The following is a 56,052-nucleotide window of genomic DNA, read 5'->3' on the forward strand; positions in this document are numbered from 1 at the left end:
GGGCGACGATGATCCCGCAGCCGGACTTCAGCGTGGAGACCGCGCTCGCCAAGATCGCCGCCGAACGGATCTCCGTCCTGGCGCGGCCCGCGCCCCCCCCACCCACCCGGCCGCGGCGCCCCCCCCCCCGGGGGGGGTCCCCCCGCGGCCGGCGTGGAAGAGGACGATGCGTCGTCCTAGTCCTCATGTCCCGCGGGCGGCATCGCGGTGCCACCCCGGCATCCGATGAAGGTGGCGTTCGGGCAGAAGGCGTCGAAGCCCATCTCGAATCGTGCGAAGGCTTCCCAGGCCGCCTTCCGGACCGAGGTGTATTCGGCGCTGGTCAGCAGGCCGCCCTTCATTGCCTTGAAGGCCCGCAGGATGGCGTCGCGCGCGACGAGGAAGGAGGGGTTCTTCGGTGTGAGCTTCATACCGTCGACGACCGCCTGCCACGTCACCCGGTAGCCCCGCTCCTTGTTGTCGAGCGCCTTGGTGACCTTGCGGGTGAGTTCCATGAGTGCCGCGCACCAGATCTCACCGACGTCATGGACTTCCTGGTAGGTCAGATCGCCGTTGCCGGCGCCCGCGACCTCTCCCTGGCCCTTGCCGATGTCGCCGAAGGCGCCGGGGTACTGCGAGTCGTAAGGCCGCTGCCGGATGCCCTGCGACCGGTTGACGACCCAGTTGCCAACTACGGCGCGCTCCTGGGCGTTCGAGAAGTTCCTGGTGGTGAGGGCGAAGTAGTCGCCCCAGCCCTCGCCCATCGCGACCGACTGGTCCTCCTCCAGCCCGTTCGCGTCGAACAGGCCCCCGACGAGACGGTTCGACACCCCGTGGCAGAACTCATGGAGGACGACATCGAAGTCGTCGGCCGTGTGGCGGCCGGTGCCGGTGACCAGGCCCATGTTCATCACGGCTTCCAGGCCGTCCGCCCGGGTGGCCATGTTGGCCGTCCCGGACACCGCTCCCGGGTGCGCGAGGGCCCGGACCGGGTCCGCTCCCTGCCCCAGGCCCGTGACGTTGGTGGTCTGGAAGTTGCCCTGGTCCTCCGTGAAGCCGAGCATCATGAAGAGGTCGTGGGCGAAGTTGCAGAAGTAGAAGATGTTGGTGACGAACTGCTCGGGGCTGTCCTCTACGGGGTCGAAGAGGCTGTTCCCCGCGTCATCCACGATGACCTCAACGGGGCGGCGGGTCGTCCCGTTGAGCGCGCGGACATTGTTGCCCTGCGTCGAGATCTTCCCCTGGTGCGCCTCCGCCCAGGGCAGCGGGAAGCCGGCGGGCAGTCCGCTGGGTACCGTGGTCGGATACCTGTCCGTCGGCAGCGGGAACGGGACGGTGTCAAAGGTGCTCTCGGCCGGGTTGCGCTGGAAGACCCGTCCGGCGACCGCGTGCCGGACCGTGTCGTAGAAGTAGAGGATCTCGGGCTCGTCCGGGTTCTGCGTCCGGTCGTCGGCCTCGACGAAGGCGTGGTACTGGGCGGCGAGTTTCTCCCGCGAGAAGGTGAACATCCAGGTGAGGCGGGCATCGTCACCCATGTACAGGTAGACGAGCCGGGCCGGGATGGCTTCCTCGAACGGCCCCTTGCCGAACGTCATCGGCTGGTCGTTCCGCGCCTGGTGCGACAGCCGCTCGAAGCCTGCCGAGACATCGAGCCGCGGGAGTTCGTCGTCGCCGAAGACTCCGCGGAGTGTGGTCGGCTCGGCGGCCTTCGCGGCTGCCACCCGCAGCGCCACCTCGGCCGGAACGGTCGGCCGGGACGGCAGGTCCGCCGGCGCGCTCACCGTGTCGCCGATGACCCGGTCGACTCTGCCGTCCTCGTGCAGCCACACCTTCGGCGCCATGGCCCACACCTCGATGCCGTTGAGCACCTGCTGGAGGCTCACGACGCGCAGACCCTCGCTCGTCGTCATCACATTCGGGTCGGCCTCGAACTCCGCCGGCTCACCGGCCGCGAAACCGATCGCCTCGGCGACCGAGGTGACGTACTGCTTGGCCTGGGCGATATAGCCGGTGTCGGGCATCGGCACCGACTCGTCCAGGCCGGTGATACGAGGAGCACCGGCCACCCGTAGCTCCGTCAGATGGCCGGTGAAGCGGTTCACCTTGCTGCGGTCCGCCACGAGGGTGTGGTCGACCTCGGCCGCCACGCGTTCGGTGTGGTCGAGGAAGGCGTCGGCTTCGGCGACATTGGCCAAGCGGTCGTAGTTCTTGTTCCGCTTGTCGATCTTTACGCTCATGGCGTGCTCCTTGTGCGGATTCAGAGGCCCGCGAGCGTGAGTGCCGCCGCCGCGACCGTGCGGGCGATCCCGGCGGCGTAGTCCGTGTCGTGGTCCTCGTCGAGGAGGGTGTCGCCCGGCATGTGGTACTGCCGGGTGCCGGTCGCGGGCGCCGTGTCGTCGAAGAAGTTCTCGCAGACGGCGGCGGCTGCCCAACCGCGTTCATGGAAGCTCGCGTGATCGCTCCGTCCGGCGGCCGGGTCGCCGGCACCCGCGAGGGACTGGAGCGAGAAGTCGGCTGCGAGCGCCGGGGCGGCCTGGACGACGAGTCCCCCGAGCGCGTCGGAGGCGCCCACGACCGGGCCGGGGACCGACGAGCCCGTGTGGATCTCCATCGTGCGGGTACCGCCCCGGAAGCCCGCGATCATGTCCATCTGAAGCACACCGACGATCCGGTCTCCGGCCGCGGCCGCCGCCCGCGCATACGCCTTGCTGCCGACCATGCCCTGTTCCTCGGCGTTGAAGAGGACGAAGCGCACCGTCCGCGCCGGTGCCCTGCCGTCGGCGATCATCGCGCTCAGACACTCGGCCGCGGCCAGGACCGCCGCGGTACCGCTCCCGTCGTCGTCGGCACCGGGTGCCGGGTCGCGGGCGGGGTCATAGGGGCGGGGATGGCCGCTGCTGTCGAAGAACTCGCCCCGGTCCGCGGTCGAATCGAGATGTGCGGTGACGAGCACGGCGGAGTCCGCTCCCGCGACGGGGAACTCCGCCTCGACGTTGGAGAGCCGGCGCCCGTGCCACGAGAACTCATGCCGTCTGACCGTGAGGCCGAGGTCATGGAGCCGGCGGGCGAGTGCGCTGACGACGCGGGGGTTGTCCGGGCTCGACGCGTCACGGCTGCGTATCGTCAGCGGTTCGCCCTCGACGAGCGGGTCGACGCCGGAGATACGGGCGACATGGCCGCGCAGGGCGGCGGGGGTGATGGCCGCGCGGACCGCGGCAATGGTCTCCGCGGAGGGCACACCGTTCGCGAACTCATCGGTGAATCCCCGGACTTGGACCTCCCCCGGCCGGGAGAGCAGGGCCGGGTCGGGAAGCAGACGCTCGGTGTGACCGGGTTTCGCCTCCGCGGGGTGCAGCTCTTCCACGGGGGTGCCGGCCGCGGCGGCGATATAGATGCCGCCCGGGGCCGGGCCGAGCGGAACGATGGACGGTTCCGGCTCGTCGAGGGCGCTCGCGAGGAAGCCGAACGCCGCCGCGGCGCGCATGCCGGCTTCCGCCGTTGCCTTGGCGGTCGCCGAGACGTCCGTGAACGCCTCCGGGAGGGAGACCGGGCGGTCGTCGCGGATCAGAAAGGCCGTGGTCTCCACGACCTGTCCCCGGATGTCGGCCGGGAAACCGCCCTGCTCCAGCGCGTTCACCCCTCGGGCGCTCGCCATGACGAGGACGAGCTGGGGGGAGGCCACATGGACCGGAACGACTTCACCGGCGTTCGCGATCGCCTCCAGGTCGGCCAGCGTCCGGTCGGCCGGCACCTCGATTCTCACCCAGAACACCGGGCGGCCCTCGACGGCGGCGAGCGCGAAAACCGGGTGGGCGGCGGCCCGCATCCCGGCTTCGCGGGCGACCGCGCGCTCCTCGGGGGCTTCCCCGACGAAGACGCAGTCATCGGCCGGGACGCCCGCGCTCGCCACCGCGTCGTCGAAGATCCCGCGAGCGGCCTTCGGGCCCCAGTGCAGCAGACTCTCGTCCGTGAAGCGTCCCGCGAAGGCCGCCTGCAAGGCCGCTGCCAGGCGGGCACGCGCGGCCTCCCCGGGCCCCGGGTTCGAAATAATGCCCTTACGCAGCCCCGCCACCGCATCGAGGACCTCGAAGACGCGGGGCCGCGGGCGCAGGGTCAGGGAGTCGTCGGCCCCGATGCTCGCGTCCGCGAGCGTTTCACCGATATCGAAGAACAGCACGGCCATGTCGGCGCCTCCGGAAGAGAGCGCGCGCCCCCATCACGGGGCTCCGCGGTGCCCCGAAGCAAGGCCCCGTATTCGTGGGGCGTGCAAGGCGGGTGGCGGCTGCGGCTGCGTGCGCGCCGCTACGAATTCCCCGCCTCTTCCATTGTCCGCGGGGTGCCGCCCCCGCGCATCCTGAGCGGGAAGCCGACGGCCTGCGCGCCCATGACGGCACTTCCATCTCCCCCATGACACCTGGTCAGGCGCGGCTTCCGGAGACCTCACGGGGAGCGTGCCGGCCTTCACGATCCGCCGAAATGCACTCCCCATGTGCCCATGCAAGTCTGGTACCGGCTCATCGTTCGAGATCCGCCAGGAGGCACGATCGTGGGCAAGAAACAGAGCCGGCAAAACCGCGGCGCCCGCACCGGCGGCCATGATCACGGCACCGTCGCGGAGTCGAAGGGGAAGACGAAGTCAACGGCCCCGCAGGAGCCGGAGCAGTCGATGACGAAGCACGTTGCCCATAAGGCGCAGCGGAAGTTCGGCCATAACTGACGTGCGGCGACCGGCCGCGGCCAAGAGCGAGCGGTCCCATAGGATCGCGGTATGAACCTGTCCGGGAGAGTCTGGGGCGCCACCGGTCCCGAGCAGGTTGCGCGCTATCCCTGCGATGGACTTGTTGAGGTCCCTGCCGAGGGGTGGATCCGGGCCGTTGACGTGGCGGCGCCGGCCGGCCATGTCTTCCGCTGGCTACGGCAGTTGACCATCGCGCCGTACAGCTATGACTGGATCGATTTCCGCGGACGCAAGAGCCCGCACGTTCTTGTCGAGGGGCTGCCGGAGCTCGCCGTGGGGCAGCCGCTCCTCGTCTTCGACATCGCGGCCTTCGAGACCGGCGTCCACCTCACCGGTGTGCTCCCTGCCCAGCTCGCCGAACAGTATGGGCAGATGGCGGTCAGCTACACCGTGCGTCCGCGGGAGGGCGGCGGCTGCCGTCTGGCGGTGAAGGTCGTCACCGAGGCCGACGGAGCGCTCGCCCGGAGAATCCGCCGCAGACTGCTCGCCTGGGGCGATCTCGTCATGATGCGCAAGCAGCTGCTGACCCTCAAGAAGCTGGCCGAACGGGGTGGCGTCGGGTAGGCCGTTGCCCGTATGCGGCTATCGGCCCGGCACCGCCGGTGGCCCCTCGGGCGGGAAATCCTCCCCTTCGTACGCCGCCAGCGCGACCTGGCGCCGCTCCAGCACCTCGCCGAGGTCCTCGGCATCCAGCCGCTCCTTCGCCAGCTTCATCCGGGCCTTGGCCTCCACGGCGGCCCATGCCTGCCGGGCACGTTTGTTGGCCACCCGCCGGCTGTCACCCCGGAGGAAGCCGGCCCCCGCCGCACACCCCGCGGCGGTCAGCGCCACCAACGCCGCGGGGATACGGGCGTCCACCGAGGCCAGACCCGCCGCTCCGGATACGCCGGCCAGGAGCGCCGCCGGGAACCCCAGCGCGATATCGACCTTGGCCCAGAAGTCAGCTCTGCGATGCGCGAGGTCCTTCTGCCGCAGCGCTTCATCACATAACCGCTCCACCTCGGCACGCAGCCGACCGGAGGGCTCGTTCCCGAAGGGTGACACGGGTGGTCCGGCAGAGGGAATGGCCATGCCTGGATTCCAACACAGGGGAAACACAAGGGACTTGTGCGAGCATGCACAGTCTTGCGGGACGTCCGTGGTGGGCTCTCGACAGATCGGCCGGGGCGGGGGCGGGGCCACCTCTCCGGGGACGCGCCGGGTTCCCGTACAGCCGGGCGCCGTGGGACTACGGTGGGGAAATCCGCTGACGTGTCGCCGGCGGCCCGGTGGGCACCGCCGGCTACTGCATGGGCGGCGTGCTCGCGATCCGCACCGCCGCGGCCCACCCCGACCGCATCGGCGCCGCGGCCTCCTTCCACGCCGGCGGGCTGGTCACCGATGCCCAGACGGACACCGCCACGTACAACTCCGAGGCGGATCAGCGCCATTGGCGCAATCTGCTGGACCTCTTCGGCCGCCGGCTCTGACGCACTCCCCCTGTTCGCCGAGATGGTCCACGTTTCAACCGGCCCTGAGCGGCGGCTCCGAGGCGCAGAGCCGCCAACTGGAGCGGGCCATTACACCGTGTTAGCGTGAAGATATCCGTACCAAACGGACAACTTGCCCGCTTTCCTGGCCTCTCCAGAGGGAGATGGTGACCATGGCGCGGGATCCTCTGTTCCACGCATCCGGGGCCGGCACCGGGGCCCGTGGAGGCGCGGGGAGTTCCCCACAGACCGGCGGACGGACGGCGACCGTCCGGAACAACGTGGACTGGGACGGCCTTCGCCGGCGGATGGAGGGGGTGCTGCTGCGGCCGGGCGACGCCGGGTTCGAGAAGGCCAGAAAGCTCTTCAACCCGCTCAATGACGACCGGGTGCCCGCGGCGGTGGCGCAGTGCGCGTCGGTGGCCGATGTCCGCGAGTCGGTGCTGGCGGCCGCGCACCGGGTGCCGCTGGCGGCCCGCAGCGGGGGGCACTCCTATGTCGGTTACTCGGCGCCGCCCGGCGGTCTCACCATTGACCTCCGCCGTCTGTCGACCGTGCAGGTCCGGCCGGACGGCACCGCCTCCATTGGCGCCGGGGCCACCCTGGGCGACATCTACACCGCACTCGGGCAGGCCAACCGCTGCCTGCCCGGTGGCTCCTGTTTCACCGTCGGCATCTCCGGGGTGGCCCTGGGGGGCGGAATCGGTGTGCTGCAACGCAAGTTCGGGCTCACCTGTGACCACCTGGTGTCCGCCGAGGTCGTCACCGCGGACGGCAGGACGCTGACCGCCTCGGCCACCCAGGAGCCGGATCTGTTCTGGGCCCTGCGCGGTGGCGGCGGAGGCAACTTCGGGGTGGTCACGCGGTTCACCTTCGCGACCGACCCGGCTCCGGCACTGACGGTGTTCGTGCTGGACTTCGGGGCGGGGTACGTGAAGAAGGTGCTGGCCGGCTGGCAGCCGTGGATCACGGCCGCGCCCCGCGCGATGTGGGCCAACCTCAATGTGTCGGGCGGGACCAACCCGGGCTGCAAGGTGGCCGGCTGCTTCGTCGGGCCCAGCAGCGCCTGCAATACCCTGCTGAACGACCTGGTCGCGCGCACCGGGGTGCGGCCCACCCAGCGAAGGGTCGAGGACCGCGACTACTTCAAGGCCATGCGCTTCTTCTCCGGCAGTCCCGACCGGCAGTCGTTCGTCGCCTCGTCGCGGATCCTCGCCACGCACACCGCCAACCCGGGCGGTGTCGCCGCCCTGCTCAAGAACCGCCCGGGGATGGCCCTGATCCTCGACGCACTCGGTGGTGCGGTGGCCGATGTCGGCGTCCAGGAGACCGCCTTCCCGCACCGCGAAGCCTTCGCCACCGCGCAGATCTACGCGAGCGCGACGGCGGCGTCCGAAGCCGCGGTGACGCGCGGCGTCGGCCAGGTCGTGGCCGGTCTCGCCGACCTGGGCATCAAGGACGGCTACGTGAACTACATCGACCCGGACCTCCCCGACTGGGGCACGGCCTACTACGGCCCGAACCTGTCCCGGCTGCGCTCGGTCGCGCACGCCTACGACCCGGACAAGGTCTTCGACTTCCCGCAAGCGGTCACCCGGGCGTGAGCGGCGACCCCGGCGACGCACCGGCTCCCCCGTCGGCCACCACCGGCGAGGAGGCCGTGTCCCGCCCGGAGTTCGACGCGCTGTTCGCGGCGGTCCGTACCTGGGGCCGCTGGGCCGCCGCTGACCGCGGCGCCTGGAACCGGGTGACGCCGGAGCATGTACGGCGGGCCGCCTCGCTGGTCCGGTCCGGCACGCTGGTCCCGATGGCGCGCCCCTGGGACACCGCGCCCGGCCCGGACAACAGCAAGCCCGCCCTGCACTACATGTCCGACCTCGGGGATGTCGAGCCGCCAGAACCCGCCACGCACAAGGACTTCATCGCCGTCGACTACCACGGCAAGGCCGTCAGTCATCTGGACGCACTGTCCCATGTCGCCTATCGCGGGCAGCTCTACGGGGGCCGTGCGGCGCAGGAGTGCATCGACGCCGGAGGGGCGCGGTTCGGTGCCGTGTCCGCGCTGGGGCCGCTGGTGACCAGGGGCGTGCTCGTCGATCTGCCCACCGTGCTCGGGGTTCCCTGGCTGGAGCCCGGACGGGCGGTGCACGCGGCGGACCTCCTCGCCGCGGAGCAGGCGCTGGAGGTGACGATCGGCGAGGGCGACGCGGTGCTGCTCCGGTCCGGCGCGCTCCGCCGCCGTCAGGAACGGGGCGCCTGGAACACCGGCGCGGCGAGCGCGGGCCTGCATGTGGACGCCGTGCCCCTGCTGGCCGAGCGCGGTATCGCGCTGCTCGGCGGCGACGGCGACAGTGACGCACGGCCCTCGCCGGTCGACGGTCTGCACTCCCCGGTGCATGCGCTCGCGGTCGTCGCGATGGGGGTGCCGCTCCTGGACAACCTCGACCTGGAGGCGCTCTCCGCCGCGAGCGCCGAGACGGGCCGTTACGAGTTCCTACTCCTGGTAGCTCCCCTGAACATCCCCGGCGGCACCGGCTCGCCCGTCAGTCCGGTCGCGGTCCTGTGACGACCGGCGGGTTCCGGACCGCATCCCGGGCAACCGGCTGGAGTGCAGGTCACGGCCATGATCACCGCGCTGTCCGGCGGTACTCTCCGCCCGTCGGGCCGCACGGCCGGGTTCCGGGAGGCGCCCGCGGCGACGGCTCCGCTCCGGGCCCGTGATCGGTACCGCCAGAAGTGCAAAGCTCTACAATGAGATCAAATGGGACAGCTGCTCCGACGTACGGGTGGCCATGGCGGCATGCACCCATGTGGGAAGTGATTGGGATGGGGCTGGCGGGAGAGGACCACGGTCCCGCACGCGCCCGTGAGCAGTTCCTTCGTGGTGGATCGGTCGAGGGAGCGGTCCGGAGCCCGATCCTGGATTCGTGGCAGCGCTCCCGGTCACTGGGGCTGACACCGGACGGCTGCGAACTCCCCTACAGCCAGGACCTCGATCTGGACGGCCGGCTGGTGCGCGCCGCGGTGCCCGTGCTGGACCGGCTGGAGAGTCGGTTCGCGGGCCGGAACATGAATGTGTCGCTCGCCGACGGGCGCGGCGCGGTGCTACAGCGCCGCTTCGGCGAACCCTCCCTGGTGCGGCACCTGGCCGCGATCCAGAGCGTCCCGGGCTTCGTGTTCGCCGAGCGGTTCGGCGGGACGAACGGGATCGGGCTGGCGCTCGCGGAACGGCAGCTGATCAATGTGTACGGGGCCGAGCACTTCGCCGAACGCTCGCAGTCCAACGCCTGCGCGGCAATTCCCGTCCGGGACCTGCTCAGTGGGCGTATCGAAGGCGTGCTCTGCCTCGGCTATCCGCTCACCGACGTGGACGCCAGGCTGAATACCGTGATCCGCAAGGCCGCCGGCGTCATCGAACGGCGGCTGCTGGAGCAGAGTTCGACGCGGGAGCGGGCGTTGCTGGAGGCGTACCTCGAAGCCAGGCGCCACGCGCCGAGCGACGATACGAGCGGCAACGGGGAGCTGGGCGAGCTCACCGAGAGCGATCTGGACTGGCGGGACCAGATGATCCTGAAGGAGAGGGCCACCGAACTGATCGCCTCGGCCCAGCGGGCCGCCGTCGAGGTGTCGCTGCCCGGCGGCCGACGGGTCACGTTGCTGAGCCGCCCCGTGACGAGCGCCTCCGGGGTGGAGGGGATCGTCATCGAAGCGGTCCTCCCCTCGGCCCACCGGCGCCTTGCCGTACCCGCCGACGCCGGGACACCCCCCGCCAGCCTGGCGGCCGCCACCCCGCTTCCCGAGCAGCTTCCCGGCCTCGGCTCCGGCCCGGCGGTGGTGACCGCCCGCAGGCCCGGCACACCCGACGCCGCCGACGCCGCCGACCACACCGCATCCGACGCCGCGGCCGGTGGGCTGGTGCTGCTGGGCGAGCCGGAGGTGGGGAAGTACGCCGTGGCGGCGCGGCGCCGTCTGGAGCTGCTGTCGGAGGCCAGCACCCGCATCGGCACCACTCTGGACGTGAGCCGGACCGCCCAGGAGCTCGCCGAGATGGCCGTACCGCGCCTGGCCGACTTCGTCACCATCGACCTGCCCGAGGCGGTGCTGCGCGGCGAGGAGCCGACCGACCCGCGCTCCGGCCTGCACCGCACGGTCGTCCACGGCATCCGCGACGACTGCCCCTTCTACCCGGCCGGCGAGCCGGTCGCGCTCCGCCCGACCACGCCCCAGCTCCGCTGTCTGGCCGCCGGGGAGCCGGTCCTGGAGCCCGATCTGCGGGCCGCCACCGGGTGGATCGGACAGGATCCCGGGCACGCCCAGCGGCTCCTCGACCACCACGTCCACTCGCTCATCGCCGTCCCCCTCCTCGCCCGTGGCATCGCCCTGGGCGTGGCGAGCTTCTACCGCTCGACCGATCCGGCCCCGTTCGGCGACGACGACCGTTCGCTGGCCCAGGAACTCGCCACCCGCGCGGCCATCTGCATTGACAACGCCCGCCGTTACACCCGCGAGCACACCATGGTCCTGGCGTTGCAGCGCAGCCTGCTGCCGCACAGCTTCCCCGAACAGAACGCCGTCGAGGTCGCCCACCGCTACATTCCCGCCGCGTCCGGGGCCGGCGGAGACTGGTTCGATGTCATTCCGCTCTCCGGCACCCGTATCGCCCTTATCGTCGGGGATGTCGTCGGTCACGGGATGCATGCGGCCGCCACCATGGGCCGGCTGCGCATCGCCGCGCGCAACTTCGCCGAACTGGACCTGGGCCCGGACGAGGTCCTCACCCACCTCGACAATCTCGTGGGCCGCCTCGACCGGGACGAGGACACCGCGGAAGCCCCCGCCGCCGGCCCCGGCATCATCGGCGCCACCTGTCTGTACGCCATCTACGACCCCACCTCCCAGCAGTGTGTGATGGCCCGGTCCGGCCACCCCCCGCCCGCGATCGTCCACCCCGACGGCACGGTGACCTTCCCCGACCTCCCCGCGGGCCCTCCGCTGGGCCTGGGCGGGCTCCCGTTCGAAACCGCCGCGTTCCACCTCCCCGAGGGCAGCCAGCTCGTCCTCTACACCGACGGGCTCCTCCAGGACCGCCACCGTGACGTCGACGCGGCGCTCGACCGGCTGCGCCAAGCCGTCGCGCACCCCAGCCGCTCGCCCGAGGACACCTGCGAGGCCGTAGTCCGGACCGTGGTGCCCCCGCACCCCACCGACGACATCGCCCTGCTCGTCGCCCGCACCCACGCCCTGGCCCCCCAGCGGATCGCCACCTGGGACGTGCCCGCCGACCCCGCCCGGGTCGCCGGCATCCGCGCGGCCGTGACCCGCCGGCTGGCCGAATGGGGGCTGGACGACGTCGTCTTCGCCACCGAACTCCTGCTCAGCGAGCTGGTCACCAACGCCATCCGTTACGGCACCGAGCCCATCCAGGTACGCCTGCTCCACGACCGCACGCTGATCTGCGAGGTCTCCGACGCCAGCAGCACCGCCCCGCATCTGCGCCGGGCGGCCACCACCGACGAGGGCGGCCGCGGGCTGTTCCTCGTCGCGCAGCTCACTCAGGCATGGGGCACCCGCTACACGGCCGACGGCAAAATCATCTGGGCCGAGTGCGCCCTGGAGGCTCCCGGCGGAAGGCCCGGCACCGCCGAGGTCTGCTTCGACGACATTCCCGCCATCTGACAGTCCATCCGGCATCGAGGCCGAAGCGGGCCTTAGCATGACGGAAATATGGCGACCGGGCCGGTAATGCACCGTCAGGACCGCACGCCCCGGCACCCGCACCACCGCGAAGCGCCCCGCAGCAGTGTCCTGTCCGTCGGGAAGAACCACGAGGCCGACCCCGGAGAAGTCCGTGCACGACGCTCCTGACCGCACCCCCCGCCCACGCCACGGCCCGGAGCCTCTCGTCCGCATACGCGGCCTGTGCAAGCACTTCGGCGGCACCCTCGCGCTGGACGCGGTCGACCTCGATCTCCATTCCGGCAGCATCCTCGCCCTGCTCGGCCCCAACGGTGCCGGGAAGTCCACCCTCATCAAGGTGCTCGCCGGCGTCCACCACGCGGACGCGGGCGAGGTGACCGTGGCCGGGCACCCGCTGGGCACCGAAGCCGCCTCCCGCACCATGTCCTTCATCCACCAGGACCTGGGGCTGGTCGAGTGGATGACGGTCGCCGAGAACATCGCCCTGGGCACCGGCTACCCACGCCGCGCCGGGCTGCTGTCCTGGCGCCGGACCCGCGCCCGGTGCGCCGAGGCCCTGGGCATCGTCGCCGCGCATCTCGACCCCGGCACCGTCCTCGCCGACCTCCCGCGCGCCGAACGCTCCTTGGTGGCCATCGCCCGCGCACTGGCCACCCGGGCCGAGCTGATCGTCCTCGACGAGCCGACCGCCAGCCTCCCGGCAGCGGACTGCGCCCGGCTCTTCGAGGTGCTGCACACCCTGCGCGACCAGGGCCACGCCCTCGTCTTCGTCACCCACCGGCTCGACGAGGTGTACAAGGCCGCCGATGTGTTCGCCGTCCTCCGCGACGGCCGCCTCATCAGCCAGGGCCCGCTCGCCGGCCACAGCCCGGCCCGGCTGGTGCACGACATCGTGGGCCAGGAACCGGTCGGCTACCGTTTCGCCCCCGCCACGGGGCCGGCCGTCCTGAGCCTCGACGGCGTACGGACCGAGAACACCGCACCGGTCAGCCTGGAACTGCGCGGCGGGGAGATCCTCGGCATGGTGGGCCTCACCGGCGCCGGCCACCGGGAACTGGGCCGCGCCCTGGCCGGCGCCCGGCCGGTCATCGACGGCCGGGTCCGGCTCAACGGCCGGCCGTACGCCCCGGGCTCGGTCACCGACGCGGTCGCCGCCGGCGTCGGCTTGGTGACCGGCGACCGTCAGGAAGAGGGCTGCGCCGCGGAACTGACCGTACGGGAGAACTTCCTGGCCAACCCGCGGGCCGGCGGGCTGCCGGCCTGGCACTGGATCAGCCCCCGGCGCGAGCGGGCCGAGGCCACCACCCTGGCCGAGCGGTTCTCGGTGTATCCCCGGGACAGCGAGGCACCGATCGCCACCCTGTCCGGGGGCAACCAGCAGAAGGTCATGGTCGGCCGGTGGCTGCGGATGCCGCGCAGTCTGCTGATCCTCGAAGAGCCGACCGCCGGGGTGGACGTCGGCGCCAAAACGGCGGTCTACCGGCTGCTCCGGGACGCGCTGGCCGACGGGCTCGCCGTGCTGCTCCTGTCCACCGACTTCGAGGAGGTCGCCGATGTGTGCCATCGCGCCCTGGTGTTCGTCCGCGGGGCGGTGACGGAGGAGCTGAGCGGCAAGGCCCTCACGGTCGCCGAGCTCGCCCGCGCCTCGTCGGCCATGTCCGCGCTCACCGGGGAGACGAGCTGATCATGACGCCCTCCCCGCATTCCCCGCCGGTCCGCCGGCTGGGGCACCTCGTCGGCGCCTACGGCCTCCTGGCCCTCACCGCCCTGTTGTTCCTGGCCTTCTCCCTCGCCCTGCCGGACACCTTTCCCACCCTGGACAACATCTCCGAGATCCTGTCCAACCAGTCGATCCCCGCCCTCCTCGCGCTCGGCGCGATGCTCCCCATCGTCACCGGCAATTTCGACCTGTCCATCGGCTACGGCCTCGGCCTCGCGCATGTGATGACGATGCAGCTGCTCGCGCATGCGGCGTGGCCCTGGCCGCTCGTCTGCCTCGTGGTGGTCGCCGGCGGGGCGGTCGTCGGCACCTTCAACGGCATCGTGGTCGAATTCGCGAAGATCAACTCCTTTATCGCCACCCTCGGCACCGGCAGCATGCTGTACGCCCTCACCGGCTGGATCACCAACGGGGCCCGCATCATCCCCGGCCCGCAGGGACTGCCGGCCGCCTTCACCGACCTCTACGACTCCAGGTTCCTCGGCCTGCCGGTCTCCGCCTTCTACGTCCTCGCCCTGACCGCCGTGCTGTGGCTGCTCCTGGAACGGCTGCCCCTCGGCCGGTATCTGTACGTCATCGGCTCCAACCCCCGCGCCGCCGATCTGCTGGGCATCCCCTCCCGGCGCTACGTGGTCCATGCGTTCGCCGGATCGGGCCTGGTCGTCGGCGTCGCCGGGGTCCTGCTCGCGGCGCAGCAGCGCATCGGCAACCCCAGTGTCGGCCTGGACTATCTGCTGCCCGCGTTCGTCGGTGCGCTGCTCGGCTCGACCGCGATCAAACCCGGCCGCCCGAACGCGCTGGGCACTCTGGTCGCGGTCGTCATCCTCGCCATCGGCCTCGCCGGCATCGGCCAGTTCGGCGCCCAGTTCTGGGTCACCCCGCTGTTCAACGGCGCCACCCTGCTCCTCGCCGTCGGCATGGCCGGCTACGCCGCGCGCCGACAGCTGCGCCACCGACGGGCGGAGCCACCCCGCGCCCGTAAGGACCTGCGGAAAGTCACCTCGTGACAGGCCATCACCATGTCGTCCCTCCGCGAGGAGCGCCCGTGCACCCGCACCGCAAGACCGCCCTGGGCCTCACCGTCGCCGTGGCGGTGGTGGCCGCTGCCCTCGCCGGCTGCGAGCGCGGCACCTCGACCGGTGGCGGGCCCTCCGCCCCAGGTCCGACGACGGCCGGCTGCCCCGCCGTACTGGCCGGTGCCCGGGCGGCCGTGCAACGGGCCATGAAGACCAACCCTGCATGGCACGGCCCCACCCGCGGCCCCCGGGCGGTGCCCGGCAAAGCATCGTCTTTGTCGCCCAGACCATGACCAACCCCGGTGTGGCCGGTGCGGCCAAAGGCGTGCGGGAGGCGGCGAAGGCGCTCGGCTGGAACGTCCGGGTGATCGATGGCCAGGGCACCCCCGCCGGGATCCAGGCGGCCTTCAGCCAGGCCCTCGCCCTGCGGCCCGCGGGCATCGTGATCGGCGGCTTCGACCCCAAGCTGACCTCGCAGCAGGTCGCCAAGGCCAACGCCCGGCACATTCCGCTCGTCGGCTGGCATGCGGTCGACTCCCCCGGCCCGAGCAAGGACCCCGAGCTGTTCAGCAACATCACCACCAGGGTCCAGGACGTGGCGAAAGTCAGCGCGGACTGGGTCATCACGCACTCCCACGGCCGCGCCGGAGTCGTCGTGTTCACGGACGCCTCGATCCCGTTCGCCAGAAACAAATCCGAACTGATCAAGAAGGGGCTGGCCGGCTGCGCCGGTGTGCGGCTGCTGGCGGAGGAGAACATCCCGATCCCGGACACCAGCAGCCGGACGCCCCAGCAGGTCTCCTCGCTGCTCTCCCGCTTCGGGGACCGGTGGACGTACTCCGTCGCCATCAACGATGTGTACTTCGCCGACGCCGCACCGGCGCTGCGCGCGGCGGGCAAGAAGGGCGCCGGCACCCCCTTCAACATCGGTGCGGGCGACGGCGATCCCTCCGCCTTCCAGCGCATCGACAGCCGGCAGTTCCAGGCAGCCACCGTTCCCGAGCCGCTCTCCCAGCAGGGCTGGCAGATCCTCGACGAATTCAACCGCGCCTTCTCCGGCGAGCCCCCCAGTGGCTATGTCGCCCCCGTCCACATCTCCACGGCCGCCAACAGCGGCGGGGCCACGACCTGGGACCCGCCCGGCTACCGTGCGGCGTACCTGAACATCTGGGGCACGTAAGCCCGGCGCGGTCTGTTTTATCGCCGGGTGACCGAGCGGATCCAGGCGAGTTGCTGGGAGATCTCCCCGGCCTGAGCGACCGTCTCCCGGTCAGAGCCGTTGAAGACACCGAGGAGGGTTTCGGCGCCGCTCGGGGCGATGCTCATCACCGGGCCTCCGGAGTCGCCGCCGGCTGGTATTCCGGACACCTTTTCCATGCAGAAGTCCGGGCCGCCCGGGGCGGTGTAGCCCTTGCAACGGGGGTCGTCCGGCCGTACGACCCGCAGGTCCGACTGCTTGAGCACGGGCGACTGGCAGGAATTCTCGTCCTCGGTGCAGGTGGCACCCCACCCGAATTGCCGTACGACCTGGCCGCGGTGGACTCCGGCCGTGGCCAACGGCGCCGTGCGGATCTTCATCGGCGCGACCTTGATGAGCATCATGTCGGCGTGCGCGCTTCCCACGCGCCTGCCGGGGAGCGGGTGGACCGTGGTGCCCTTCCGCATGTCGAGGCTGCCGACCCGGAACGAGATCCGCTTGTCGGCGACCGGCTGCGCCTGCTCGTAGAAACAGTGCGAGGCGCTGAGGATCCACTGCTGTGTCACCGCCGTCCCGGTGCATACCGGTTCACCGTCGATGAGCATGCGCACCGCCCACGGGCCGTAGGTGCTCTTCGACCCGCCGATGACGGCGGAGGCCGGCGCGGACGACATCACCGAGGCCGTCACCAGCAGTAAGGCGGTCAGCAGCAACACACGAACTCTAGGCATCATCCCGACGGTTCCTCTCCTAGGGGCATGGGCCGTACCACGTGGTGAGACACCCCGCCGCGCCAGAAGGTTCCGAATGATCTGGACGAAATCGGCCCAGTTATTCCCTTTTGAATTCACGCACCACCGGCCCCCCGCTTCCGCGTCGGCCTCCCTCGCCACCGGCTCTCTTCCTCCCGCTTCCCCCTGGCTGATGCGTCCCGTTCCCGTGTCCCAGGCGGCCTGCGTATCCCCAGGTCGTGGCCCATTTCTGCGTCCCGGCGTCCCGAACTGCCCGGCTGTCGTTGTGGCTGGGACGGATCACCCCACACGCTCGGATCACCGGAGCACCCCATCGACGCCACCCCCGGTGGTGCGAAGGGAGCTCCCGGTTCCGCATCGAAGCAAGGAGAAATTGTGATCTCGAGAACGAAGAAGGTAGCGCGGTCCGTGGCCGTGGCCTTCGCCGCAGCCGCCGCGTTCACCGTGACCGTCCCGACCGGCAACGCTTTCGCCATCGACAAGGTCCCCTGCCGCGGCGGGGAGAACTTCCTGAAGATCTGGTCCCACAGCGGCGGGCGTCAGAGCGTGGACTGCTACGCGAACGCGGGGAAGATCTCCTTCGGCGGGTGGTGGGTCGACAAGATCTCCACCGGGAACAACGACTTAATCTATTACGACGAGAACGGCGACTCGGTGAAGATCGAACGGTGGCACGAGATCACCTTCCCGAACCGCCCGCCGAAGGTCAGCGACATCGAGATCCTGTGACGAGTTGACGACGAGTCAACGGGATGGCAGTGGTCCGGGGACGGCCGCTCTTGGCTGAGTTTCCCTTCCTGAATACCGCCGCTTCCCGGCCGGGCGTCGGCTTTTCCGCAGCGTGAATCCGCCCGCACCCGGCTCACCGAGGCCGGCCACGTCCTTCCGGGCGTGGCCGGCATTTCCCTGCGCGGCGGCCGATGGCTACCCCTCCCGCTTGATCCACTCTCTGCCGCCCAACGGGTAGTCGTAGCCGGGGCGGCCGACGTCGGCGCTGGTGCGGAACGGGGCGCCACGGTTGTCGATGTGCACGGTGCCGTGGCGGTTTCCGCTGGACCAGTCCAGGGCGAGGTCCCAGCGGACGTCGTGCGCCTTGGTGTGGGCGGTGACATAGAAGACCTCTGGGTCGGACTCGCTGATCTTGTACGGGAAGTCGCGCTGGCCGTTCTTGACGGAGACGGTGGGGCTGCCGTTGTCGAGGTCGATGTCGAATGACTTGGTCTCGACGTTGCCGCCGCATCCGACGCCCATCGAGTAGTCGTTCCAGGCGAGCGGGGCGCCCTTCGCGACGACGCGTACGTGCAGGGCTTCCAGGACGACGGTCTCTTTCCCGGTGCCCTGCACGGTGAGCGCGACCCGCTGCTCCCCCGAGGAGGCCGCTCCGTACGCGGCGGCCCAGCGGGGCGCGTCCCGCTCGGGAGCGGGCGGGCCGACCTCTTCGGGCTGCCTGTCGACCAGGAAGTGCTGACTGCACGGGCTGTCGTAGACGTACGGGCGGGTGGCGACGTTGACCCGGACACCGTCGGCGCGCTCGCCGTCGCCCTCGCCGTCGGGGGCGGAGGACTCTGACGCCGAGGCGGAGGGTCTGCCGGTCTTCGCGCTCCGAGACGGAGAAGGAGCGTCCGACGCCCGCCCCTTGTCGTGTGCACGGGCGGTACCGGTGCTGCCGGGAGTGCCGGTGCCGGCTCCGTCGGTCCCGGCGGACTTCTGCCCGCTGCCGTCGCCTCCGGAGGACGGCAGATTCACGGCCAGCACGACGACTCCCAGGGCGGCTGCCGCGGCGACGGAGGCGATGAGCGTGGAGCGGCGCCGACGGGGCCGGACGGCAGCGAACCGGACGGCGCCGCCGACAGCCGGTTCATCAGTTCCGCCGGTCTCACCGGGACCGCGGGCCTCGCCGGGATCGCCGGCCTCGCCGCGTTCCAGGCCCTCGTCGGCCCCGGCACCGCGCACCACCACCACCCCACCCGGCCCTGGCCGCTTGCGCCCCCGCGCCGCATCCGCCAGAATCCACCGCCGGTGCAGCTCGATCAGTTCCTCGGGGGTGGCCCGGCACACCCGCGCGAGCCGCTCGGCCGGCGCGTATTCGGTCGGCACCGCGCTGCCGCGGCAGTAGCGGTGCAGCGTCGATGTGCTCATGTGCAGCCGCTTGGCGAGCGTCCCGTAGCTCAGCCCCGAGCGTTCCTTCAACTCGCGTAACAGCTCCGCGAACGCGTCCGCGTCCTCGGCAGCCCCCATCGCCCCAGACATCGTTGTTCCCCTTCCCCGCCTGACCCGGCGCGTCCCATTCCCGCGTTCCAGGCCCTTAGATGTCCCCCGGCCGAAGTCCGTTCTGTGTTCCGGCATCCCCAACTGCCCAATATTCGTGGCGGCTGGGACGAATCACCCCCGCAATCTCCGTTCATCCAAGCACCACACCGGGGGGCTCCTTCAACATCACGCTGCGCATGTTCTGGCCCCGTCCCAAAGCCCTGGAGCGCACCTGGCACCCGCCGGCTCTCTGCCGCATCGGCCGACCAGGCGGGAGTTGACGAGGGCGGTCCGGCGTCCTCAGTCGCGCGGCAGCAGGGACCCCAGCGGCCCCAGGTCGAGGTTGAGATCTTCAAGGCGCAGATCGTGCTGCTCGCACAGCTCGGTCATCCGTGCTTCGAGATGCATCAGGGTCTCCCCGATGTGTTCCACCTGCTCATCGCTGAGGTCGCCCTGCTCCACGCGGCGAATGGCCTGACGTTCCATCAACTGCCGCAGCAGCTCCACCACGGTGAGCACCAGAGAGACCAGATCGCGGCCCATCTGCTCACGGTCGAGGTCGACTCTGCTCTCCGGCGTACCCGGCCTTCCTCCGGTCATCGCGGGCCTCCGGTCACAGCGGGCCTCCGTCCGACCACGGCGCGGGGACGCGTTCGTTGACCGAGGACAGCAGTGCGTGCAGGGAGAGCCGGACCAGCGGCACATCGGCGATGGCGATGACCAGGTCGCCGCTGACCACGACCCCGGTGGACAGGACGCGGTCCAGGAGGTCGACCAGCGGTACCCCGATCGGCCCGGCGAGCGGGCCCGGGGTGTCCCAGGGGACGGGCTTATGAGCGGACACCGCTCACACCTCCCCGGCGAAGGAGTACGGCACCCAGGGGCCGGATACCTCGACCTCCGCGCCGGTACGGAGCCGCAAGAGCTCCACCGCATCGAGAAGTTGCTTCTCGCGCACGGTCGTCACCAGGTAGGCGGCGTTGAGCACTTGCAGCCGGTGCCGCTCCCCCGTCATCTCCTGGGTGTGCGGGCGGAGCCGGCGGGTGGCGGTGGCCAGGCGGCTCAGGACGGCATCGATGTCCTCGGCGGTCCGCAGCGCCCGGTCGTGGTGCTGCTCGCGCGCCCGGTGCAGCCCGCGCTTCCGTTCCAGGTAGGCACGGCCCGCCCCGCCGGATGGTCCGCCGCCGTTCCGGGGAGGTGCCGGTGGCGTGCTCCGCGCTGCCTCGGGCACGGTCGCCGGGAGACTGACCTTCACCCCCCATTCGGCGTGGCCCTCGATCCGGGCGAGCGCTGCGGCGAAACGGTCCCGGTCCGCGCCAAGGGCCTGTTGTGCCCGCTCGTCCCCGCGGTAGAGGGTGGCGAGTGCCAGCGGCACCGCCGGCCCGCAGGCGGCGGCCGCGGTCACCACCTCGTGGTGCGCGCGGGCGCAGCGCTCCAGTTCCGCACGGTCCGACAGCCGCTGCTGCCAGGCGTCCTCGGTGAACCCGTCGGCCGGTACGTGCTGGACGACCGCGGTGAGGGGGCCGAGCGGCAGCGTGCGCACGGGAAAGCCGGCGGCGAGGCCCGCGAGTCCGCTGAGAACGGCCGGGTCCAGCCGGCGGCACACCGCGTAGACATAGGTCGCGGTCTCAGGGGCGTCGGGCTGCTCCCTCGTCATGACCCCGCCTTCTCCTTCGTCCGAGCCTTGTCCTTCGTACCGGAGGTGGACGCATCGCCGTCGCCGGCGGACTCCAGCGCCTCCAGCCGCTCGCGCAACCGGTCGTTCTCCTCCCGCAGTTCACTCCGCGCCGCCTTGGAGCTGAGCGCCGGATCGGTCTCCCACCAGTCGATCCCGGCCTTTCTGGCCGTCTCCACCGAGGCGACGAACAGCCGCAGCCTGATGGTGAGCAGCTCGATGTCCAGCAGATCGATCTTGATGTCCCCGGCGATGACGATGCCCTTGTCGAGGACGCGTTCAAGGATGTCGGCGAGGTTCGCGGTGCTGGGACCGTTGGCAGGAGGAGCGGCCGGTCGGTGGTCGACATCGGTCACGGGGGCACTCCTTCCTCTTCGTGGCGTACCGGGCGGGCGGTGGCTCCGGAGCGCCGGTCAGCTCTCGTACAGCAGGTCGAGCAGTTGGTCCTCTTCCCGCTCGAACGCCGCTTTGCTGAGGTGCCCGGCCTCGTACTCCTGGTTCAGCGCGGCGAGCCGGGCGCGGATGACGGAGGGGTCGTGCAGCTCGCGGTCGGCCGCCCGGGCGAGTTGGTCGGCCACCCACACCACTCCCCGCACCGGGGCGAGCGGCAGGGTGAGCACTCCGCTGATCAGCCCCATGTCAGCCGCCGGCTCTTCCCGCGAGCACCTGCGGCTCCAGGAAGCTGTAGCAGGGCAGCGGACCCGCCACGCGCAGGGCGACGCGCTCGCGCCGGTCCTGGGCCAGGCGCTCCGCCTCCGCGGCGAATTCGGCACTGTCGCTCCGGTCCACCAGGAACGACATATTGACCTGGCACCCGGATACCTCCGGCCCCGGACGGACCGCATGGGCCCAGGGCTTCAGCTCACGCACGATTTCCTGACCGGCTTCGGCGGCCCGGCGGGACAGCGCGGTCGCCACCGCTTCTCCCAGCCGCATATTGGCCTCGTAGCTCGGCCGTCGGTGCACCTCTTCGCGCAGCCCGCGGATGGTGGCGTCCCCTTTGACGAGCGCGGCGAGCGAGTCGTCGGCCGGCATCGCCTTGACATTGATCTCGACCCGGCCCGCGAGGCTTTCCAGCGCCGCCAGATGGCGTTCTTCGTCGTCGGCCAGCTGACGGCGGATCACCGTCTCGTCCGGCGCCACCATGCCGAATCGCATGGGCAGGACGGGCCCGCGTTCGGACAGGGCCAGCAGCAGCTCCTGATGGGCCAGCAGGTCGCGACGGCGGGCCCGCAGCTTCGGCGGCGCCTGGCTCACGACCGCGGCGACCCGTCCCTCCGCGATCTTCTCCACGACGCCGGGGGGATCCCCGACTCCGCCCACATGCGAGGGCAACGGGCGATCGGTCCGGATGATGCCGTAAACGTAGATACCGTCGTCCGTCACGGGTCATTCCTCCTCTGCGCGCCGCCGACGGGAAGCGGCTCCGGACCGGGCGGAACTGCGCCGCCGCCGCTGCGGCTGCGCTTCCTCGTCCGCATCGTCATCCCCGTCATCGTCCTTGCCCACCGCCGAACGGACGGTTTCGCCCACGGATTTGGCGGCGTCTTTCACCTTGCGCTTTCCGATGCCTTTGGCGGCCTGGCCGCTGAAGAGTTCGGGCACGGTGACACTTCCCGAATCCCGTTCCAGATCCAGCCGATTGCACGCCTCCGCGAACCGCAGATAGGTATCCACGCTGGCGACCACGATGCGGGCATCAATCTTCAGAATCTCGATTCCCACCAGGGACACCCGTATGAACACATCGATGACCATCCCGCGGTCCAGGATGAGCTCCATCACGTCGTACAACGTGCCGGCCCGCGGCGGACAGGGAATTACCTCTCCGGACAGGCCGGTATAGGTCGTCATGCTCATCTGGGGTGCCCTTTCAGCTGGTCGGGACGGCGCTCACTGATCGGCCGCACCTCGTCGATAGCGGTGGGTCCGGTAGTACTCGCGCAGTTCGCCCTCGTCGTCGAGCCGTACCTCGTACGTGGCGAGAAGGCTCGTGGTGTCCGGGATCCGCGCCAGTTCCAGCACATCCACCACGACACACCAGCCGTCGTCGGTCCGCCGTACCGCCGAAACCCCTTCGGTCCGGTGGCTGATCACGCTCTGAAGCAATTCGGCGGCGCGCTGCGCCACCTCCGCCGGAGTGTTCTCCGGCGTGGATTTCCGTTTACGGGCAGCCGTGGACGACCGGGCCCGCGTGCGGGATTGCTCTGCCATACCCCAAGTCTCATCGCCTCCCCGCCCCGCGCATCCTGAGCGGGCCCAATCTGATCAGGCGTCGTGGGAAAGGTGGCGCCGGGTGACGGCCAGGATGGCCATGTCGTCCTCGTGGTCGCCCTCGGTCCAGCGGCCGACATCCTTGGTCACGGCCTCCACCAGCGCCTCGGGTTCCGTGAACCGCCGGCCCAGGCGCCCCGAGTACACCGGGTCGTAGAAGGTGCCCCGCTTGTCCCGCGCCTCGGTGACCCCGTCCGTGATCAGCAGCAGCGAGGCTCCCGGGGGCAGTCGCACCCCGTCGACCGGCACGGAGGCCGCCGGTGTGAGGTCGCCCAGCCCCACCCCGAGGGGCAGCTGAGGGGTGGTCGGGTCGAGCCGTACGAGCTGCCCGCCGTGCACCAGATACGGGGGTGGATGCCCGCGGTTCACCAGGCTCAGCATCTCGCCGTCGGCGGAGACCTCGGCCAGTACGGCGGTGGTGAAGCCCTCACTGGAGATCACCGGCCCGCTCCGGGCCGCCGCCCTGGCCAGCGCCTCGTCCAATCGCTGCCCCAGCGTGTTCAGGCTGGGAGCGTATTCGGCCTCCTGCCGGAACGCACCGAGCGCGACCGATACCGCGGCAACGGCCTTGATTCCTTTGCCCCGCACATCGCCGATGATCATCCGTACCCCGAACGGCGTCTCCTGCACCGCGTAGAAGTCACCGCCGATCCGCGCCTCGGCCTGCGCCGCGGTGTACCCGGCGGCCACGGCCAGCGGCCCGGCCTCCTTCGGCGGGTCCGGGAGCACCGCCCGCTGCACCGCCTCCGCGACATCCCTGGCCAGCGCCAGATCGCGGCCCTGCCGCACGATGAGCCGGTTGACCCCGAGCGCCAGCACCCCGATCAGACCGACCACGGCCAGATCGACCAGCAGCGGCGTCGCCGGACGTCCCCGCTCGATGTCCAGGGCCACCGAGACCACACAGGTGACACACACGACGGCGAGCGCGGACCGAAAGGTGAGCGTGGCCCCGGCGACGAGCGGCGCGGCGGCCAGCAGCGGGAGCCCCATATACGGCTCGGGCGCGAAAAGGTTCAGCAGGACGCCGACCAGGAGGGCCAGCGCCGCGAGTATCCAGGGCACCTTCGCCAGCGTGGGTTGCAGGCCATTCACAGCGCATCTCCTGCTGCCGGACCGCGCCCGCGACGCGGCGGCCGGCGGACGGTGTGCCGCACCGCCAGGTGAATCATTCCGATGGCTTCACATATACGCCCTGTGGGCTGGTTGTGCTCGTTACGGGCGGGCTTCCGGCCCCGGGGCGGAGCCGGCGGAGGAGACCCTTTGGCCGTGACAGCTCGCCCCGTTCGGCGCGCGACGCCCGGCACCGCCTAACCGGCCTCCGCCCCCCGCGCGGCCGGCGCGGAGAACCACCGCAGCCCCGGTGTCGTCGCGCCGACCAGTACCACCGCGCCGATGCACAGCAAACCGCCGCTGACCAGGGCCGTTGTGCCTGATGTGGCGTCCGCGACGAGGCCGCCGCGGAGATTGCCGAGGTCGGGGCCGGCCTGTCCGACGATCTGTTCCGCGGCGCTGACCCGGCCCAGCAGTTCGTCGGGGGTGTGCAGCTGCACGAGGGTGCTTCGGGAGACGACGGAGACGGTGTCGGCGGCGCCTGCCAGGGTCAGGAAGGCCAGGCCGGCCCAGGGGTCGGCCGACAGGCCGAACAGGGTGAGGGCCGCGCCCCAGGTGGCCGAGCCGGCGAGCATGACGAGGCCGGGGCGGGAGCGGCGGGTGAAGCTCCCGGCGAAGAGGGATGCGAGGACCCCGCCGGCGGCCACGGCGGTCAGGAAGAGGCCGAGGGTGCGGGGGTTGCCGCCAAAGCGTTCCGCGTTGACCTGGGGGAACAGGCTGGTCGGCATCGACAGCAGGGTGGTGGCCAGGTCCGTGAGGAGCGCGCCGCGGATGACGGGGGTGCGGACCAGGAAGGCCAGGCCGTCCGCCACGCCGCGCAGACCGGGCCGGGCGGGCTCGTCGCCGGGGCTCATCCGCGGCAGGCCGAACGCCCCGTAGAACGCGGCGGCGAAGGTGAGTGCGTCGATGAGATAGCAGCCGCCGACGCCCAGCCGGCCCAGGATCAGCCCGCCCAGTGCCGGGCCGATCAGCATGGCGCCCTGGAAGGAGATCCGGTTCAATGCCAGCCCGGCTGCGAGCTGTTGCTCCGGCAGCAGACGCGGAATGAAGGTGCGGGACACCGGTGCGCTGCCGGCCGTGAAGCAGGACTCCACCGCGACCAGTAACAGCACCGCCGGCGTCGGGAACTGCCCGACGAGCCCTTGCAGGGCGAGCAGGAGCACGCACCCGGCCTGGCCGGTGGTCATGATCAGGTAGAACTTCCGCCGGTCCACGCGGTCGACGACCGACCCGACGAAGAGGCCGAGCACGAGGAGGGGGACGGCCTGGGCCATGCCGACGGCGCCGGTCCAGACCGTGCTGTGGGTCGTCTGCCAGACCTGGAACATCACGGTGACCAGGGTCATGTGCCCGCCGAGCCGGGAGAGCGCCTGGCCGAGCCACAGCCGCCGGAACGGTGCCGACCGGCGCAGCGGGGTCACATCGAGCAGTGCGTGCTTCACTCCCATGCGGGGTCCTCGGCCAGCTTCTCGGCGATCCGGTCGTGGAAGCTCTTGTGCGCGAGAAGCCGCTCGATGTCGGTGACGACCCGGGTCAGCGGATAGGGGAGCTCGGCCTCGATCTCGGCGACGGCCGCCTCGGTGGCGCGCCACTCCGCGGCCAGCCGTCCGGCGATGCCGCGGGCCCGGTCCGTGAGCGTCACCTTCTTGCTGCGCGCATCGTCGCCCGCCACGGTCTCCACCCAGCCGGCCGCGCGCATCGCGGCCACCTTCTGGCTGAGCGCGGAGTGCGTCCGGCCGACGGACTCGGCCAGTGCGGTGATGGTCATCGGCCCGCGGGCGTGCAGCCGAAGCAGCTCCAGGACGAAGCTCGGCTTGAGCCCGGTGATCCGTTCCTCGGCATAGATCCGGGCGATGTCCGCGTCCATCGCTGCCTGGAGCAGCCGCAGCGGCTGCCACAGGGTCTGCTCGGTGGGATCGAAGGTGGGGTCCTCGGCCATCCGCGGATCGTAACAGCGCTTATGTAAGTGCTGTCAGATTACTTCCGGCCAAGTGGCGCCGGGGCCCCCGCGGGACGGAGTGTGCGGGCGGCCGGTCCTGGTGGACCATGGAAGCCACAGCACTGACCAGCGAAGGGGAGGGCCACAGCCAGCGAGGTGGACAGACCACGGACCGGAGCGCGGGCCGGCCAGGTGGTCCGTCGGGTGGAAGGAGTGCCCGGGTGAGCGCAGCCGACGGGCGTCCGGCCGAGGCCGGGGAGCCGGAGGGAGTACCGCCACAGCCGAGCGGGCTGATGGACCTCCTCGGTGTGGCCGCGGTCCTGCTGGACGCCGATGGGCGGATCGTCCTGTGGAGCCCGCAGGCCCAGGACCTGTACGGCTACACCGCCGAGGAAGCGCTCGGGCGGTACGCGGCGCCCCTGCTCATCCACCAAGAGCACTGGGACCTGGTGATCGGGCGGTTCTCCGGGGTCATGGCGACCGGCCGCAGCTGGAGCGGCACCTTCCCCGTCCGGCACAAGGACGGCACCGTACGGCTGGTGGAGCTGCGCAACATGCGGCTGATGGACGACCGCGGCGACTTCTACGCCCTCGGGCTGGCCACCGACTCCTCGACGCTCCGCGAGGTGGAGCGGGATGTCGCCCTGTCCACCCGGCTGATCTCCCAGTCCCCCATCGGGCTGGCGATGCTCGACACCGAACTGCGGTATGTGGCCGTCAACCCCGCCCTGGAACGGATGCACGGCATACCCGCGAAGGATCATCTCGGCCGGCACTACCGCGAGATCATGACCGCCGCGAAGTTCGAGGTGCCCGAGGCCGCGATGCGGCAGGTCCTCAAGACCGGGACGCCGATGGTCGACGAGACCACGGTCGTCGGCCGTACCCCCTCGGACCCGGACCACGAGCACGCCTGGTCGATCTCGCTGTACCGGCTGGAGGACCCGCAGGGGCGGGTGCTGGGGGTGGCCGACCTGGTGGTGGATGTCACCGACCGGTATCAGGCGGCCAGGGAGGCCGCCGAGGCCCGGCAGCGGCTGGCCCTGATCGCCGACGGCTCCGCGCGGATCGGCACCACCCTGGAGGTGGGACAGACCGCCCGGGAACTGGCCGAGGTCACCGTTCCCGAGCTCGCCGACGTGGTGACGGTCGATGTCCTCGACTCCGTCCTGGACGAGCACCGCCCCACCCCCGACGACGGCACGGCGCTCTTCCGCGCCCTCGCGGTGAAGGCCGCCTACCCGACCGAAGCCGTCCAGGCCGCCGATCCGCCCGGCCATATCGCCGCGTACGACACCGACCGGCTGGCCACCCAGTGCGTGCGCACCGGCCGGCCGATCCTCGTCCCGCACGCCGACGCCGACGACCTGGCGCGCATTGCCCGCGACGACCACGCCGCCACCCTGCTGGCCCGCGCCGGGGTGCACTCCTACCTGCTGGCCCCGCTCACCGCCCGCGGCCATATCCTCGGCGTCCTGGGCCTCATCCGCGCGCGCAACTCCCCCGCTTTCGACGAGGACGACCTCGCCCTCGCCTCCGAACTGGCCTCCCGTGCCGCCGTATGCATCGACAACGCCCGCTCGCACCAGAGCGTGCGCAACGCCGCCGAGACCCTTCAGCGCAGCCTGCTCCCCGACCATCCGCCGCACCGTCCCGGTCTACGGCTCGCCTCCCGGTACCGGCCCGCGCAGGCCACCTACGAGATCGGCGGCGACTGGTACGACGTCCTCCCGCTCGACGGCGACAAGACCGGCCTCGTCGTGGGCGACGTCATGGGCAGCGGTATCGACGCCGCCGCCACGATGGGCCGTCTGCGCACCGCGACCTGCGCGTTCGCCGATCTCGACCTCGACCCCGCCCAGGTCCTCCAGCACCTCGACAAGATCACCTCGGGGCTGGAGCACTACATCGCCACCTGTGTCTACGCGACGTACGATCCCCACCGCTCGGTGTTCCACATCGCCACCGCCGGCCATCTGCCGCCCGCCCTCGTACGCCGCGGCAAGCACCCCGAGTTCCTCGACCTGCCCATCGGCGTGCCCCTAGGGGTCGGCGGCATCCCCTTCGAGACCATCACCTTCGCCCTCGACCCCGGCGACCAACTGGTCCTCTACACCGACGGCTTGGTGGAGACCCGCCACCACTCCCTCGACGAACGCCTCGACACCCTGCTCCGCCTGCTGGACGCCCCCGACCGCTCCCTGGAAGAGACCTGCGACCGCCTCCTCCGCGAACTACGACGCCCCGACGACCCGGATGACGTCGCCCTGCTGATCGCGGGGACCGAGCGGTTCATGCCGACGGCACCCTAGGCGGTCTCGTTTGGATCAGCTGGTCGTCGGTCCGCCGTCTCTTGCCCTACCCGGCCGGCCCAAGTACTCCTCGCCGCCGGCGGGGTGGTGGCATGCTGTGCCGTTTGGTGGCACGCTCGAATGCCGGCTTGCAGCGCGTGATCGACCGGATGGGTGAGATTCGATGGCATCGTGCGGGCCTCGGCGGCGATCACGTTGGAGAATCCGGTGCCGCTCCGGATCACTCCACTGGCGCGCCAGGCGTCGCGGCAGGCGCCGTACGGACCGCTGACCGCTGGAGGACCGGCCTTGAGGGAGGACCGAGAAGTGAGCTTCTGGGAGTACCTGGGCACCCGCTGCCGGCAGGCGCTGATCATGGACTGGCTGGGGACGCTCGTCGAGTTGCCGTTACGCCCACGCGGCCTGGAGGTGGACTGATGCGCCTGGCCCGGGTACGGACGGCCGTCGCAGGCGCGGGCGCCCTGCTGCTCGCCGCCGCAGGGCTGAGCGGCTGCGGACTGACCAGCGGCAGTCCGCTGGCCGACTCGGTGCGGCCCGGCTCCATCGGGAAGGGGCGACCACTGGAGGGCGCCCAACTGACCGTTACCTCAAAGGAGTTCACCGAACAGATCATCCTGGGCCAGATCATGGGGCTGGTCTTCAAAGCGGCCGGCGCGGAAGTCCTGGACCGGACGAACATCCAGGGCTCGATCGGTGCCCGCGAGGCGGTCAAGTCCGGTGCGGCGGACGGGATGTACGAGTACACCGGCACGGCCTGGATCACCTACCTCGGTCACACCAAGCGGGTCGTCGACCCGCACGGGCAGTGGGAGGCCGTACGCGAGGAGGACCGCCGCAACGGCATCACCTGGCTGCCCGCCGCCCCGCTCAACAACACCTACGCGCTGGTCGCGAACCAGGCGAATGCGCAGAAGTACCGGCTGCGCACACTCTCCGACGTGGCACGTCTGACGAAGAAGGACCCGGGCGCGGCGACGATCTGCGGCGGAAGCGAGTTCTCGGTGCGCGAGGACGGCCTGCCGGGCGTGGCGAAGACGTACGGATTCGCCCTCCGGCGCGGGAACTTCAAGAAGATGGACGACGGCGTCGTCTACACCCAGGTCGCCGAGGGCGCGGCCTGCTCCCTCGGCGTGGCGGCCACCACAGACGGCCGCATTCCCGAACTCAAGCTGAAGGTGCTGGAAGACGACCGGCACTTCTTCCCCAACTACAACGCGGCACCCGAGATGAACAGCGCCACATTGAGGAAGTACCCCGCCATCGCCGGCCTGCTCGCCCCGATCACCAAGCGGCTGACGGGGGCCGAGGCCCAGCGGCTGAACGCGCGGGTGGACGTGGACGGGGAGGACCCGCACGAGGTGGCGAAGGACTGGCTGGTGCGGGAGGGCTTCATCCGGGAAGGCTGAGAGTGGTCGCCGGGGCATATCGACTCCAGGTTCCTCCGGCTTCGGGGACCAGGAACTGAAGGCGGGAGTACCGCACTCCGTGTCGGTCGGCGTCGAAGTCTGCGATGGTCACCACGCGGTGCGGGTCGCCGGCGATGGCCACCAGTTCGCCAAGAGAGCCCTTACCGGCCGCGTCCAGAACCACGTCGACCCCGTGCGGAGCCAGTGGGGCAAGGCGGTCGGCCAGCCCCGCCCCGTAGGTGACCGGAACGACGCCGAGCTGGGCGAGGAAGCCGTGGTTGCCTTCGCTCGCGGTGCCGATCACGTCGAGGCCGCGCGCCTGGGCGAGTTGCGCGGTGAGGGTGCGGACGCCTCCGGCGGCGCCCTCGATCAGCAAGGTCATGCCCTCGGCGGCTTCCAGGGCTTCCAGTACACGCATGGCTGTGTCGATGTTCCAGGAGAGCTTGTGGTCGCTCGCCTCTGCGGGACTGTCAGATTCCCGGGGCTTGCTCTGGGTCGGTGAAGAAACTGATCACGTCCTGGGGCGTGGGGTGGTGGGCGACTTCGGCGGCGGCCGCGGCGCCGCGGGGGAACAGCACTTGTTCGTATGAGGTGAGCGCGGTCTCGATGTCGTCGGGGTGTGCGGCGAGGGCCTTTCCGAGGTCGGCACCGTCCTGCATGGCCAGGTTGGCGCCTTCACCGTTGGGGGTGGAGAGGTGGGCGGCGTCGCCGAGCAGGGTCACTCCCGGCACCCGGGCCCAGCGGTGCCCGACCGGCAGGGCGTGGAGGGGGCGCAGGACCGGCGCGGTCCGGCCGGCGGTGATCAGGGCGGTGAGTTCCGGCGCCCAGCCGTCGTACTCCTCCGCGATGCGCTCGGCGGCCGCGGCGGCATCGGTGAAATCGATGGTGGCGAACCAGTCCTGCGGCTTGGCCAGGGTGATGTAGGTGCGGAGGACCCCGCCCTTCTCCCGATGAGCCACGAGCCACTTCCCGTTCCCGTCCGGGTCGAGCGCGACGAGTGTCCCGCCGCCGACCGCTTTCGCGGTGGCCGGGTGCCGGGTGTCGGCGTCGTGCAGGCAGGTCTCGACGAAGGACCGGCCGACGTATTCGGGTGTGGCGTCGGAGAGCAGCGGTCGGACGCGCGACCATGCGCCGTCCGCGCCGACCAGCAGGTTCGTGAGGACGGCGGCGCCGCCTGCGAAGGTCACCTCGTGGCGGCCCGCGGTGCGGGCGCGGACGCCGGTGACCTTGTGGCCCCATCGGACGGTGCCGTCGCGGAGTGCGTCCAGCAGGATCCGTCGCAGCTCGCCGCGCTGTACCTCGGGGCTTTCGCCGGTGCCGTCGTCGGCCTTGTCGAACAGGACGGTTCCGTTGTGGTCCAGGAGCCGTATCGCTTGGCGGCCCTCCAGGATGAGGCCACGGAACTCGTCCATCAGTCCGGCTGCCTTGAGGGCGAGTTGGCCGTTGTGGTCGTGGATGTCGAGCATCCCGCCCTGCGAACGCGCCGCCGGGGAGGACTCCGCCTCGTAGACCGTGACCGGGATGCCGTGGAGGTGCAGGACGCGGGCCAGGACGAGGCCGCCGAGTCCGGCGCCGATGATCGTGACAGGAGTGTGCATGGGGCTCCTTGCGTGTCGCACCTGCCGGGTGGGCCCCGGCGGGCGCTGGAAGGAAGGCAGTTCGCCGGGGCGTGCGACCGGGCAGGGAATGGCTCAGACGACGATGACCCGGCGCCCGCGCGTGTGACCGGCCCGGCTGTCGAGGTGTGCCGCCGGGGCCTCGGCGAGCGAGTACGTCTTCTCGACCGGTATGTGGAGCTTTCCCCGCGTGATGAGGCGGACGGCCTCGGCGAGGGCTTGTGGAACGTTCCCGGTCACGCCGGAGTACCGGGCACCGAGCTCCGGCGCACCCAGGTCGGCGATGGAGACCACCCTCCGCGGATCCCCGGTCAGCTCGACGAGCTCGCGGATCACGCCTGACCCGGCCAGATCGAGCGCCGCGTCGACCTGCCCGAGCCGCCGCACCCGCTCGACCCAGCCCTCGCCGTACGTCGTGGCGAGGGCGCCCAGGCTCCGCAGATACTCCTGGTTCGCGGCTCCGGCCGTGCCGATCACCGTGATGCCGCGCTCGTGGGCGATCTGGAGGACCGCCGATCCAACTCCCCCGGACGCGCCGCTGACCAGCAGCGTCTGCCCGGACCGCACACCGGCCTGACCGATGATGCGCAGCGCGGTCTCCACGACGGAGGGGTACCCGGCCGCCTCTTCGAAGGTCAGGCTCTCGGGCATACGGGCCCAGGCCGCGAGGACGGCGAACTCGGCATACGTACTCGCGCCTCGCCCGAACACGCGGTCACCGACCTCGACCCCTTCGACGTGCTCGCCGACCTGGTCCACCACCCCGGCGGCGTCCTGCCCGACTCCGGCAGGCAACTCGACCGGGCGGACCTCCTGGAACTGTCCTTCACGGATCCGCCAGTCGACCGGATTCACGCCCGCCGCCCGCACGGCGACGCGTATGTGGCCGGGGCCCGCGTGGGGCTCCTCGGCGTCTTCGAGGTGGAGAACGTCGGGACCGCCGAACTCGGCGTAGCTCACTCTCTTCATGTGAGGGACCGTAACACTAACGGTTACGGTTTCGAAACTGCTACTCCTTTGGATTTGGTAGTGTCAGCGGCATGACCGTGCCGACGACCGGACGCCGTGAACGCAAGAAGGCCGCGACCCGCCAGAAGATCGCCGACACCGCCCTGCGGCTCTTCCTGGAGCGCGGGTACGACGCGGTGGGCATCCGTGACGTGGCCGCCGAGGCCGACGTGGCCGTCACCACGCTCTTCTCCCACTTCGCCTCGAAAGAGGCCCTGGTGTTCGAGCAGGACGAGAACTTCGAGCAGCGCCTCACGCAGGCGGTCACCGGCCGGGGGCCGCACGAGCCACTCATCCCCGCGCTGCGCCGCGAGATCCAGGCCATGGTCCGGCACTGCACGGGAGACGGCGCCGCCCCGATCTACCGCATGATCGACGCGTCACGTGCCCTGCGGGAGTACGAGGAGACGATGCGGCTGCGCTACGCGGAGTCGCTGGCCGCGGCCCTCGTCGCCGATCCCGACCTGCCACAGAGCGAAACGGCCTGCCGGACGCTCGCGAGGTTCGTGATCGACGCCTATGCGCTGGCCCACGAGGCGGCCGACCCGGACGCCGCGCTGGACGAGATCTTTCAGATGATCGAGGCGGCCTGGGAAGTCACCTGACCTTCTGGGCAGTTCACCGCGCTGATGGCCCAGGCCGGCGCGGACGAGGACCGGACCTGGGCCGTTTCGGTGGACTCCACGATCATGCGGGCAACACCGGCACGCGGCCGGGGCCCGCAAAAGGGGCCCTAGCTCCACGCGTCGACCGTCGCGGCGGCCCACGCCTTGACGCGTTCGGTGAACTCCGGGGCGGGGAACGAGCCGTCGACGGCGACGTCATGGATCGTGACGGAGAAACGGGAGGGCGGCGCGTCCCGGTGCGGCAGGGCCGCGTCCCGGGCGGCTGGTGAGGAACTGCCCTTCGCACGGTGGGAGTTGCCTCGGCGAGCGCGGCCGACGAGCTGGTTCACTTCGTCGAGGCCGCCTTCGAGGTAGGCGTGCAGCAGCGCCCAGGCCGTCCCGCCGTCATCGGCGGGCAGCCGACTGGGGTGTTGGAGCAGGAAGCAGGCGACGGAGACGCCGTGCAGCGGCCCCCACGGTGCCTGCCGTGCATGGTCCAGCGCGAGCAGTGTCTGGAAGAGCTCCTCGCAGGATCGCGGGTCCATCGGCGCACCGCACTCTGCGCAGGGTTCCATGCCTTCTCCTTGATCCTCGGAGTACGGCGTACCAGCGTCCCCGCTCTCGCGTTCCGGCGCATGTGGTTTTCCGCGGAGCGCGGCGCGTTCACGCCTCTGCGAAGGCCCGTTGGCTGAATACACGCGGGCCGCGCCGCCCTTTTATTGAGCGAATTATTGTGCGTCGCTGGGCGAATTTCTCGGCCGCATTGCGATATGGCCGCCGCATTCGATGACTCCGGTGGGCCCAGCCCATGGAAAACCCCCGACCTCCCCCGGGCCGCCGTCATGCTCATGCTCTTCCTGCGCGGACCACCGGCAACGTCGGCACGCCCGGGCCACCCGGGAGGCTCAATTATTCGCCCGGATGCGACGCTCTCAAGTGGTGCGCCGTGACAATGCAACTGGCTGTGTGTCATATCACTACTGCGCCGCAGAAGGCCGACAGGGTGTCGCCCTTCGCAGCAGGCCGAAAGGAACATGTCCATGCGCACTGCCCGCACTCTGTTCGCCTCAGCCGTCATCACCGCGATGTTCGCGGTCACCGCTCCCGCCGCGACCGCCGTGTCCGCGGCCGGGGACCACACGACGGACCATGTCGCGTCGAGCAGCTCCGGCCACGACCACGACAGGTGCAAGCACGGACACCACAAGCGCGACGATCACAAGAAGGACCACCGCAAGAAGAACCACCACAAGCGCGATCACCACAAGCGCGATCACCACAGGCGGGACCACCACCGGCCGTCCGGCGGTGTGCACACCGGCGGCGGGGCCCTGGCCGACCTCCTGCGCTAGGACGGGCCAGGCCGGCACCAGGGGTCGATGACCGGGTGCCGGGCCGGTTCTGCTGTTTTGCGGGGGTGGGTTCTCCTCTTGGGGAGCCCACCCCCGCGGCGATTCGCCGTGTCCGGCGGCGGCTGATAGGGAGGTGACATGAGCGAAATACCTCCGGTTCTGACCGTGACCGCCATCAGCACCATCGGAGTCACCGATGTCCACGACGACAACGCCGACTCCTGGCTGGTGATCGAAACCGCCGAGCAGGGCCAGCTGTTGCTGAACCTGCCCGGTCCCCTGTACCGGGCCGCCGTCCAGTCGACCGAGCTCCCGGCCGACCAGCCCGGCCCCGGCCGGCTGGCCCTCACCGAGGCCGAAGTCGCTGCGTACCGCGCCCATATCGCGAGCCTGACGCGCACCGAGCAGGAATCGTCCGAGTGACCCGGTGACCGGCCGGAACGGTCACCGACCTCGCGGGTACCGCCCGCTTGCTCCCACGGCGGAGCGTGCGGCGGACGTCGCACGCCGCGTTTCAAGCGGCCGAAAGCGGCAACGCGTGGTGCATGTCCTCACGCGCTCGTTACCGCAACAACGAAGCAGCGAAGGTCGTCGTCGTCCTTGCGGACCTGACGGCGTTGATCCTCGGCCTGTGGATCCTGTTCGCCCTCGTCGACGCGAACCGCGCCAACGACCTGGTCAACTTTGTCCATGCCGCGGCCGGCTGGCTCGCCGGGTGGTCGCACGATCTGTTCACCATGGATGCCGACTGGTTGCGGACCGTGCTGAATTACGGGCTGCCCGCCGTCGTCTATGTGTGCATCGGGCACGCGCTGGCTGCCCGGATCCGCCGTATCTAGGCCGTATCCAGGCAGCGACGACCGCAGGGCCGAGCACAAGGAGACGGTGGACCTCCTCAGCCGCTTCACCCAGCAGCTCCGGCGAGAGAGCGCCGGGACGTGGTCTCCGGTGAATCAGCGGTCGGACCCGGCGCCCCGTCCCTGGTTCCCGGCCCGTGCGATGAGGAGGGCGACGTCGTCCGGGTCGTCCGGATCGCGCAGGGCGTCAAGAAGGCGGTCGCAGGTGTCCTCCAGGGTGTGGTCCGGGCGGTCGAGAAGGCGGAGCAGGAGCGCCAGGCGCTCGTCGATGGGGTCGTGGCGGGTCTCGACCAGACCGTCGGTGTAGAGGACCAGCCGGTCGCCGGGGCGCAGGGGGAAGGTGGCTTCTTCGAAGGGCACTCCGCCGACCCCCAGGGGTACGCCGATGGGCAGGTCGAGCAGCTCCGGCGGCCGGCCCGTGCGCATCAGTACCGGCGGCAGATGCCCGGCGACGGCGATGTGGCAGACGGCGTGGTGCGGGTCGTAGACGGCGTAGGCGCAGGTGGCGTACTGGTCCAGATCCGCGGTGATCTTGTCGATGTGCCGCAGCACCTCGGTCGGCGGGATGTCGAGGTCGGCCAGGGTGGAGGTGGCGGTCCGCAGGCGTCCCATGGTGGTGGCGGCGTCGATGCCGCTGCCCATCACATCGCCCACGACGAGCGCGGTTTTGTCCGCTCCGAGGGGGACCACGTCGAACCAGTCGCCGCCGACCTCGCTGGTCGTGCCGGCGGGCTGGTAGCGGGTGGCGATCTCCAGGCCCTTCCGGTGCGGCGGCCGGTCGGGGAGCAGGCTCCGCTGGAGGGTGATGGCGGCGTTTCGCTGGCCCTGGTACAGGCGGGCATTGTCGATGCACACCGCGGCGCGCTCGGCCAGTTCGGCGGCCAGCGCCAGGTCGTCCTCGTCGAAGGGCAGCGGGTTACGGGCGCGGGTGAGACCCAGGGCGCCGAGTACCTCGCCGCGGGAGATCAGCGGCATGGTGAGATACGTGTGGATGCCGGCCCGGGCCAGCAGGGCTGCGGCCTCGGGGTCACGGGCGATGCGGGCCAGGTCCTGCCTCTGGACATGGGCTATCAGGATCGGCTGACCGGTGCGCACACACCGGGTGGCCAGTCGGTCGGCTCCGTAGCTGGTGAGCTGGCCGGGAGGGTCGGCGGCGCGGACCGCCTCCGTGGGGTAGGCGGCCTTGACCGCGAGGGCCCGGAAGAGCGCGGGGCGGGCGCCGGGTGTCTGGGACGGGCGGCCTTCCAGGACGGAATCCAGGATGTCCACCGCCGCGATGTCGGCGAGCTCGGGCACGGCGACCTCGGCCAGCTCGCGGGCGGTCTGCTCCACCTCCAGAGTGGTGCCGATCCGGGCGGTGCCATCGGCGATCATGGCCAGCCGGCGGCGGGCGCGGGCCGCCTCGGTGGCCGCGCGGTGCCGGTCGGTGACGTCCACCGAGAGGCCGGCCACCCCGAGCACCCGCCCGCCCGGGTCCTCCAGCCGGTAGTAGGAGACCGACCAGGCGTGATCGTTGTCGGGGTCGGCGGGGGTGCGGCCCACGGTGTGCTCGTCGACCAGCGGCGTGCCGGTTGCCAGGACCTGCCGCAGGGCGGCCTCGATGGCGTCGGTGTCCAGGAACGGCAGCACCTCCCGTACCGACCGGCCGATGTGCTCCTTGGCGGGCACCCCGTTCATCCGCTCCAGCGCCGGGTTCACGGCCAGATAGCGCAGCTCGGTGTCCAGGACGGCCAGCCCGATCGGGGACTGCGAGACCAGCCGCGTGGACAGGGCCACATCACGTTCCACCTGGCGCAGGATCTCCTCGTCGGTGGCGATGCCCAGGGCGTAGAAGTCACCCCGGTCGTCCAGCAGCCGCATATTGCGGAACTCGACCAGCCGGGAGCTGCCGTCCTTGTGCCGGACGGGGAAGGCGCCGGCCCAGCTCTCGCCGGTCGCCATCACCTCGGTGAACAGCCTGATCACCAGGTCCAGGTCCTGCTGGTGGACCAGCAGCCGCCCCGCGAACCGGCCCAGCGCCTCCTGCGCGGTGTAGCCGAACAGCTTCTCGGCCTGCGGACTCCACAGCACGATCCGGCCCTCGCCGTCGAGCAGCACCGCGGCGACGCTGAGCAGATCCAGCAGCCCGCTCCGCTGTGGCCCCCCGGCGGGCGGCTGGTCGCCCGGCGGGCCGAAGGGGCCTGCTGTACCCATCCCAGGCACCTCCTCCGCCTGTGAGCGCGGCATGCGGTCCCGCTTCGGGCTGCGGCCCGTGTCCACGACGCCTCGCGGTGCTTCCATGTTCCCCGGATACGGGAGGCCGCGCAGTCGCTCGGGCCGCGCCCGCGGGGCCACGGACCGCCGGTGCCGTGGGCGGGGAGCGCACCGGCCCGCATCGTGATCAACACCACCCCTCCCATGGCGGCCCGGCGGGGCCGGAGCGTGCGCCCGGCATCCGGCATCCGCGCTGCTCGCGCCCCGGAGAGCAGGTGGACGCGGGCCCGCTCCACGGGCCGGTCCACGGGTGAACGGGGCCGGTCGACGGGGCAGGTCCGCGGTGTCCTCGGCCGCAATTTCCGGTACGCATTCGCCGCCCGGGCCCCGGATTTGCCTCCGGCCAGGGGCGGTGTGCAACAGTGGGCGTCCCCGTCAGCCGGGCGCGCCGCCTGCGCAGCCCCTGCCGGGACTCCCCCACCCCCCAGACGGTCGGTTCCGGCTGCGCCCTGTGCGTGTCCGGGCCGTCGCCCTCCCGTTACGTCCTTCCCGAGAGAGCGATGCAGGCAACGACTCTTCCTCCCCGGACCGCAGACCTGTTCCAGCAGGGTCTGGAGCGCCAGGCCGGCGCCGCCCTGCTGCGTTTCGGCGCTGCCCGACGACGCCCGTCCGGCCGGATCAGCTGGTCCGGCGACGGTGCCGCCGCCTGGCTCGACGACGCCCGCGGACATCTGTGGAGCGTCGGCGAAGCGGTGCCCGCCGCCGGGATCGTACTCCGCGCCGCGCATGAACTCCCGGACGACATCAGGGAGTTCACCGGGCCCCGGGGCACCGATGCGCTGGTCGGCCGCCACCTGCCGGTGTCCGATGTCGTCGAGTGGGTCTTCCGGTGGACGCTGGAGGAACCGCCCCTCCAACGGGCCGAGGAGCGGGTGATCGAGCTGGACGAGACGCACCACGAGGAGCTGCTCGCCTTCCTCAACGAGCACAGCCCCGCCCATTCGACCGGCCCCGGCTCCTCCGGCGTCAGCCTGTGGACCGGTATCCGCGACCCCGACGGACGGCTGGTGGCCTGCGGCGCGCTGAGCAGCCTGCGGGACAGCGGGGCCCCGCTGATGGCGTCGGTCGCGACGGACGCGCGGCTGCGTGGTCAGGGTCTCGGCGCGGCGCTGACCTCGTGGCTGACCCGGTACGCCGTACGCCGGCACGGGTTCTGCACGCTGTGGCAGCTCGCCGACAACTCCCCCGCCGAACGGCTCTACACCCGCCTCGGCTACCGCAACGAGGACCCGTGCGTCTCCGCGCGCATGGCCGCGCCGGGACGCCCTTGAGGGAAGCCGGCCCGTCGGTGCCGGGGCCGTGTGCCGGGTGCCGGGGTCAGGTCCTCACAGCCGTACGCGGTGGACCCGGGCGAGCAGCAGGACGGTGTCATCGGCCGGGGAACTCGGTACGAGGCGGGCGAGGATGTGGTCCGCGGCGGCTTCCAATGAGTCGGGGAGCCGGTTCAGTTCGCTGCGCAGCGCCGTCAGCCCCTCGTCGATGTCGTGGTCCCGGGCCTCGATGAGACCGTCGGTGTAGAGGACGAGGGTGGTGTCGTCGGGCAGGTCGAGCTCCGTCGAGTGGAAGGGACAGCCGCCGACGCCGAGGGGTACCCCCAGCACCTCGTCGATGACCTCGGTCCGGCCGTCGGGGTAGCGGAGCAGGGGCGGCGGGTGGCCGGCGCTGGCGATCCGGGTGCGTCCGGTGACGGGGTCGTAGCGGATGTAGAGGCAGGTGGCGAGTTCGATGCCCGCCTCCTGGGCGCACTGGTCGAGCTCGGTGAGCAGCTCTTCCGGTTCCTGGTCGTGGCGGGCCAGTGCCTTGGCGGTGATCCGCAGCCTGCCCATCGACGCGGCGGCCGCGACGCCGTGTCCCATGACATCGCCGACGACCAGGGCGACCCGCTGGTCGGGCAGGTCGACCACGTCGTACCAGTCGCCGCCGACCTCGGTGACGTGGCTGCCGGGCAGATAGCGATGGGCGAGGTGCAGGGAGGGGCAGGACCCCAGGGAGCTGGGCAGCAGCGCGCGCTGGAAGGTGAGCGCGATGTTCCGCTCGCGGCTGTACAGGCGGGCGTTGTCCAGGCAGAGCGCGGCCCGGGAGGCGAGCTCCGCGGCCAGGCTGAGGTCCTGCTCGGTGAAGGTCGCGCGGGCCGCTGACCGGCCGAGGATGGCGATGCCCTGCACCGTTCCCCGGGCGATGAGCGGGGCGAGGAGGAGACAGGTCAGTCCGCTGTCGGCCAGCACCCGGGCGCGTGCTTCGTCGAGCATGGTCCGCCGCATGAACTCCTGGTTCACCGGCACCGCGATCGGGCGGCCGGTGCGCAGCATCCGGTGGATGGCGGAGCCCGGCGGGTAGTGCACTCCCGCCACCCCGCTGACGAGTTCCATCGCGGGCGGGGGCAGCACGGTGCCGTATGCGAGGCGGCGGGTGCGCACCGGCAGCGCCGGGTCGAAGGACTCCCGCTCGTCCAGCCCTTCCACGAGCTCCACGACGGCCGCGTCGGCGAAGACCGGAATCACGGCATCGACCAGCTCCTGGGCGGTGACCTTCACGTCCAGGGTGGTGCCGATCCGGGTGGACGCCTGGTCCAGCAGCGCGAGGCGCTGGCGGGTGGCGGTCGCCTCCACGATGGCCTGCTCCCGGTCGGTCACATCCACCAGCAGGCCGCCCACTCCCGGGCGGGTGCCGCCGGCCCGGGAGAGCGGGAAGAAGCTCACCGACAGCACCTTGTCCCGGTCCGGGTGGCCCCGGGTGCGCATCCCGACCCGCACGCCGGCGATGGGCTTGCCGTCCTCGGCGACGCCGCGCAGCATCCGCTCGTACTCGCCGCCGTCCGCGGTGATCATGATCTCGGTGAGGTGCCGCCCCAGGTGGTCCTCGATGGGCAGCCCGTTGATGTCGGCCAGGCCCTGGTTGAGGTGGGCGTAGCGCAGTTCCTCGTCGAGCATGACCAGGCCGATCGGGCAGGTCTCGAAGAGCGCGTCGAGGAAGGCGAGATTGGTCTTCACCCGGTCCAGTTCGTCGCCGCGGCTCGCCAGGGCCATGACCACCGAATGCCCCGCCTCCCCGGCCACCGGGAAGACCCGGAAGCCGCAGTCGAAGACCGAACCGTCCAGATGCGTGGCGAGCAGCCGCCCACGCCAGTAGCCCTCGGTCCGGCCGCGCTCGGCCAGGCGGGCGCAGGCGTCGGGGCCCGCATCGGGTGCGGCGGGGAAGAGAAGGGCGCCAGGCTTCGCCAGCGCCTCCGCGGCCCGGTAGCCGAAAAGCTGCTCGGCGCCGGGGCCCCAGTAGCAGATCCGGTTGGCGTCATCGATGCCGAACACGGCGACGGCGACATGCTCCAGCAGCGAGCCGGGCTCGGACCAGAGTGGACCGCGAGCCTGCTGGTCGCTCGGCCGATCTGATGGCACCGGCTTGTCCTTCCACCCGCCGCGCGCGGTGGCCCGTCCGCCCTCCGGGCGCCAGAGCGGCTCTCTTCATTCTGCGCCCGTCCCTCAGGTGCGGACACTCGGCCCGGCGCCGGGCCCGGGGCGAGCGGCATCGTGGCGGTCGGGCCGCCTCCGTGCCGCCGCGGTTCCGGAGGTGAGCGCCCCGCCCGTGAGCGCCGCGGCCCGCCCGCCGACCGCACACTTTGGCTGGTTTCCCGGTGTGAGCGGACCTGCCGGTGCGGCTTGGCTGGAGAGGTCCGCATCAGCGCTGCGTGAGGGGTACGGGTGTACGACTACATCATCGTGGGGGCCGGATCGGCCGGATGTGTGCTGGCGGCCCGGCTCACCGAGGACGAGCACACGCGTGTGCTCCTCATCGAGGCCGGGCCGGCGGATGATGCGCAGGAAATCCACGTACCGGCCGCCTTCAGCAAGCTGTTCCAGACGAAGTACGACTGGAGCTACCTCAGCGACTGCGAACCGGGGCTGGACGGCCGGCGCCGGTTCCTGCCCCGCGGCCGGATGCTCGGCGGGTCCTCGTCGATGAACGCGATGATCTACATCCGGGGCAACCGCAGGGACTACGACGCCTGGGCCGCCGCCGGCGCGGAGCACTGGGGCTGGGACGACGTCCTCCCCTACTTCCTGCGCGCCGAGGACTTCCGCGGGGAGACCTCGCCGTGGCACGGCACCGGCGGACCGCTGACCGTCAGCGAGGGCCGCTCACAGCATCCGCTGATGACTGCCTACGTGGCGGCCGCCCAGGAGGCCGGCCACCCGTACACCGCGGATTTCAACGGTCCGGAACAGGACGGCGTCGGCCACTACCACCTGACGCAGCGGGACGGGATGCGGTGCAGCACGGCCGTCGCCTATCTGCGGCCGGCCCTGGACCGGCCGAATCTCGAGGTGCTCACCGGCGCCCAGTGCACCCGGGTGCTGTTCGACGGTGACCGCGCGACCGGGGTCGAGCTGGAACGGGACGGCGAACTGCTCCAGCGGCACGCCGAGCGGGAGGTGGTGCTGTCGGCCGGGGCGTACAACTCCCCGCAGCTGCTGATGCTGTCCGGTATCGGTGTGGCCGACGAGCTGACGGCGCACGGCATCACGCCCCGGGTGGAGCTCCCGGTGGGGGAGAACCTTCAGGACCACGCGCACCTCGGCCTCTTGTACCTGACCGACACCGAAACCCTGCTGACCGCCCAGACACCGGACAATGTGAGCCTGCTGGAGACCGAGGGGCGGGGCCCGCTGAGCTCCAACGTCGGTGAGGTCGGGGGGTTCCACCGCACCCGCGCGGGGCTGGAGGCTCCCGATGTCCAGGTGCACGCCACTCCGGTGATGTTCCACGAGGAGGGCATCAGCCCGGTCACCGACCATGCCTTCATGTTCGGCGCGGCCCTGCTCGCCCCCACCAGCCGGGGCAAGGTCTCGCTGCGGTCGGCGATCCCCAGCGCCAAACCGCACATCCTGCACAACTACCTGGCCACGGAGGAGGATCGCGCCACGGCGGTACGGGCGCTGCGGCTGCTGCTGGACATCGCCGACCAGCCCAGCCTGCGCAAGCACCGGCGCGCCGATTTCCGCGTACCCCGCTCCACGGACGACGCCGGGCTGCTGGAGTTCGCCCGGCGCGAGCTCCATACGCTGTACCACCCCACGAGCACCTGCCCGATCGGCCCCGTGGTGGACTCCCGGCTCCGGGTGCACGGTGTCAGCGGCCTGCGCGTGGTGGACGCGTCGGTGATGCCGACGGTGGTGCGGGGCAACACCAACGCTCCCACCATCATGATCGCGGAGAAGGCGGCGGACCTGATCCGCGGCCTGTCGACGCCGGTCTGACCTGCGGCCGCGTCCTGGCGCCGGCCGCAGGTCAGGCCGGCGCCACGGGGGCGACAACGACACGGAAATGCCGTCCGGTTCCCCGGCGGGACCGGACGGCAATCCTGGGGCGTGACGTACGGGTTCAGCTGATTTGCGCGGGCACGAGGAGGCGTTCGCGGCCCAGGGCCTTGGCCGTGGTGTCGCCGTACATGACGAGCTTGCCGCCGGGCCAGAGCGCGAGGAGGTCGTCCTGGCGGGTACCGCCGCCGAAGGCACCGGCCGTGACCAGGCTGCCGTGGCGCCATGCCGACTTCGCCGGGCGGAGCCGGTGTTCGGCCTTGAAGCCCTTGGCGGCGAGATTCTCGTACACCGTCACCTCACCGTCGGACCAGCGGACGAACAGATCCTGGTCGCCGGCGGCTGCCGCGAAGTTCCCGGCGACGCTGTCGCGGGCGTGTGACCAGGTCGTGTTCTTGCGTTTGGCGAGCTGCTTCTCGGCGTGCAGACCCCGGCCGTCCACATTGGTGTAGAGGGTCATCTCGGCGTCGGACCAGCGCACCACGAGGTCGTCGCGGCGCGTATTACCGCCGCCGAACCGGCCGGCGGTGAGGCCCACGGCATGCGTCCAGGTGCCGTTGGGGCCCTTGAGCTGGATCCGGTTGTTCAGCTTGTTGGTCTCGTTGACGTCCTTGTAGAGGGTCAGCTTGCCGTCGGCCCAGCGGACGAGGAGGTCGTCGGTGCCGTTGCCGGTGAATTCGCCCACGGTGAGGGCCTTCGCCTGCTTCCATTCCGGCCCCCTCTTGGCGAGCCGGATGTCCTTGCCCAGGCCGTAGGCGCGGTTGCCGGGGTAGAGCGAGACCTCGCCGTCGGACCAGCGCACGATCAGGTCGCCGGTGCTGTTGCGCACCGAGTCGGAGTGGAACCGGCCGGTGAGGAAGGTGGTGGCGTGCTGCCATGTAGTGGCGTCACCCAGGGGGTTGACGGTGTCCGGCGCCGCGTCCGCGACCGCCTGGTTGTACAGACGGCGGACGTCGTTGTCGAACTGCGAGCTGTAGGAGATGTTGTCCTGGAGGCCGCCGGTCTTGTAGCCCCCGATGGCGCCGACGAGGTTGCCACGGCTGCCGTCGAAGCCTTCCAGGAACGGACCTCCGCTGACCCCCGTACGGAAGCCGTCGCAGGTGATCTCCATGAACCGGCCCTGGAAGGCCCGGGTCGCGTTGGTGCACTGGAGCGGGGTCTTCTGGCCGCCGGGGTAGCCGGTGAGTGTCACCTCACGGCGGGCCAGCTGCGCGGCGGGGACCGTCGTGAGGGTGTTGCCGCGGCCGACGGCGTCTTCCAGGAGCTGTCCCTGCGAGTTCGGTCCGACGCGCAGCACGGCGAAGTCCACATCGTCGCTGGGTGACGAGGACAGATACCGCTCGTCGATCCACACCTTGCCCGGCTCCATCGGGAAGAGGCCATAGGGCCGCTCCCCGGGCTCGCCCGCCTGCGAGGCGCCGCCGCGGTAGCCGGGCACGAAGGCGACGTTGCGGTACGACTTGCCGCCCTTCAGGCAGTGCGCCGCGGTGAGCACCAGACTCTTGGTCGGCGAGGTGACGGCGCCGGCGCTACAGAACTGGTTGGGCGTCGCCGAGCCGTCCTCGCTGCGGATCAGGAACACACCGACCGTCGGGACCCCCGAGGCGACCTGATGGCTCGGCGCGAACACCGCGCTCCGGCCCGCCGCGTGGGGAGCACGCAGCGGGGGCCGCACCGTCTCCCCCGCCTGCACCGCATCCACGGGAACGGCGCTCCGGATCCGCTCCGGTGTCCAGTAACGCTCCAGCTGCTGCGCCTTGCGGATGTCTTCCTGCGTCACGCCCTTCGAGCGCTTCACGGGGCCGGGAGAAGGCTTCACCGGCCCAAGGGAAGGTGTCGCCGGGCCGGGGGAAGGGGTCGCCGGGCCGTGCGAAGGCTTCAGCAAACCAGCCGTCGCCGGAGTCGTCAGGGCGGCGGGGACGTCCGGCGCGTCCGGCGTCGCTTGGTGCGCGGCGAGCGCCGGTCGGGCGAGCGCCGGTACGGCGAGCGCGAGCGAGGCGCAGACGCCGACGGCGGCGGCGCGCACCCAGGGTATTCGTTTCATGAGCCTGTCCGTTGAAGGGTCGAAACGACCGGGTTCAGCTGAGGGAGCCGGACGCGAGGGCGTGTTCCCGGCTCGGGAATTCATTGGTTCTCAGGCGTTTCCGCCGATTTCCTCCGGCCAGCGGGGCGATTCTTGTTCGCCGCTTACGGCGCCCAATTCACCAGCTGCGCCGTCCTGAAGAAATGGCCGGATCGCGACGCTTTCGCCGGGCGCTTTCGGCCTGCGACGAGCCGCCTTTCGGCGTACGCCCCGTCCGCATCGACAATGCCCCCGGCGAGGCCCTCAGGAGCCTGAGGAACCTCGCGATGAGGAGGGTCGGTCAGACGCCGACCGGTGATCCTTCCGGGATGAGTGACAACACATCCGCGGCCCCCCATGGATGTAATGACAGAATAAGAAGCGGGAGGAAGGTATCACGAAACCACCGGCCAAAATTGGACAGTGGGCGCTTTACCGACCTTCAAAGCCTTGTGACGTCAGTCACTTGACGTCCCATCAAGCCCTAATGCAATAGGGGCCTATCGGCGGCGGGCAATCGTAATGATCTCCCGGCTCGTACCGGTGACGGGCCCGCCGTCCCAGTCCCCGTACCGGGCCTCGACGACGAACCCCGCGTCGGCGAGGAAGGCGTCAAGCACGACCTCGTCGAGAAAGCGCAGACGCGTCCGGTCGACGCGGAGCACGGTGCCATCGGCCGCGGCCGTCGTCCCCGTGAAGGTGACCACCTCACCGCTCACGGACTCGGTCTCGTGCCAGAGCCGCAGGGCCCGTCCGGCCGAGTCGACGAGGTCGGACGCCGCCGACGGATTCCAGCCCTCCCAGGCACGCGCCTGCGGGTGCCGCGTCTCGAACGCGAAGCGGCCGCCACTGCGCAGCACCGTGTGAACCGCCGCGAGCGAGGCACTCAACTCCGCGTCGGTGACCAGGCACTGAAACGCATGGCCGGTCATGGTCGCGAGGTCGAACGCGGAGTTCCACCGCGCCATCGTCCCCACCCCACACGTCTCCGCCACCCGGTCCATCGATTAGTGCCCCGGTACGGCGGTTCCCCGGGGTGCCGGCAGTCCCTTCAGTGAGCGCCAGGCCGCCGGGTCCCTGGGGTTCTCGATCCAGCCGACCAGCTCCCATGCCGAGAAGGAGAACGCCATTCCCAGCTCCGTCCCTTCATAGAGGGAGGTCAGTTCCGTGAGGTATACGGGGGCCGTGTCGACGAGATGCGTCGCATGATTCGCCTCGCATCCACACGCCACGGATACACCCGCGAAAGCCCAGGCACCGGCGCCCTCCGAACAGTCCACCTGGAGCGAGTACTCGACCCGATCGCCGGTGCCGTCGCCCACCGTGATCTCCGTGAACAGCACCCCGGGCTCCCATTCCCACCGCGCCGGTCCCGTCGGGCCGAGGGCCGTATCCACCCGCGCGCCTTCGAGCCGTATGAGCTCCAGATCCCCCTCCCCGGCCTCGGGAAAGAGCTGCTCAAGAGGGGCATCGGCCAGCGGCCCGTGCTGTGGTGCGGTCATGGGGCCGATCATCGCCATCGGGCGGCTCGTTCACAACTGGCGGGCGGCTGCCCGTCTCTGTCGACGGACCCGATCGTCTCAGCCGGCCCCCGCCGCCAACTGGCGCACGGCGAAGCTCATGTGCTGGTTGTGGCCGACTTGGATCCACTTCTCGGCGTTCCCGGAGCCGCGCGGACCGTCGCCGTACGCGCAGGAGTGCAGCCATCGTTCACCGGCGCCGGGCCCGGCACCGTCGTCACCGCGGAAGCGACCAAAGTCCGCAATTCAGGAGGTCAGTTCGCCGGTGAAGACGGTGACCGCGTGGCCGAGCAGGGTGACTCGGTCGGCGCGTAGTGCGACGCCTACCCGGCCGCCGCGTGGGGAGAGTTGCCGGCCGTTGAGTGTGGTGCGGCCGAGGCGTTCGGCCCAGTGGGGGGCGAGGACGCAGTGGGCGGCGCCGGTGACGGGGTCCTCGGGGATGCCGGCGGCGGGGGCGAAGACGCGGGAGACGAAGTCGTGGTCGGCGTCGTCCGGGGCGCTCGCGGTGACGATGACGGCTCGGCCGCTGAAGTCGGTGAGGGCGGCGATGTCCGGGTTCAGGTCGCGCACCGTTGCCGCATCCGGCAGTTCCACGAGCAGATCGTGCCGGGCGCGTCCGGTCCACCGCGGCTCGGCACCGAGAGCCTTGGCGAGGAGTGGCGGTACGGGGGTTGTGGTCGGCACATCCGCGGGGAAGTCCAGGGATATCGCGCCCTGGTCGTGCCGATGGGCGGTCAGTACACCGCTGAGGGTGGTGAAGTGCAGCGGCGCGTCGGGAGCGGCGGACCGGGTCGTGTGGAGCACGTGGGCGGTGGCGAGCGTGGCGTGGCCGCACAGATCGACCTCCACGGTCGGCGTGAACCACCGCAGTCCGTAGGTGTTTTCCGCGGTCCGGTGCACGAAGGCGGTTTCCGAGAGATTGAATTCGGCGGCCACCCGCTGCATCCAGGCGGCGTCAGCCGGTTTGTCCAGCAGACACACCGCGGCGGGATTCCCGGCGAAGGGCCGGTCGGTGAAGGCATCGACGATGAAGGCACGCATGCGCCCGACGCTACTGGTTGGGGCCGGGGGGTGTCCCGTACGTCTTTGGGCGGCTCGTCGGACCCTCGATGTGCCGTAGTCCGCCATCCGTTCCGGCAGTCATTTTCGCTCCGGAAGTGAGCATCTTTTGGCCTCATCTGTCTGACGGAGCACGGGAGGGGCAAGCTGTTCTCGCCATGGAAGCCGGATACGTACTCAGGGGATCGCGGGCCATCGCGTTCGCGGTGGTCTGTGTGCTGCTCACGGCTGTCGGGCATGTGCTGACCTCTGGGGCGGTGCTGCCGTGGCGGGTGCTGCTCACGGCTGCGGTAGGGGCCGCGGGAGGCGCCTGGTGCTTCGCCGGCCGGGAACGCGGTCCGTTGACGGTGGCGGCCCTGACCGTGGGCACCCAGGCGACGCTGCACTCCGCCTTCGCCCTCGGGCAGGCGCTGGACCACGCCGGGCACAGCAAACTGTCCTGGGCCAGGCTGTGGTGGGAATCGCTGCGGTGTGGGGGCGGGGTGCCCTTTCATCCATTGCGGGTGCCAAGTGGTGTGCATGCGGCTCTGGTTGACGGTTCGCCGGTGCAGGAGGTGGCGCATGGCGGGCACTTCGGCGGTCTGTCGATGTCCGGCCAGATGGCCGTCATGGGGCACACGCCGCATCCGGGGGCGCCGGGTGGCGCCGGTGTGATGCTGGCGGCGCATCTGCTGATCGCGACGCTGAGCGTGTGGTGGATGTGGGGCGGCGAGCGCGCGGTCTTCCGGCTGGTGCGGGCGGTGTCCCTCGCCCTCGTGCCACGTCTCCGCCTCGTACGGCACACCGTGCTGCCGACCCTGCCGCCGGAGACCCGGGAGCCGGAGCGGACACCCCATCGCGCCTTGCGGGGACGGCTCCTGGTCCATGTCGTCTCCCGCCGGGGTCCACCGCCGGCGCCGGCTGTCCACTGACAGCGGAGCGCCCTCCGGGCAGCGGACGGACAGCGCGCGGATGCCGCGTCGGCCGCGCCCGCCCCGACATCTCCGGTCCCGGCCCCGTTCGCCGGACCGGATCCAGCGAAGGACTTCCGACGATGACGCCTGCCCAGATGCCGGTATCGCAGATACCCGTGCCCATGGACCCGCGTGAGGGAGAGGAGGCGGCGCATGCGTGTGGCTGAGGACGCCCAGGTGACCCAGTGGGCGCTGGAGGGCCGCAGCGGCGACGAGGCCGCCGTCGAGCGGTTCGTCCGGGCCACCCGGCGCGATGTGCTGCGCTATGTCACGCATTTGAGCGGTGACTTCCAGGCGGCGGACGACTTGGTCCAGGACACCTATCTGCGGGCCCTCCGGGGCCTCCCCTCCTTCGAGGGCCGGTCCTCGGCCCGTACCTGGCTGCTGACGATCGCCCGGCGCACGGTCGCCGACCGGATCCGCGCCAACCGGGCCAGGCCCCGTATCGCCGCGCTCGACGACTGGCAGACCATGGCCGAGCAGGCGCAGCCGGAGCTCCTGCCGGGATTCGACGAGGGCATCGTGCTGGCCGATCTGCTCGGCGCCCTCGCGCCCGCGCGGCGGGAGGCGTTCGTGCTGACCCAACTGCTCGGGCTGTCGTACGCGCAGGCCGCCTCGGTGGCGAGGTGTCCGGTGGGCACCGTCCGCTCCCGGGTGGCACGGGCCCGGGAGACGCTGATCGCGCTGGTGAACTCGGCGGAAGGCAGCACCGCGCGGCGGCCGGACGGCGCGGAGCGGGAAGCGGCGCCGGCCGGCTTCGGCGCGACGTGGCGGGTGTCCGCTTCGACGGCCTCCGCGTGATGCGGTAGCCGCGGCGGCAGGATGCGGTCATCGGGCGTCGGCGGGCTCGCCGCACGCCGCGTCCTGCCCCGCCGCGCGCCGGTCCCGTGCCCCCGTACGGAGAATCCCGCCCGGCCGGGAACTCCACGCCCGGCCGGGCCGACTAGTGGGCTGTGGAGCGCAGCAATGAGCGGCCGGAGCCCGCAGCGGCACGGCAGGAGAGCAGGTCGTCCGGTCTCGACGTACGGATGCACGGCGTGGTGTGCCGGCATGGCCGCCTGGAGGCCGTGAGCGGTGTCGATCTGGAGGTGGCTGCCGGTGAACGGATCGCGCTGACCGGTACGAACGGCTCGGGCAAGACGACGCTGCTGCGGGCGGTGCTGGGGCTGCACCGGCAGGTCGACGGGCAGATCCTCGTCGGGCGGCGGGGCTGTCGCAGCGCGGCGGAGTGGGCCTGGCGCAGACGGGCCTGCGCATGGATACCGCAGCGCCCGGCGGCCGGGCGCTTCCCGCTGCTGGCGAAGGAGCTGCTGGCGAGCAGCGGCGCCCCGGCCGAGGCGGCGAGCGCCGCCGTGCGCCTCGGGGTGGGGGCGCTCGGGGACCGTCCGCTGAGCAGTCTGTCCGGCGGGCAGTTGCAGCGGATGCATCTGGCGCGGGCGGTGGGGTGTGTGGCCGCCGGGGCGGGCGTACTGCTCGCCGACGAGCCGACGGCGGCACTGGACTTCGCCGGACAGGAGGAGGCCGCCGAGGTGCTCACCACGCTGCCGGTGACGGTGCTCGTGGTCACCCACGACCGGGCGATGGCCGCGCGCTGCGACCGGACGCTGGAGATGGCCGCCGGACGTCTGCGGGAGGTCCGGTGAGCGCGCTCGGACAGGTCGGTGACCTGCTTCAGCTGGTACCGGTACAGCGCGCCGGCGCCGGTCTGCTGCTGTCCGCGCTGGGGCTGCCGATCGTCGGCGTGGTGATCGTCGGGCTGGACATCATGCCGGTGCGCTTCGCGATGATGCATGTGGCGCTGCTGGGTATCGCGGCGGGGCAACTGCTGGGCCTGGACCCGGTGTTGTGTGCGCTCGTCGCGTGTGCGCTGGCTGGTGCCGGGGTGGCGCCGCTGGCGCGTACGGCGGACGGGCTGTCGGGGGCGATGGGGCTGCTGATGAGCCTGGCCATCGCCGCCGCGCTGCTGATGCTGGCGCTGTCCGGGGTCAACGCGAATGGCGCCTTCGCGCTGCTGTGGGGGTCGATCCTGGCGGTGCGCCCCGTCGATCTCGTGGTGCTGGGTGCGCTGGCGGTGGCCCTTCCCGCGCTGTTCGTCTGGCGGCGCCGGGAGCTGTCGTTGCTGCTGCACGACCGGGAGCTGGCGCTGTGTTCTGGGGTGGCGGTGCAGCGGCTCACCGTGCTGCTGCTGGTCCTGGTGGCGGTCGCGGTCGCCGGTGCCATCCGGCTGACCGGCGCCCTGCTGGTGGACGCGCTCACCCTGCTGCCCGCCCTCGCCGCCCGCCGGCTCGGCCGCTCGCTGGTGTCGATCACGCTCTGGGCGATCGGCATCGGGCTGGTGGTGAACGTCGTGGGCTTTCTTGCCTCGCTGGCCTGGGACCTGCCGCCCGGGCCGGTCCTCGTCCTCGCTGCGGGTGCGGTCGCCCTCGCAGCTCATCTCATCCCTGAACGGAGAACTCCCTCATGGCGCGAACCCGCGGCCTCGTCCGTCCCCTCACCGCACTGAGCGCGGGCCTGCTGCTGATCTCCGGCTGCGGCTCCACTCCGGAAAAGACCGCGGCCACCTCGGACAAGGCTTCCTCCGGACCCGTGGTGGTCGCCACCACGGTCTGGGAGGCGGCGCTGGCGAAGGCCGCCGGGGCGAAGCAGGTGACCTCCATCGTCCCCGCCTCGATCCGGCACGCGCCCGATTACGACGTCAAGCCGTCCGATCTGGCCAAGGTGGCGCAAGCGGACTATGTCCTCTACTCCTCGTTCGAGCCCTTCGCCGGCCGGATCAAGGAGGCGGCGGGCTCCGACGCCAAGATGATCGAGCTGAACCTGGACAACACCCCGTCGAAGACCACGGCCAATGTGACCCGCCTGGGCAAGGCGTTCGGTACGCAGCAGGCGGCCGCGCGGTGGAACACCACGTTCGGCAAGGAGTGGGAGTCGCTGAACAAGAAGGTGCGGGCCGCCTGGCCGGGCGGCAAGGCACCGGCGGTGACGGCGCAGATGTTCACCAGCTGGGCGGCCAAGCTCGCCGGGGCGCAGCTGGTGGGCACCTACGGGCCCGAGGCGGTGACACCGGCGCAGCTGTCCAAGCTGTCCGCGAAGAAGCCGGAGTTCGTGCTCGACAACGAGAACATGTCGACCGGAACGGTGCTGCCCGGCGCGGGCGCCAAGCAGCTGAACATCGCCAACTACCCGGGGCAGGACCTCGATCTGCTGACGGTGTACCGCAAGGCCGCGCAGCAGATGGAGAAGGCGTTCGCCGCGTCCTGATCACTCGGTGAACCGCCGGGCGGTGGTGGGCTGTTGGCGCCTGCGCCCACCACCGCCGGCCCATCACCCCGTCCGTGCGGGCTCGGCCGGGAGCCCGGCGGCGATCCGGTTCCGCAGGGCGGTGCGATCGGGTTTGCCCGCGGGGGTGAGCGGCAGCGCGCCGGACACCGGCAGCAGGTGCTCGGGGTGTTTGCGGCGCTCCACACCCCGCCCATCGAGGTGGGCGCACAGGCTCTGGAGGCTGATCTCCCGGCCGGCTCTCGGCACCACGCAGGCCGCGAGGCGCTCCCCCATCAGCGGGTCGGGCACGCCCACGCAGACCACGTCCCGTACGTCCGGGTGGGAGGAGAGCTCGCCCTCGACCTCTGCGGGGCTGATGTTCGCGCCACCACGGATCACGATGTCCTTGAGGCGGCCGACCACCCGCAGCGTGCCGTCGGCCGCGAGCGTCCCCAGGTCACCGGTGCGTACCCAGCCGTCCGCCGTGCGGTAGCGCATGTTCAGCTCGGGGGCGCCGACATAGCAGAGAGGTGTCATCGGGCCGCGCGCGAGGATCTCCCCGGTGCCGTCCGAGGCCGTGCCGGGCGGCGGCGCGATCCGGATCTCGCAGACCGCGGGGTCGGGCCGGCCCACCGCGATCCCCGGGCCGTCGTCCGGGAGCGGGGGCCGCTGCGCCAAGCCCGTATGGCAGTTGACGCCGTCGGCCGATCCGTAGAGGTTGACCACCGGGCAGCCGAAGACCCTGGCCGCCTCGTCGTGGGTGGCCGCGTCGAGCGCGGAGCCGCCCAGGACCAGCGCCGTCGGCCCGTCCGCCGTACGGCCTTCCGTGGCGCAGCACTCCACCATCATGCGGACCATCGTCGGCACGCCCAGCACATGGGTCGGCCGATGGGCGCGCAGGGCCGCCAGCGCGGCCTCGGGCGTGAACCGGTCGAGCAGGACCAGGGTGCCGCCGTGCCGGGCGAGGGTCACCGCGGTCCCGCTGCTGCCGAACGCCGAGGCGAGCGGGGTGAGGAAGAGACAGCGCGGCGGAGTGCCGTCCGTCAGCAGCGAGGCGAGGAAATTGCCCCGTCCGCCGGCGAGCGCATTGTGCGAATACGCCACCATCTTCGGCTCCGCCTCGGAGCCGGAGGAGACCAGGATGCGGGCCGCGGAGTCGGGATCGGGCCGTTCGGGGGTGAAGGCCCGCTCGTCGCCGGTCAGTTCGGCCGCCGAGCGGCAGCCGGCGGGGACCGGGCCCGGGCCGGCGGCGATCACGGTGTGCAGGGCGGGCAGGGCGTCGGCCCGTTCGGCCAGTTCCCTGGCGTGCTCGCTCCCCCGGTAGGTGGTGGCCGCGATCACCGCGCGCGCCCCGGAGCGGCCGAGCAGCGACCCGGCTTCGCGCCCGCCGCGCCCGACCGGGAAGGGCAGGGCTATCGCCCCCAGGGCGGCCAGCGCGAGATCGGCGGCCACCGCCGCTCTGCTGTTGGGCAGTTGGACGCCCACCACATCCCCCGGACGGATACCGGCCTCGGCGAGGCCGGCGGCCAGACATCGCGCTTCGGTGTCGAGCTCGGCGTAGGTGGTCTCGCCCTGTGCGTCGATCACGGCGGTCCGGTGCGGGTGGCGCATCCGGTGTGCCCGGAACAGCGTGTACAGGCCGAGATCGGGAACGTGTCCCTCCGCCGCCCAGGCGCGGCGGAGCGGGCCGGGGACCAGGTCGGGTATCCGCGGGGTCATACGAATCTCCAGGGCGTGGGGACGACGAGGGAGCCGTGGGGGTCACGGGTGAGGGCGCCGCCGAGGCGCCGGTCCTGTGGGAGCGCAGCGAGGTCGGTGGTCACGGCGGTCGCGGCCAGCCCGTCGGCCCGCAGCGCGGAGAGCGCCTGCTCGGAGGTCATCGCCGTCCACCGGGCCGCGCGGGCTCCGGCGGCGGATGCGGAGTCATCGGCGGGGGCGATCCAGCCGTCGGCGGTCGGCAGCGGACGGCGGAAGCCCGCGGGGCGGCGGAGCTCTCCGCCGGCCGCCGCCCGGTGCAGCGCCGGGGCGGTGAGCGCTTCCGCGGCGCCCAGCAGCGAGGACTCCACCCGTACGCCGCTGCCGCCGCGCTCGCGCAGCAGCAGCCCGGCGACCACGGCTTCCGCACCGAGCAGTCCGCCGAGGACGTCGATGAGGGTCATCAGGGACGGCGCGGGCGGTTCGTCGGCGGGGCGGGCCAGCGCGCCGATGCCCATACGGGCCTGCACCATGAAGTCGGTGCCCATCGGGGCGTCGGGCAGCCGCCCGGCCCAGCCGCTGGTGTAGGCGTACACCAGCCCCGGGTTGACGGCCGCCAGCCGGTCGGCGTCCAGGCCGAGCTGTTCGGCCTTGCCCGGCGCCCAGTTGTGCAGGAAGACATCGGCGCCCGAGACCAGCTCCCGCAACTCGGCCCGGCCGACCGGGGACTTGATGTCGATCTGTACGGCCTTCTTGCCCCGGTTGAGCGCGAGCCACCGGGCGGAGATGTCCTCGCAGCAGGGCGGCATACCGCGCAGCGGGTCACCGCCGGGGGGTTCGATCCGCAGGACCTCCGCCCCGAGCTGACGGAGCAGATGGGCGGCGAGCGGGGCCTGGATACGGCGGCCCGCTTCCAGGACCGTCAGCCCCGAGAGGGGAAGAGCGGCGTGCGCGGCGGTGCCGGTGGCCGGCGGGGCCTGGTCCGCGGGCCGGGGAGTCAGACTCCATGGTGCCGTGCGGGCCGTCGTTCCGGGCAGCGCGGCCGGGGCGTGCAGGGGGCACACCTCTGCCCCCGAGGTGGCGGCGGCCTGTTGCACCCGCGCCCAGGGCACGGCACGGGCCGCCCGGTGCAGGGCCTCGGGTATCGGGGCGCAGGCCGTGGCGTACCGGAACTGGAAGGGCTGCCAGCCGGTGCGGACCGCCTCCTCGGGTGCACCGAGCTCCCGCCAGAACCGGGCCCAGGGGGCGGGGTCCAGCGCCTCCAGCTCGAACCGGGTGCCGCACCGGGCGGTGAACGGCGGCCCGCCCGGCGCCAGCGGTACGGCCTCGGCCTCCGGGGCGTTCGCCGCCGCGAGGTACTGGCCGAGGGTGAGCAGCGCGGCCCGGTCGGCTCCGGTGGTGACGTGTGTGGGGTGCGCGCCGCCGCGCGCCCGGCCGAGCAGGGCGGCGAGCAGGCCCTGCACGGTGAGCACGGAGGCACAGGTCGCGGCGTAGTCGACGGCGAGACCACGCGGCCGGCCGTCGCGTCTGCCGTGCACCTGCATCATGCCGGTGGCCGCCTGGACGGTGGGCTCGTCGACGGCGTCCGCGGCCGGCAGGACATCGGCCCAGGCGGTGTACGCGGTGGCCGCGCCCGGCGCGCCCGTGGCCTCGAAGACCGCCGGCCCGGTGTGCGCTCCGGGCGTCCGCGGTGCCAGGGTGGCGCCGAGCGCCCGCAGATGGCCGGCCGCCGGCGCGGTGAGCGCCGACGGGCCCGCGACCCGGACGGTCACCTCTTCCAACGGTCGGGACGCGCGGATGACGGCAGGGTGTCCCACGGCACTCCTCTCCGGCGGCGGACCGCCGCCTGGTTCACACACAGACACGGGAACTGGACGGCGTCCGGCGCCGACCAACTCCACGGCCAGTAAGTCGGACTGTCGGTTCACCGAGTTCCCGGTGAATGTGGAGGAGGCCGTGCCCGCCATGAACCCTGAGCAGCATCTGTCGTCGACGGACCCGCCCCTCGGGGCCGCCGGACTCGGGCAGCCCGGCTGCCCGCCCGAGGCCGAGGCCCTGCGCGAGCGGGTCAGGGCGTTCGTACGGGACCGGGTGATGCCGTGCGAGCCGGTGCTGGACGCGGGCGGCGACGCGGCGCGCACCGCGCTGCGCGGGCTCCAGGCCGAGGCGAAGCGGGCGGGGCTGTGGGCCCTGCCGCTGCCGGAGGAATACGGCGGCCAGGGGCTCGGCCTGCCGCTCTACGCCCATATCGCGGAGGCCGAGGGAGCCAGCGACCACGGCCCCGCCGCACTCGGCTCGGCTCCCCTCCTCGATGTGCTGATGCTCGGCCGGCATGCCGACGACACCGTGCGGGACCGGTTTCTGCGGCGCATCGCCGACGGCGAGGTGCGGACCTGTTACGCGATGACCGAGCCCGAAACTCCCGGTACCGACCCGGGGTTGACCGCGACCCGGGCCGTCCCGGACGCCGCGGGCGGATGGGTCCTGCACGGCCGCAAATGGTTCATCTCGGGGGCGGGCGACGCCGATCTGGTCACCGTGCTGGCACGGGTGGACGACGAAGGCCCCGGTACGGACGGCCTGTCGCTGTTTCTGGTGCCGGCGTCCGCCGCGGGGTTCACGGTGGTGCGGGAGCTGCCGGTGCTGGGCGCCGGCGGCCAGTGGGAGATCGAGCTCGACGGTGTCGCGGTACCGCCCGAGCAGGTGGTGGGCGCCCCCGGCCAGGCGCTGCGGATCGCCGGGGAGCGGCTGGTGTTCGGCCGGGTGCTGCGGTGTCTGCGCTGGCTCGGTCAGGCCGAGCGGGCCTTCGATCTGATGTGTCTGCGGGCCCGGTCACGGAGCCAGTCGGCCGGGCCGCTGGCGGACCGTCAGCTCGTCCAGCAGATGGTCTTCGACTCGCTGCTGGCGATCCGTTCCACCCGGCCCCTGGTCCATGAGGCGGCGGCCCGGCTGGCCGCGGGT

The 56,052-nt window shown here is 71.6% G+C and carries 49 protein-coding genes and 4 pseudogenes (1 of these 53 cut by a window edge); 25 read left to right on the top strand and 28 right to left on the bottom strand.

Translation table 11 applies throughout. The features are described from left to right. Positions 1 to 176 precede the first annotated feature (176 nt). Together ACFWJW_RS08855 and ACFWJW_RS08860 are read right to left on the bottom strand one after the other, a co-directional pair. Positions 177 to 2,216: a M36 family metallopeptidase gene (locus ACFWJW_RS08855; RefSeq protein ID WP_387236863.1), complete on the bottom strand. Its 2,040-nt coding sequence runs from the start codon at positions 2,214 to 2,216 to the stop codon at positions 177 to 179. 20 nt (positions 2,217 to 2,236) lie between these two features. After that, on the bottom strand, positions 2,237 to 4,162 hold the full coding sequence (locus ACFWJW_RS08860; RefSeq protein ID WP_387236865.1) for a M20/M25/M40 family metallo-hydrolase: 1,926 nt from the start codon (positions 4,160 to 4,162) through the stop codon (positions 2,237 to 2,239). 363 nt (positions 4,163 to 4,525) lie between these two features. Here ACFWJW_RS08860 and ACFWJW_RS08865 point away from each other — a divergent pair, with 363 nt between their 5' ends. Next, complete coding sequence (locus tag ACFWJW_RS08865) at positions 4,526 to 4,696, top strand: hypothetical protein (protein WP_387236867.1); 171 nt, start codon at positions 4,526 to 4,528, stop codon at positions 4,694 to 4,696. A gap of 51 nt (positions 4,697 to 4,747) precedes the next feature. Further along, entirely contained in the window at positions 4,748 to 5,281 is a 534-nt protein-coding gene (locus tag ACFWJW_RS08870; RefSeq protein WP_387236868.1) for a hypothetical protein, read from the top strand. A gap of 18 nt (positions 5,282 to 5,299) precedes the next feature. On the opposite strand, the gene ACFWJW_RS08875 is transcribed toward ACFWJW_RS08870, so the two are convergent. After that, positions 5,300 to 5,788, bottom strand: a complete 489-nt coding sequence (locus tag ACFWJW_RS08875; protein ID WP_387236870.1) for a hypothetical protein — start codon at positions 5,786 to 5,788, stop codon at positions 5,300 to 5,302. Between the two features lie 182 nt (positions 5,789 to 5,970). Between ACFWJW_RS08875 and ACFWJW_RS08880 the strand changes: the two are divergent. From ACFWJW_RS08880 to ACFWJW_RS08910, 7 genes and pseudogenes are all read left to right on the top strand, one after another. Continuing rightward, positions 5,971 to 6,186, top strand: a pseudogene (locus tag ACFWJW_RS08880) (dienelactone hydrolase family protein); the annotation flags it as partial. Between the two features lie 173 nt (positions 6,187 to 6,359). Continuing rightward, positions 6,360 to 7,790 carry an FAD-binding oxidoreductase gene (locus tag ACFWJW_RS08885; protein ID WP_387236872.1) on the top strand — a complete coding sequence of 477 codons (1,431 nt, stop codon included), beginning with the start codon at positions 6,360 to 6,362 and terminating at the stop codon, positions 7,788 to 7,790. Further along, entirely contained in the window at positions 7,787 to 8,752 is a 966-nt protein-coding gene (locus ACFWJW_RS08890; RefSeq protein WP_387236874.1) for a cyclase family protein, read from the top strand. Before ACFWJW_RS08885 ends, ACFWJW_RS08890 begins: the two co-directional genes overlap by 4 nt. Positions 8,753 to 8,994: 242 nt before the next feature. Then, the gene (locus tag ACFWJW_RS08895; RefSeq protein WP_387236876.1) at positions 8,995 to 11,862 is read left to right on the top strand and encodes a SpoIIE family protein phosphatase; all 2,868 of its coding nucleotides are present in this window, start codon (positions 8,995 to 8,997) and stop codon (positions 11,860 to 11,862) included. A gap of 172 nt (positions 11,863 to 12,034) precedes the next feature. Beyond that, positions 12,035 to 13,567 (top strand): sugar ABC transporter ATP-binding protein, encoded by a 1,533-nt coding sequence (locus ACFWJW_RS08900; RefSeq protein ID WP_387236878.1) that lies wholly within the window; start codon positions 12,035 to 12,037, stop codon positions 13,565 to 13,567. A 2-nt stretch (positions 13,568 to 13,569) separates the two neighbouring features. After that, complete coding sequence (locus ACFWJW_RS08905; RefSeq protein WP_387236879.1) at positions 13,570 to 14,610, top strand: ABC transporter permease; 1,041 nt, start codon at positions 13,570 to 13,572, stop codon at positions 14,608 to 14,610. A gap of 38 nt (positions 14,611 to 14,648) precedes the next feature. Beyond that, a pseudogene (locus tag ACFWJW_RS08910) lies at positions 14,649 to 15,799 on the top strand (substrate-binding domain-containing protein). 17 nt (positions 15,800 to 15,816) lie between these two features. Here ACFWJW_RS08910 and ACFWJW_RS08915 read toward each other — a convergent pair. Next, positions 15,817 to 16,551, bottom strand: coding sequence for a S1 family peptidase (locus ACFWJW_RS08915; protein WP_387236881.1), 735 nt, complete (start codon positions 16,549 to 16,551; stop codon positions 15,817 to 15,819). A 393-nt stretch (positions 16,552 to 16,944) separates the two neighbouring features. On the opposite strand from ACFWJW_RS08915, the gene ACFWJW_RS08920 reads away from it, so the two are divergent. Beyond that, positions 16,945 to 17,298, top strand: a complete 354-nt coding sequence (locus tag ACFWJW_RS08920; RefSeq protein ID WP_387236883.1) for a beta/gamma crystallin domain-containing protein — start codon at positions 16,945 to 16,947, stop codon at positions 17,296 to 17,298. A 195-nt stretch (positions 17,299 to 17,493) separates the two neighbouring features. Here the strand turns inward: ACFWJW_RS08920 and ACFWJW_RS08925 are convergent, their stop codons facing one another. From ACFWJW_RS08925 to ACFWJW_RS08980, 12 genes are all read right to left on the bottom strand, one after another. Beyond that, complete coding sequence (locus ACFWJW_RS08925) at positions 17,494 to 18,819, bottom strand: helix-turn-helix domain-containing protein (protein WP_387236885.1); 1,326 nt, start codon at positions 18,817 to 18,819, stop codon at positions 17,494 to 17,496. A 300-nt stretch (positions 18,820 to 19,119) separates the two neighbouring features. Beyond that, positions 19,120 to 19,419, bottom strand: coding sequence for a gas vesicle protein K (locus tag ACFWJW_RS08930; RefSeq protein ID WP_387236887.1), 300 nt, complete (start codon positions 19,417 to 19,419; stop codon positions 19,120 to 19,122). A 13-nt stretch (positions 19,420 to 19,432) separates the two neighbouring features. Next, positions 19,433 to 19,663: a gas vesicle protein gene (locus ACFWJW_RS08935; RefSeq protein ID WP_387236889.1), complete on the bottom strand. Its 231-nt coding sequence runs from the start codon at positions 19,661 to 19,663 to the stop codon at positions 19,433 to 19,435. A 3-nt stretch (positions 19,664 to 19,666) separates the two neighbouring features. Beyond that, positions 19,667 to 20,476 (bottom strand): GvpL/GvpF family gas vesicle protein, encoded by an 810-nt coding sequence (locus tag ACFWJW_RS08940; RefSeq protein ID WP_387236891.1) that lies wholly within the window; start codon positions 20,474 to 20,476, stop codon positions 19,667 to 19,669. Next, positions 20,473 to 20,850 (bottom strand): gas vesicle protein, encoded by a 378-nt coding sequence (locus tag ACFWJW_RS08945; protein ID WP_387236893.1) that lies wholly within the window; start codon positions 20,848 to 20,850, stop codon positions 20,473 to 20,475. Before ACFWJW_RS08945 ends, ACFWJW_RS08940 begins: the two co-directional genes overlap by 4 nt. Positions 20,851 to 20,907: 57 nt before the next feature. Beyond that, positions 20,908 to 21,132, bottom strand: coding sequence for a gas vesicle protein GvpG (locus tag ACFWJW_RS08950; protein ID WP_387236895.1), 225 nt, complete (start codon positions 21,130 to 21,132; stop codon positions 20,908 to 20,910). A gap of 1 nt (position 21,133) precedes the next feature. Then, positions 21,134 to 21,880 (bottom strand): GvpL/GvpF family gas vesicle protein, encoded by a 747-nt coding sequence (locus tag ACFWJW_RS08955; protein WP_387236897.1) that lies wholly within the window; start codon positions 21,878 to 21,880, stop codon positions 21,134 to 21,136. Between the two features lie 3 nt (positions 21,881 to 21,883). After that, the gene (gene gvpJ / locus ACFWJW_RS08960) at positions 21,884 to 22,354 is read right to left on the bottom strand and encodes a gas vesicle protein GvpJ (protein ID WP_387236899.1); all 471 of its coding nucleotides are present in this window, start codon (positions 22,352 to 22,354) and stop codon (positions 21,884 to 21,886) included. A gap of 33 nt (positions 22,355 to 22,387) precedes the next feature. Continuing rightward, positions 22,388 to 22,708 (bottom strand): gas vesicle protein, encoded by a 321-nt coding sequence (locus tag ACFWJW_RS08965; RefSeq protein WP_387236901.1) that lies wholly within the window; start codon positions 22,706 to 22,708, stop codon positions 22,388 to 22,390. A gap of 54 nt (positions 22,709 to 22,762) precedes the next feature. Continuing rightward, the gene (locus ACFWJW_RS08970; protein WP_387236903.1) at positions 22,763 to 23,863 is read right to left on the bottom strand and encodes a PP2C family protein-serine/threonine phosphatase; all 1,101 of its coding nucleotides are present in this window, start codon (positions 23,861 to 23,863) and stop codon (positions 22,763 to 22,765) included. Between the two features lie 215 nt (positions 23,864 to 24,078). Then, positions 24,079 to 25,329 (bottom strand): MFS transporter, encoded by a 1,251-nt coding sequence (locus ACFWJW_RS08975; RefSeq protein WP_387236905.1) that lies wholly within the window; start codon positions 25,327 to 25,329, stop codon positions 24,079 to 24,081. After that, positions 25,320 to 25,820: a MarR family winged helix-turn-helix transcriptional regulator gene (locus tag ACFWJW_RS08980; protein WP_387236906.1), complete on the bottom strand. Its 501-nt coding sequence runs from the start codon at positions 25,818 to 25,820 to the stop codon at positions 25,320 to 25,322. The genes ACFWJW_RS08975 and ACFWJW_RS08980 overlap by 10 nt, the downstream gene beginning before the upstream one ends. A 221-nt stretch (positions 25,821 to 26,041) precedes the next feature. Here ACFWJW_RS08980 and ACFWJW_RS08985 point away from each other — a divergent pair, with 221 nt between their 5' ends. The 3 genes and pseudogenes from ACFWJW_RS08985 (at position 26,042) to ACFWJW_RS08995 (ending at position 29,538) form a co-directional block, all read left to right on the top strand. Continuing rightward, a complete protein-coding gene (locus ACFWJW_RS08985; RefSeq protein WP_387236908.1) occupies positions 26,042 to 28,132 on the top strand; it encodes a SpoIIE family protein phosphatase in 2,091 nt (696 codons plus the stop codon). Positions 28,133 to 28,218: 86 nt separating this feature from the next. Next, positions 28,219 to 28,390: pseudogene (locus tag ACFWJW_RS08990) on the top strand (Lrp/AsnC family transcriptional regulator); the annotation flags it as partial. A gap of 158 nt (positions 28,391 to 28,548) precedes the next feature. After that, positions 28,549 to 29,538 carry a glycine betaine ABC transporter substrate-binding protein gene (locus ACFWJW_RS08995; protein ID WP_387236910.1) on the top strand — a complete coding sequence of 330 codons (990 nt, stop codon included), beginning with the start codon at positions 28,549 to 28,551 and terminating at the stop codon, positions 29,536 to 29,538. A gap of 61 nt (positions 29,539 to 29,599) precedes the next feature. On the opposite strand, the pseudogene ACFWJW_RS09000 reads toward ACFWJW_RS08995, so the two are convergent. From ACFWJW_RS09000 to ACFWJW_RS09010, 3 genes and pseudogenes are all read right to left on the bottom strand, one after another. Continuing rightward, a pseudogene (locus tag ACFWJW_RS09000) lies at positions 29,600 to 29,971 on the bottom strand (NADP-dependent oxidoreductase); the annotation flags it as partial. A gap of 37 nt (positions 29,972 to 30,008) precedes the next feature. Next, positions 30,009 to 31,136 (bottom strand): FAD-dependent oxidoreductase, encoded by a 1,128-nt coding sequence (locus ACFWJW_RS09005; RefSeq protein WP_387236912.1) that lies wholly within the window; start codon positions 31,134 to 31,136, stop codon positions 30,009 to 30,011. 93 nt (positions 31,137 to 31,229) lie between these two features. After that, positions 31,230 to 32,123: an NADP-dependent oxidoreductase gene (locus ACFWJW_RS09010; RefSeq protein WP_387236914.1), complete on the bottom strand. Its 894-nt coding sequence runs from the start codon at positions 32,121 to 32,123 to the stop codon at positions 31,230 to 31,232. Positions 32,124 to 32,194: 71 nt separating this feature from the next. Here ACFWJW_RS09010 and ACFWJW_RS09015 point away from each other — a divergent pair, with 71 nt between their 5' ends. After that, on the top strand, positions 32,195 to 32,767 hold the full coding sequence (locus ACFWJW_RS09015; RefSeq protein ID WP_387236916.1) for a TetR/AcrR family transcriptional regulator: 573 nt from the start codon (positions 32,195 to 32,197) through the stop codon (positions 32,765 to 32,767). A 128-nt stretch (positions 32,768 to 32,895) separates the two neighbouring features. Here the strand turns inward: ACFWJW_RS09015 and ACFWJW_RS09020 are convergent, their stop codons facing one another. After that, positions 32,896 to 33,342 (bottom strand): DUF5946 family protein, encoded by a 447-nt coding sequence (locus ACFWJW_RS09020; protein ID WP_387236918.1) that lies wholly within the window; start codon positions 33,340 to 33,342, stop codon positions 32,896 to 32,898. A 465-nt stretch (positions 33,343 to 33,807) separates the two neighbouring features. Here ACFWJW_RS09020 and ACFWJW_RS09025 point away from each other — a divergent pair, with 465 nt between their 5' ends. The 3 genes from ACFWJW_RS09025 to ACFWJW_RS09035 all read left to right on the top strand — a co-directional run bounded on the left by ACFWJW_RS09025 (position 33,808) and on the right by ACFWJW_RS09035 (position 34,958). Beyond that, complete coding sequence (locus ACFWJW_RS09025) at positions 33,808 to 34,119, top strand: hypothetical protein (protein WP_387236920.1); 312 nt, start codon at positions 33,808 to 33,810, stop codon at positions 34,117 to 34,119. Positions 34,120 to 34,257: 138 nt separating this feature from the next. Next, entirely contained in the window at positions 34,258 to 34,542 is a 285-nt protein-coding gene (locus ACFWJW_RS09030; RefSeq protein WP_387236922.1) for a hypothetical protein, read from the top strand. A 122-nt stretch (positions 34,543 to 34,664) separates the two neighbouring features. Further along, the gene (locus ACFWJW_RS09035; RefSeq protein ID WP_387236924.1) at positions 34,665 to 34,958 is read left to right on the top strand and encodes a hypothetical protein; all 294 of its coding nucleotides are present in this window, start codon (positions 34,665 to 34,667) and stop codon (positions 34,956 to 34,958) included. 114 nt (positions 34,959 to 35,072) lie between these two features. Here ACFWJW_RS09035 and ACFWJW_RS09040 read toward each other — a convergent pair whose 3' ends face one another. Then, positions 35,073 to 37,169: a SpoIIE family protein phosphatase gene (locus tag ACFWJW_RS09040; protein WP_387236926.1), complete on the bottom strand. Its 2,097-nt coding sequence runs from the start codon at positions 37,167 to 37,169 to the stop codon at positions 35,073 to 35,075. Positions 37,170 to 37,729: 560 nt separating this feature from the next. Between ACFWJW_RS09040 and ACFWJW_RS09045 the strand changes: the two genes are divergently transcribed. Continuing rightward, positions 37,730 to 38,500, top strand: a complete 771-nt coding sequence (locus tag ACFWJW_RS09045; RefSeq protein ID WP_387236928.1) for a GNAT family N-acetyltransferase — start codon at positions 37,730 to 37,732, stop codon at positions 38,498 to 38,500. A gap of 54 nt (positions 38,501 to 38,554) precedes the next feature. On the opposite strand, the gene ACFWJW_RS09050 is transcribed toward ACFWJW_RS09045, so the two are convergent. Then, a complete protein-coding gene (locus tag ACFWJW_RS09050) occupies positions 38,555 to 40,621 on the bottom strand; it encodes a SpoIIE family protein phosphatase (RefSeq protein WP_387236930.1) in 2,067 nt (688 codons plus the stop codon). 303 nt (positions 40,622 to 40,924) lie between these two features. Here ACFWJW_RS09050 and ACFWJW_RS09055 point away from each other — a divergent pair, with 303 nt between their 5' ends. Beyond that, positions 40,925 to 42,481, top strand: a complete 1,557-nt coding sequence (locus ACFWJW_RS09055; protein ID WP_387236932.1) for a GMC family oxidoreductase — start codon at positions 40,925 to 40,927, stop codon at positions 42,479 to 42,481. 124 nt (positions 42,482 to 42,605) lie between these two features. Here ACFWJW_RS09055 and ACFWJW_RS09060 read toward each other — a convergent pair whose 3' ends face one another. The 4 genes from ACFWJW_RS09060 to ACFWJW_RS09075 all read right to left on the bottom strand — a co-directional run bounded on the left by ACFWJW_RS09060 (position 42,606) and on the right by ACFWJW_RS09075 (position 47,164). After that, positions 42,606 to 44,585 (bottom strand): trypsin-like peptidase domain-containing protein, encoded by a 1,980-nt coding sequence (locus ACFWJW_RS09060; RefSeq protein WP_387236934.1) that lies wholly within the window; start codon positions 44,583 to 44,585, stop codon positions 42,606 to 42,608. Between the two features lie 518 nt (positions 44,586 to 45,103). Beyond that, positions 45,104 to 45,571 carry a hypothetical protein gene (locus ACFWJW_RS09065; protein WP_387236936.1) on the bottom strand — a complete coding sequence of 156 codons (468 nt, stop codon included), beginning with the start codon at positions 45,569 to 45,571 and terminating at the stop codon, positions 45,104 to 45,106. Positions 45,572 to 45,610: 39 nt separating this feature from the next. Next, a complete protein-coding gene (locus ACFWJW_RS09070) occupies positions 45,611 to 46,105 on the bottom strand; it encodes a hypothetical protein (protein ID WP_387236938.1) in 495 nt (164 codons plus the stop codon). A gap of 264 nt (positions 46,106 to 46,369) precedes the next feature. Continuing rightward, positions 46,370 to 47,164 (bottom strand): PhzF family phenazine biosynthesis protein, encoded by a 795-nt coding sequence (locus tag ACFWJW_RS09075; protein WP_387236940.1) that lies wholly within the window; start codon positions 47,162 to 47,164, stop codon positions 46,370 to 46,372. Between the two features lie 176 nt (positions 47,165 to 47,340). On the opposite strand from ACFWJW_RS09075, the gene ACFWJW_RS09080 reads away from it, so the two are divergent. The 5 genes from ACFWJW_RS09080 to ACFWJW_RS09100 all read left to right on the top strand — a co-directional run bounded on the left by ACFWJW_RS09080 (position 47,341) and on the right by ACFWJW_RS09100 (position 51,396). Beyond that, on the top strand, positions 47,341 to 48,093 hold the full coding sequence (locus tag ACFWJW_RS09080) for a PE-PGRS family protein (RefSeq protein ID WP_387236942.1): 753 nt from the start codon (positions 47,341 to 47,343) through the stop codon (positions 48,091 to 48,093). A 201-nt stretch (positions 48,094 to 48,294) separates the two neighbouring features. After that, a complete protein-coding gene (locus tag ACFWJW_RS09085; RefSeq protein ID WP_387236993.1) occupies positions 48,295 to 48,936 on the top strand; it encodes a sigma-70 family RNA polymerase sigma factor in 642 nt (213 codons plus the stop codon). 227 nt (positions 48,937 to 49,163) lie between these two features. Continuing rightward, positions 49,164 to 49,778: an ATP-binding cassette domain-containing protein gene (locus ACFWJW_RS09090; RefSeq protein ID WP_387236995.1), complete on the top strand. Its 615-nt coding sequence runs from the start codon at positions 49,164 to 49,166 to the stop codon at positions 49,776 to 49,778. Further along, entirely contained in the window at positions 49,775 to 50,638 is an 864-nt protein-coding gene (locus tag ACFWJW_RS09095; RefSeq protein WP_387236944.1) for a metal ABC transporter permease, read from the top strand. The genes ACFWJW_RS09090 and ACFWJW_RS09095 overlap by 4 nt, the downstream gene beginning before the upstream one ends. Beyond that, on the top strand, positions 50,596 to 51,396 hold the full coding sequence (locus tag ACFWJW_RS09100) for an ABC transporter substrate-binding protein (protein WP_387236946.1): 801 nt from the start codon (positions 50,596 to 50,598) through the stop codon (positions 51,394 to 51,396). The genes ACFWJW_RS09095 and ACFWJW_RS09100 overlap by 43 nt, the downstream gene beginning before the upstream one ends. Positions 51,397 to 51,459: 63 nt before the next feature. Here ACFWJW_RS09100 and ACFWJW_RS09105 read toward each other — a convergent pair whose 3' ends face one another. Further along, complete coding sequence (locus ACFWJW_RS09105) at positions 51,460 to 53,115, bottom strand: class I adenylate-forming enzyme family protein (RefSeq protein ID WP_387236948.1); 1,656 nt, start codon at positions 53,113 to 53,115, stop codon at positions 51,460 to 51,462. Continuing rightward, the gene (locus ACFWJW_RS09110) at positions 53,112 to 54,908 is read right to left on the bottom strand and encodes a CoA transferase (protein WP_387236950.1); all 1,797 of its coding nucleotides are present in this window, start codon (positions 54,906 to 54,908) and stop codon (positions 53,112 to 53,114) included. The genes ACFWJW_RS09105 and ACFWJW_RS09110 overlap by 4 nt, the downstream gene beginning before the upstream one ends. Positions 54,909 to 55,056: 148 nt before the next feature. Here ACFWJW_RS09110 and ACFWJW_RS09115 point away from each other — a divergent pair, with 148 nt between their 5' ends. Then, positions 55,057 to 56,052 carry the 5' portion of an acyl-CoA dehydrogenase family protein gene (locus tag ACFWJW_RS09115; protein ID WP_387236952.1) on the top strand. 231 nt of this gene lie beyond the right edge of the window, so the window shows 996 of its 1,227 coding nt (coding positions 1-996); the start codon lies at positions 55,057 to 55,059; the stop codon falls past the right edge of the window.

Source organism: Streptomyces sp. NPDC127097, from assembly GCF_042724075.1.
Classification (GTDB): domain Bacteria; phylum Actinomycetota; class Actinomycetes; order Streptomycetales; family Streptomycetaceae; genus Streptomyces.

Coding starts and splice junctions, on each gene's coding strand:
- ACFWJW_RS08860 (WP_387236865.1), bottom strand. CDS start 4,162: ATGGCCGTGCTGTTCTTCGATATCGGTGAAACGCTCGCGGACGCGAGC.
- ACFWJW_RS08980 (WP_387236906.1), bottom strand. CDS start 25,820: ATGGCCGAGGACCCCACCTTCGATCCCACCGAGCAGACCCTGTGGCAG.
- ACFWJW_RS09025 (WP_387236920.1), top strand. CDS start 33,808: ATGCGCACTGCCCGCACTCTGTTCGCCTCAGCCGTCATCACCGCGATG.
- ACFWJW_RS09070 (WP_387236938.1), bottom strand. CDS start 46,105: ATGACCGCACCACAGCACGGGCCGCTGGCCGATGCCCCTCTTGAGCAG.
- ACFWJW_RS09065 (WP_387236936.1), bottom strand. CDS start 45,571: ATGGCGCGGTGGAACTCCGCGTTCGACCTCGCGACCATGACCGGCCAT.
- ACFWJW_RS09005 (WP_387236912.1), bottom strand. CDS start 31,136: ATGCACACTCCTGTCACGATCATCGGCGCCGGACTCGGCGGCCTCGTC.
- ACFWJW_RS09100 (WP_387236946.1), top strand. CDS start 50,596: ATGGCGCGAACCCGCGGCCTCGTCCGTCCCCTCACCGCACTGAGCGCG.
- ACFWJW_RS09090 (WP_387236995.1), top strand. CDS start 49,164: ATGCACGGCGTGGTGTGCCGGCATGGCCGCCTGGAGGCCGTGAGCGGT.
- ACFWJW_RS09020 (WP_387236918.1), bottom strand. CDS start 33,342: ATGGAACCCTGCGCAGAGTGCGGTGCGCCGATGGACCCGCGATCCTGC.
- ACFWJW_RS08870 (WP_387236868.1), top strand. CDS start 4,748: ATGAACCTGTCCGGGAGAGTCTGGGGCGCCACCGGTCCCGAGCAGGTT.
- ACFWJW_RS08950 (WP_387236895.1), bottom strand. CDS start 21,132: ATGGGGCTGATCAGCGGAGTGCTCACCCTGCCGCTCGCCCCGGTGCGG.
- ACFWJW_RS08895 (WP_387236876.1), top strand. CDS start 8,995: ATGTGGGAAGTGATTGGGATGGGGCTGGCGGGAGAGGACCACGGTCCC.
- ACFWJW_RS09045 (WP_387236928.1), top strand. CDS start 37,730: ATGCAGGCAACGACTCTTCCTCCCCGGACCGCAGACCTGTTCCAGCAG.
- ACFWJW_RS09035 (WP_387236924.1), top strand. CDS start 34,665: ATGTCCTCACGCGCTCGTTACCGCAACAACGAAGCAGCGAAGGTCGTC.
- ACFWJW_RS08940 (WP_387236891.1), bottom strand. CDS start 20,476: ATGACGAGGGAGCAGCCCGACGCCCCTGAGACCGCGACCTATGTCTAC.
- ACFWJW_RS09010 (WP_387236914.1), bottom strand. CDS start 32,123: ATGAAGAGAGTGAGCTACGCCGAGTTCGGCGGTCCCGACGTTCTCCAC.
- ACFWJW_RS08885 (WP_387236872.1), top strand. CDS start 6,360: ATGGCGCGGGATCCTCTGTTCCACGCATCCGGGGCCGGCACCGGGGCC.
- gvpJ (WP_387236899.1), bottom strand. CDS start 22,354: ATGAGCATGACGACCTATACCGGCCTGTCCGGAGAGGTAATTCCCTGT.
- ACFWJW_RS08930 (WP_387236887.1), bottom strand. CDS start 19,419: ATGACCGGAGGAAGGCCGGGTACGCCGGAGAGCAGAGTCGACCTCGAC.
- ACFWJW_RS08995 (WP_387236910.1), top strand. CDS start 28,549: ATGCGCCTGGCCCGGGTACGGACGGCCGTCGCAGGCGCGGGCGCCCTG.
- ACFWJW_RS09105 (WP_387236948.1), bottom strand. CDS start 53,115: ATGACCCCGCGGATACCCGACCTGGTCCCCGGCCCGCTCCGCCGCGCC.
- ACFWJW_RS08965 (WP_387236901.1), bottom strand. CDS start 22,708: ATGGCAGAGCAATCCCGCACGCGGGCCCGGTCGTCCACGGCTGCCCGT.
- ACFWJW_RS08915 (WP_387236881.1), bottom strand. CDS start 16,551: ATGATGCCTAGAGTTCGTGTGTTGCTGCTGACCGCCTTACTGCTGGTG.
- ACFWJW_RS09060 (WP_387236934.1), bottom strand. CDS start 44,585: ATGAAACGAATACCCTGGGTGCGCGCCGCCGCCGTCGGCGTCTGCGCC.
- ACFWJW_RS08905 (WP_387236879.1), top strand. CDS start 13,570: ATGACGCCCTCCCCGCATTCCCCGCCGGTCCGCCGGCTGGGGCACCTC.
- ACFWJW_RS08875 (WP_387236870.1), bottom strand. CDS start 5,788: ATGGCCATTCCCTCTGCCGGACCACCCGTGTCACCCTTCGGGAACGAG.
- ACFWJW_RS08855 (WP_387236863.1), bottom strand. CDS start 2,216: ATGAGCGTAAAGATCGACAAGCGGAACAAGAACTACGACCGCTTGGCC.
- ACFWJW_RS09080 (WP_387236942.1), top strand. CDS start 47,341: ATGGAAGCCGGATACGTACTCAGGGGATCGCGGGCCATCGCGTTCGCG.
- ACFWJW_RS09030 (WP_387236922.1), top strand. CDS start 34,258: ATGAGCGAAATACCTCCGGTTCTGACCGTGACCGCCATCAGCACCATC.
- ACFWJW_RS09075 (WP_387236940.1), bottom strand. CDS start 47,164: ATGCGTGCCTTCATCGTCGATGCCTTCACCGACCGGCCCTTCGCCGGG.
- ACFWJW_RS09015 (WP_387236916.1), top strand. CDS start 32,195: ATGACCGTGCCGACGACCGGACGCCGTGAACGCAAGAAGGCCGCGACC.
- ACFWJW_RS08925 (WP_387236885.1), bottom strand. CDS start 18,819: ATGTCTGGGGCGATGGGGGCTGCCGAGGACGCGGACGCGTTCGCGGAG.
- ACFWJW_RS09040 (WP_387236926.1), bottom strand. CDS start 37,169: ATGGGTACAGCAGGCCCCTTCGGCCCGCCGGGCGACCAGCCGCCCGCC.
- ACFWJW_RS08975 (WP_387236905.1), bottom strand. CDS start 25,329: ATGGGAGTGAAGCACGCACTGCTCGATGTGACCCCGCTGCGCCGGTCG.